The 57,413-nt window shown below is 62.4% G+C and carries 52 protein-coding genes (2 of these 52 cut by a window edge); 40 read left to right on the top strand and 12 right to left on the bottom strand.

All coding sequences use genetic code 11. From position 1 onward, the window contains the following. From NCS58_RS00490 to gspD, 6 genes are all read right to left on the bottom strand, one after another. On the bottom strand, positions 1-395 hold the 5' portion of the coding sequence (locus tag NCS58_RS00490) for a GspH/FimT family pseudopilin (protein WP_035499420.1). The gene continues 79 nt to the left of window position 1, outside the view; the window shows 395 of its 474 coding nt (coding positions 1-395); its start codon is at positions 393-395; its stop codon lies off the left edge, out of view. Between the two features lie 29 nt (positions 396-424). Beyond that, positions 425-895 (bottom strand): type II secretion system major pseudopilin GspG, encoded by a 471-nt coding sequence (gene gspG, locus NCS58_RS00485; RefSeq protein WP_061116624.1) that lies wholly within the window; start codon positions 893-895, stop codon positions 425-427. A 156-nt stretch (positions 896-1,051) separates the two neighbouring features. Further along, positions 1,052-1,465 carry a hypothetical protein gene (locus NCS58_RS00480; protein ID WP_061116623.1) on the bottom strand — a complete coding sequence of 138 codons (414 nt, stop codon included), beginning with the start codon at positions 1,463-1,465 and terminating at the stop codon, positions 1,052-1,054. After that, on the bottom strand, positions 1,465-2,682 hold the full coding sequence (gspF, locus tag NCS58_RS00475) for a type II secretion system inner membrane protein GspF (RefSeq protein ID WP_061116622.1): 1,218 nt from the start codon (positions 2,680-2,682) through the stop codon (positions 1,465-1,467). Before gspF ends, NCS58_RS00480 begins: the two co-directional genes overlap by 1 nt. A 4-nt stretch (positions 2,683-2,686) precedes the next feature. Continuing rightward, positions 2,687-4,171 (bottom strand): type II secretion system ATPase GspE, encoded by a 1,485-nt coding sequence (gene gspE, locus NCS58_RS00470; protein ID WP_061116621.1) that lies wholly within the window; start codon positions 4,169-4,171, stop codon positions 2,687-2,689. Positions 4,172-4,173: 2 nt separating this feature from the next. Further along, the gene (gspD, locus tag NCS58_RS00465; RefSeq protein WP_250537587.1) at positions 4,174-6,579 is read right to left on the bottom strand and encodes a type II secretion system secretin GspD; all 2,406 of its coding nucleotides are present in this window, start codon (positions 6,577-6,579) and stop codon (positions 4,174-4,176) included. Between the two features lie 603 nt (positions 6,580-7,182). Here gspD and NCS58_RS00460 point away from each other — a divergent pair. Continuing rightward, the gene (locus NCS58_RS00460) at positions 7,183-7,626 is read left to right on the top strand and encodes a lytic transglycosylase domain-containing protein (protein WP_061116619.1); all 444 of its coding nucleotides are present in this window, start codon (positions 7,183-7,185) and stop codon (positions 7,624-7,626) included. Positions 7,627-7,763: 137 nt separating this feature from the next. Next, complete coding sequence (locus NCS58_RS00455; protein ID WP_250537586.1) at positions 7,764-9,041, top strand: GTP-binding protein; 1,278 nt, start codon at positions 7,764-7,766, stop codon at positions 9,039-9,041. 121 nt (positions 9,042-9,162) lie between these two features. Here NCS58_RS00455 and NCS58_RS00450 read toward each other — a convergent pair whose 3' ends face one another. Continuing rightward, positions 9,163-9,441, bottom strand: a complete 279-nt coding sequence (locus NCS58_RS00450; RefSeq protein ID WP_008352404.1) for an HU family DNA-binding protein — start codon at positions 9,439-9,441, stop codon at positions 9,163-9,165. Between the two features lie 297 nt (positions 9,442-9,738). On the opposite strand from NCS58_RS00450, the gene NCS58_RS00445 reads away from it, so the two are divergent. From NCS58_RS00445 to NCS58_RS00410, 8 genes are all read left to right on the top strand, one after another. Beyond that, on the top strand, positions 9,739-10,761 hold the full coding sequence (locus tag NCS58_RS00445) for a VTT domain-containing protein (protein ID WP_250490410.1): 1,023 nt from the start codon (positions 9,739-9,741) through the stop codon (positions 10,759-10,761). 18 nt (positions 10,762-10,779) lie between these two features. Further along, complete coding sequence (gene mnmC, locus NCS58_RS00440) at positions 10,780-12,582, top strand: bifunctional tRNA (5-methylaminomethyl-2-thiouridine)(34)-methyltransferase MnmD/FAD-dependent 5-carboxymethylaminomethyl-2-thiouridine(34) oxidoreductase MnmC (RefSeq protein ID WP_250537585.1); 1,803 nt, start codon at positions 10,780-10,782, stop codon at positions 12,580-12,582. 820 nt (positions 12,583-13,402) lie between these two features. Continuing rightward, on the top strand, positions 13,403-14,605 hold the full coding sequence (locus NCS58_RS00435; RefSeq protein WP_061116615.1) for a cation:proton antiporter: 1,203 nt from the start codon (positions 13,403-13,405) through the stop codon (positions 14,603-14,605). A gap of 42 nt (positions 14,606-14,647) precedes the next feature. Next, on the top strand, positions 14,648-15,760 hold the full coding sequence (locus tag NCS58_RS00430) for a YbdK family carboxylate-amine ligase (protein ID WP_061116614.1): 1,113 nt from the start codon (positions 14,648-14,650) through the stop codon (positions 15,758-15,760). 730 nt (positions 15,761-16,490) lie between these two features. Next, entirely contained in the window at positions 16,491-17,135 is a 645-nt protein-coding gene (locus NCS58_RS00425) for a MarR family winged helix-turn-helix transcriptional regulator (RefSeq protein ID WP_061116613.1), read from the top strand. 133 nt (positions 17,136-17,268) lie between these two features. After that, entirely contained in the window at positions 17,269-17,994 is a 726-nt protein-coding gene (locus tag NCS58_RS00420; RefSeq protein ID WP_061116612.1) for a glutamine amidotransferase, read from the top strand. 109 nt (positions 17,995-18,103) lie between these two features. Continuing rightward, positions 18,104-19,216 (top strand): NADH:flavin oxidoreductase/NADH oxidase, encoded by a 1,113-nt coding sequence (locus NCS58_RS00415; RefSeq protein ID WP_061116611.1) that lies wholly within the window; start codon positions 18,104-18,106, stop codon positions 19,214-19,216. A 181-nt stretch (positions 19,217-19,397) separates the two neighbouring features. Further along, positions 19,398-19,862, top strand: a complete 465-nt coding sequence (locus NCS58_RS00410; RefSeq protein ID WP_061116610.1) for an SET domain-containing protein — start codon at positions 19,398-19,400, stop codon at positions 19,860-19,862. A 54-nt stretch (positions 19,863-19,916) separates the two neighbouring features. Here NCS58_RS00410 and NCS58_RS00405 read toward each other — a convergent pair whose 3' ends face one another. Beyond that, the gene (locus NCS58_RS00405; protein ID WP_061116915.1) at positions 19,917-21,371 is read right to left on the bottom strand and encodes a sensor histidine kinase; all 1,455 of its coding nucleotides are present in this window, start codon (positions 21,369-21,371) and stop codon (positions 19,917-19,919) included. An 80-nt stretch (positions 21,372-21,451) separates the two neighbouring features. Further along, entirely contained in the window at positions 21,452-22,138 is a 687-nt protein-coding gene (locus NCS58_RS00400) for a response regulator transcription factor (protein ID WP_014192702.1), read from the bottom strand. A 177-nt stretch (positions 22,139-22,315) separates the two neighbouring features. Between NCS58_RS00400 and NCS58_RS00395 the strand changes: the two genes are divergently transcribed. Then, entirely contained in the window at positions 22,316-22,546 is a 231-nt protein-coding gene (locus NCS58_RS00395) for a DUF3717 domain-containing protein (RefSeq protein WP_061116914.1), read from the top strand. 247 nt (positions 22,547-22,793) lie between these two features. Beyond that, positions 22,794-23,297, top strand: a complete 504-nt coding sequence (locus NCS58_RS00390; RefSeq protein ID WP_061116609.1) for an Lrp/AsnC family transcriptional regulator — start codon at positions 22,794-22,796, stop codon at positions 23,295-23,297. On the opposite strand, the gene NCS58_RS00385 is transcribed toward NCS58_RS00390, so the two are convergent. Together NCS58_RS00385 and NCS58_RS00380 are read right to left on the bottom strand one after the other, a co-directional pair. Further along, positions 23,255-23,785 (bottom strand): class IV adenylate cyclase, encoded by a 531-nt coding sequence (locus NCS58_RS00385; RefSeq protein ID WP_061116608.1) that lies wholly within the window; start codon positions 23,783-23,785, stop codon positions 23,255-23,257. The two genes, NCS58_RS00390 and NCS58_RS00385, sit on opposite strands and share 43 nt — an antisense overlap. 104 nt (positions 23,786-23,889) lie before the next feature. Next, positions 23,890-24,792, bottom strand: a complete 903-nt coding sequence (locus NCS58_RS00380; protein WP_061116607.1) for a LysR family transcriptional regulator — start codon at positions 24,790-24,792, stop codon at positions 23,890-23,892. A gap of 105 nt (positions 24,793-24,897) precedes the next feature. Between NCS58_RS00380 and NCS58_RS00375 the strand changes: the two genes are divergently transcribed. The 28 genes from NCS58_RS00375 (at position 24,898) to NCS58_RS00240 (ending at position 57,257) form a co-directional block, all read left to right on the top strand. After that, positions 24,898-26,421 (top strand): CoA-acylating methylmalonate-semialdehyde dehydrogenase, encoded by a 1,524-nt coding sequence (locus NCS58_RS00375; RefSeq protein ID WP_250537584.1) that lies wholly within the window; start codon positions 24,898-24,900, stop codon positions 26,419-26,421. A 54-nt stretch (positions 26,422-26,475) separates the two neighbouring features. Continuing rightward, positions 26,476-28,152, top strand: coding sequence for a GMC family oxidoreductase (locus NCS58_RS00370; RefSeq protein ID WP_061116605.1), 1,677 nt, complete (start codon positions 26,476-26,478; stop codon positions 28,150-28,152). 382 nt (positions 28,153-28,534) lie between these two features. After that, a complete protein-coding gene (locus NCS58_RS00365; protein WP_061116913.1) occupies positions 28,535-29,314 on the top strand; it encodes an ABC transporter ATP-binding protein in 780 nt (259 codons plus the stop codon). Beyond that, positions 29,311-30,072, top strand: a complete 762-nt coding sequence (locus NCS58_RS00360; RefSeq protein WP_061116604.1) for an ABC transporter ATP-binding protein — start codon at positions 29,311-29,313, stop codon at positions 30,070-30,072. The genes NCS58_RS00365 and NCS58_RS00360 overlap by 4 nt, the downstream gene beginning before the upstream one ends. A 74-nt stretch (positions 30,073-30,146) precedes the next feature. After that, entirely contained in the window at positions 30,147-31,367 is a 1,221-nt protein-coding gene (locus NCS58_RS00355) for an ABC transporter substrate-binding protein (protein WP_250537583.1), read from the top strand. Positions 31,368-31,460: 93 nt separating this feature from the next. Further along, complete coding sequence (locus tag NCS58_RS00350) at positions 31,461-32,345, top strand: branched-chain amino acid ABC transporter permease (RefSeq protein WP_061116602.1); 885 nt, start codon at positions 31,461-31,463, stop codon at positions 32,343-32,345. Next, positions 32,345-33,316, top strand: a complete 972-nt coding sequence (locus NCS58_RS00345) for a branched-chain amino acid ABC transporter permease (RefSeq protein WP_250537753.1) — start codon at positions 32,345-32,347, stop codon at positions 33,314-33,316. The genes NCS58_RS00350 and NCS58_RS00345 overlap by 1 nt, the downstream gene beginning before the upstream one ends. Before the next feature lie 474 nt (positions 33,317-33,790). Further along, on the top strand, positions 33,791-34,957 hold the full coding sequence (locus NCS58_RS00340; protein ID WP_250537582.1) for an ABC transporter substrate-binding protein: 1,167 nt from the start codon (positions 33,791-33,793) through the stop codon (positions 34,955-34,957). A 279-nt stretch (positions 34,958-35,236) separates the two neighbouring features. Continuing rightward, complete coding sequence (locus NCS58_RS00335) at positions 35,237-36,409, top strand: ABC transporter substrate-binding protein (RefSeq protein WP_250537581.1); 1,173 nt, start codon at positions 35,237-35,239, stop codon at positions 36,407-36,409. 145 nt (positions 36,410-36,554) lie between these two features. After that, on the top strand, positions 36,555-37,610 hold the full coding sequence (locus tag NCS58_RS00330; protein ID WP_250537580.1) for a branched-chain amino acid ABC transporter permease: 1,056 nt from the start codon (positions 36,555-36,557) through the stop codon (positions 37,608-37,610). 4 nt (positions 37,611-37,614) lie between these two features. After that, entirely contained in the window at positions 37,615-39,399 is a 1,785-nt protein-coding gene (locus NCS58_RS00325) for an ABC transporter permease subunit (RefSeq protein WP_061116598.1), read from the top strand. Continuing rightward, on the top strand, positions 39,399-40,166 hold the full coding sequence (locus NCS58_RS00320) for an ABC transporter ATP-binding protein (RefSeq protein ID WP_250537579.1): 768 nt from the start codon (positions 39,399-39,401) through the stop codon (positions 40,164-40,166). Before NCS58_RS00325 ends, NCS58_RS00320 begins: the two co-directional genes overlap by 1 nt. 154 nt (positions 40,167-40,320) lie before the next feature. Further along, complete coding sequence (gene mnmG, locus NCS58_RS00315; protein WP_250537578.1) at positions 40,321-42,285, top strand: tRNA uridine-5-carboxymethylaminomethyl(34) synthesis enzyme MnmG; 1,965 nt, start codon at positions 40,321-40,323, stop codon at positions 42,283-42,285. Next, positions 42,282-42,947 (top strand): 16S rRNA (guanine(527)-N(7))-methyltransferase RsmG, encoded by a 666-nt coding sequence (gene rsmG, locus NCS58_RS00310; RefSeq protein WP_250537577.1) that lies wholly within the window; start codon positions 42,282-42,284, stop codon positions 42,945-42,947. The genes mnmG and rsmG overlap by 4 nt, the downstream gene beginning before the upstream one ends. A 77-nt stretch (positions 42,948-43,024) precedes the next feature. Continuing rightward, on the top strand, positions 43,025-43,804 hold the full coding sequence (locus NCS58_RS00305; protein WP_250537576.1) for a ParA family protein: 780 nt from the start codon (positions 43,025-43,027) through the stop codon (positions 43,802-43,804). Between the two features lie 46 nt (positions 43,805-43,850). After that, positions 43,851-44,753: a ParB/RepB/Spo0J family partition protein gene (locus NCS58_RS00300; RefSeq protein WP_061116593.1), complete on the top strand. Its 903-nt coding sequence runs from the start codon at positions 43,851-43,853 to the stop codon at positions 44,751-44,753. 12 nt (positions 44,754-44,765) lie between these two features. Beyond that, positions 44,766-45,902, top strand: coding sequence for an SLC13 family permease (locus NCS58_RS00295; RefSeq protein WP_250537575.1), 1,137 nt, complete (start codon positions 44,766-44,768; stop codon positions 45,900-45,902). 223 nt (positions 45,903-46,125) lie between these two features. Then, positions 46,126-46,659 carry an ATP synthase subunit I gene (locus NCS58_RS00290; RefSeq protein WP_061116591.1) on the top strand — a complete coding sequence of 178 codons (534 nt, stop codon included), beginning with the start codon at positions 46,126-46,128 and terminating at the stop codon, positions 46,657-46,659. Positions 46,660-46,836: 177 nt separating this feature from the next. Continuing rightward, entirely contained in the window at positions 46,837-47,688 is an 852-nt protein-coding gene (atpB, locus tag NCS58_RS00285; protein ID WP_061116590.1) for a F0F1 ATP synthase subunit A, read from the top strand. 89 nt (positions 47,689-47,777) lie between these two features. Beyond that, positions 47,778-48,047 carry a F0F1 ATP synthase subunit C gene (atpE, locus tag NCS58_RS00280; RefSeq protein WP_007180033.1) on the top strand — a complete coding sequence of 90 codons (270 nt, stop codon included), beginning with the start codon at positions 47,778-47,780 and terminating at the stop codon, positions 48,045-48,047. Positions 48,048-48,180: 133 nt separating this feature from the next. Next, positions 48,181-48,651, top strand: a complete 471-nt coding sequence (locus tag NCS58_RS00275) for a F0F1 ATP synthase subunit B (protein ID WP_061116589.1) — start codon at positions 48,181-48,183, stop codon at positions 48,649-48,651. Between the two features lie 2 nt (positions 48,652-48,653). After that, positions 48,654-49,196 carry a F0F1 ATP synthase subunit delta gene (locus NCS58_RS00270; RefSeq protein WP_250537574.1) on the top strand — a complete coding sequence of 181 codons (543 nt, stop codon included), beginning with the start codon at positions 48,654-48,656 and terminating at the stop codon, positions 49,194-49,196. Positions 49,197-49,254: 58 nt separating this feature from the next. Continuing rightward, positions 49,255-50,796: a F0F1 ATP synthase subunit alpha gene (gene atpA / locus NCS58_RS00265; protein ID WP_250537573.1), complete on the top strand. Its 1,542-nt coding sequence runs from the start codon at positions 49,255-49,257 to the stop codon at positions 50,794-50,796. A gap of 64 nt (positions 50,797-50,860) precedes the next feature. Beyond that, positions 50,861-51,745: a F0F1 ATP synthase subunit gamma gene (gene atpG / locus NCS58_RS00260; RefSeq protein ID WP_250537572.1), complete on the top strand. Its 885-nt coding sequence runs from the start codon at positions 50,861-50,863 to the stop codon at positions 51,743-51,745. A gap of 44 nt (positions 51,746-51,789) precedes the next feature. Further along, positions 51,790-53,184: a F0F1 ATP synthase subunit beta gene (gene atpD / locus NCS58_RS00255; RefSeq protein ID WP_250537571.1), complete on the top strand. Its 1,395-nt coding sequence runs from the start codon at positions 51,790-51,792 to the stop codon at positions 53,182-53,184. A 75-nt stretch (positions 53,185-53,259) separates the two neighbouring features. Further along, entirely contained in the window at positions 53,260-53,685 is a 426-nt protein-coding gene (locus tag NCS58_RS00250; RefSeq protein ID WP_061116584.1) for a F0F1 ATP synthase subunit epsilon, read from the top strand. A gap of 276 nt (positions 53,686-53,961) precedes the next feature. Further along, the gene (locus NCS58_RS00245; protein ID WP_250537570.1) at positions 53,962-55,692 is read left to right on the top strand and encodes an AMP-binding protein; all 1,731 of its coding nucleotides are present in this window, start codon (positions 53,962-53,964) and stop codon (positions 55,690-55,692) included. Positions 55,693-56,309: 617 nt separating this feature from the next. Next, entirely contained in the window at positions 56,310-57,257 is a 948-nt protein-coding gene (locus NCS58_RS00240) for an alpha/beta hydrolase (protein WP_250537569.1), read from the top strand. Between the two features lie 3 nt (positions 57,258-57,260). On the opposite strand, the gene NCS58_RS00235 is transcribed toward NCS58_RS00240, so the two are convergent. Next, positions 57,261-57,413, bottom strand: partial view of a transporter substrate-binding domain-containing protein gene (locus NCS58_RS00235; RefSeq protein WP_061116582.1) — the end only. 687 nt of this gene lie beyond the right edge of the window; 153 of the gene's 840 nt are visible here — the last part of the coding sequence; the start codon falls outside the window, past its right edge; its stop codon occupies positions 57,261-57,263.

The following is a 57,413-nucleotide window of genomic DNA, read 5'->3' as shown; positions in this document are numbered from 1 at the left end:
GGCGCGTCGATGGCTTCGGTGCCGAACACGAGCCGGCTCACCGTTTTGTCCGAGTCGAGGAACTGTATCGACACGCCGGTCACGCCGCCTTCCCAGCGCCGCTGGCGCAAGAGGTCGTCGCGCAACGGGCGCCAGCCGTCTTCCGTGCGGATGTCGAAGCGAAAGCCGCCGTCGAGCGGCTGCCACGCGATCGGCCGCGCGCGCACCTGCGCCTCGTCGCCCGCGGATTCGAACAGCAGGGCGAGACGCTGCGCTTCCTCGTTGAGATCGGTGCGCGGGTTGCGCGTCAGTTGCAGCGACGCGAGCGACACCAGCAAGCCCGCGATCACCAGCACGACGAGCATTTCGAGCAGCGTGAAGCCCGCGTTGCGTCGCGTATGTCGGTGCCTGTTCACGCCGCTTTCCTTCGTCTGCCGTCAGACGGTCATTGCCACGAGCCGACATCGGCATCGTTGCCTTCGCCGCCGGCCTTGTTATCCGCGCCGTAGCTGAACACGTCGATTTCGCCGTGCACGCCCGGATTCAGATATTGATACTGACCGCCCCACGGATCGGCCGGCAGGCGCTCGAGATAGCCACCGTCCTTCCAGTTATTCGGCACCGGCTCGGTCGACGGCTTTTCGACCAGCGCGCGCAGGCCTTGCTCCTGCGTCGGATAGCGGCCGTTATCGAGGCGATACAGCTTCATCGCCTGCATGATCGTGCCGATGTCCTGCTTCGCGGCGACGCGCCGCGCCTCGTCCGGGCGGCTCATGATCTTCGGCACGATCAGCGCGGCGAGAATGCCGAGAATCGCGATCACGACCATGATTTCGATCAGCGTGAAGCCGCGCTGACGGCGTCCTTGCGCCTGAGCCTGTTGGATTCGCATGCGGCGTTGGGTCCACAATTGCATGACTGCTACCTCTTGAATTGAAAATATCGTTTCCGGGCTCATGCCCGGTGATGATTGGAAAAATCGCGCGGCTTCCTGTCTTTCGGAAGCCGCCGGTCATTCTATCGATCCGCTTTCGTCGCGTGATTTCTGCCCGAGCGAGGCATCGCGTCGCGCTCAACGCACCCAGATCGTCGGTCCGGGCGGATTCGGCGGCAGGAAGATCTCCGACTTCACGCCGTTGCGATCGATGATGATCGAACGCGCGCGCACTTCCGAGAGCTTCACGCCTTGCGTGAGCGGCCCGCCCAGCGACACGGCCTTCGCCGCTTCGCCGCCGTAGCTCACGATGGCCGCCGCGCCGCCCTGCAACGCGAGAATCCCGAACAGATGCACATCCGAATTGGCCTGACGTTCCAGCCGTCCACCGAAAATGGTCGCAGCCTGCTCGACCGACGGAGCACGCGTCGCGGCCGCGGCGGGCAGCGGCGCGGTCTGCCGCGAGGTCAGCGTGACGACCCAGTACGTTACCGTCACGCAGAAGAGCGCGAGCGCGGCGAGCGTCAGTAAGCGAGTTTGAAGGGCGTTCATCACTGCACCAGATTATTCAGTTCGATGATCGGCAACATCACGGCGAGCACGATCACCAGCACGACGCCGCCCATCGCCAGAATCAGCAGCGGCTCGAGCAGGCTCGTGAGGAACATCGTGCGCCGTTCGAGCTCGCGCGCTTCGCCTTCGGAAGCGCGGTCGAGCATCGTGGTGACGTCGCCCGTCGCCTCGCCCGAGCGGATCAGGTGAACCAGCACGGGCGGAAACGTCTTCGTGTTGCCGAGCGCGCGCGACAGCGACGAGCCCTCGCGCACCCGCACGATCGCGTCGTCGACGTTCTCGCGCATCGCCGTGTTGCTGAGCGTTTCGCCCGCAGCCTGCAGCGCGCGCAGGATCGGCACGCCCGCGGCGGTCAGGATCGCGAGCGTGCTGGCGAAGCGCACCGTGTTGTAGCCGCGCACCAGCTTCCCGATGAGCGGCGCGCCGAGCAGCCAGCGGTCGAACGACATGCGCGGGCCGGGCCGCGCGAGGATGCTCTTCACCAGCCACGCGAATATCACGACGCCGATCAGCACCGCCCACCAGTAACTTCGGACGAAGGACGAGAGCGCCATCATCATGACGGTCAGGAAAGGCAGCGCCTGCTTCGTGCTCGCGAACACGTTCACGACCTGCGGCACGACATAGCTCAGCAGGAACGTGACGATGCCGAACGCGATGATCGTCACGATGCCCGGATACGTGAACGCCAGAATGATCTTCTGCTTGAGCGCGTTACGCTGTTCGATGTAGTCCGCAAGACGCGACAGCACGAGGCCGAGCTTGCCGGTGTGCTCGCCCGCCGCGACGAGCGCGCGATAGATCTCCGGAAAGTCCTTCGGATGCTGCGCGAGCGCGTTGGCGAAGGAATGGCCGCCGAGCACTTCGGCGCGGATCGCGGCCATCAGTTCGCGGATGTAATCGCGCTCGGACTGCTCCGTCAGCACCGCGAGCGTCTCGCCGAGCGGCAGACCGGCGATCAGGAGACTCGCGAGCTGGCGCGTGAGAATCGCCTGTTCGCGCTGCGACAGACGCCGCCCGAGCGACAGCCGCTGCTGGCGCTCGCCGCGCGTGCGCGTGCCCGCCGCCTCGACGACGAGCGGCGTCAGCCCCTGCGTGCGTAACTGGCTGCGCGCGGCGCGGGCGCTGTCGGCATCGAGCACGCCTTTCTGCGTCTTGCCCGCGTGGTCGATCGCTTCGAAACGAAAAGCCGGCATACCGTTACTCTCCGCCCGTCACGCGCAGCACTTCTTCCAGCGACGTCACGCCGGCGGCGAGCCAGCGGTCGCCGTCCTCGCGCAGCGTGCGCATGCCTTGCTTGCGGCCTGCCTCGAGAATCTCCGCATCCGCCGCGTTGCGATGGATGAGCGGGCGGATCGCGTCGTCGATCAGAAGCAGTTCGTAGACACCGCGACGGCCGACATAACCCGACTGGCCGCATCGCTCGCAGCCGACCGGATGGTAGCGCTTCGTGCCGTCTTCCTCGACGCGCTCTTCCTTGCAGACCGGACAGAGCTGGCGCACGAGCCGCTGCGCGAGCACGCCGAGCAGCGACGACGCCAGCAGATACGGCTCCACGCCCATGTCGGTGAGACGCGTGACGGCAGAGGCAGCGTCGTTCGTGTGCAGCGTCGCGAGCACGAGGTGGCCGGTTAGCGAAGCCTGCACCGCGATCTGCGCGGTTTCGAGATCGCGGATTTCACCGATCATGATGATGTCCGGATCCTGGCGAAGGATCGAGCGCAGCGCGCGCGCGAAGGTCATGCCGATGCGCTCGTTCACCTGCGTCTGCCCGATGCCCGACAGGTCGTATTCGATCGGGTCTTCCACCGTCATGATGTTGGTGGTCGTGGTCTCCAGCCGCGACATCGACGCATAGAGCGTGGTTGTCTTGCCGGAACCGGTCGGGCCGGTGACGAGCACGATGCCGTGCGGCTTGCCGATCAGCTTGTCGAAGTGGACGAGCGTGTCGCGCGCCATGCCGAGCGTTTCGAGATTCAGGCGCTGCGCGTCCTTTTCCAGCAGACGCAGCACCGCGCGCTCGCCATGGCCGGTCGGCAGCGTGGAAACCCGCACGTCGACGGGACGTCCGCCCACGCGCAACGTGATGCGGCCGTCCTGCGGCAATCGTTTTTCAGCGATATCGAGCTGCGCCATGATCTTGATGCGCGAGATCAGCGCGCCGTGCAGCGCTTTCTTCGGACGCACGACGTCGCGCAGCGTGCCGTCGACGCGAAAGCGCACCACCGACGCGTTCTCGAACGGCTCGATGTGAATATCCGATGCCTGCTCGCGCGCCGCCTGCGTGAGCAGCGCGTTGATCATACGGATAATCGGCGCGTCGTCCTCGGATTCGAGCAGATCCTCGACTTCGGGAATGTCCTGCATCAAACGCGACAGATCGACTTCGCCTTCCACTTCGCCGACCACCTGCGCCGCGCTGCCGTCGTTGCGCGCGTATGCCGAATTGATCGCCGCGGCGAGCTCGTCGGCGGGCTTGCGCACGATCGACAGCGCGCCGAAATTGCGCGCGACTTCAGCGAGCGCCGCGTCGGTCGTCCGCTCGCTGATCCATACCTCGATGCTGTCCGCGTGCCGATGCGCGAGCAAGATCTGCCCGCTGCGCGCGAAGCCGTAGGGCACGAGGCGGGCCGCCGCCAGCGGCGACGCCGCGCTGCTCGCGCTCTCGACTGCATCGTTGACCATGCTCACGGCCCGACTCCCTGTTGGCCGTTCGTCGCGGCGTTACCCGGCAGGGTGTTGGTCGCTGCGTTGCCCGGCATGGCGTTGGTCGCGCCGTTCGCGGGAAGCGGATAGCTGCCCTGCGGCGGCGGCGTCGATTGCGGCGCGGATTGCATCGGCTGCGGCGCCGGACCTGCTTCCGGGTTCTGCGGCAGCGTCGTGCTCGGGCCGGGGCCGCGTGTCGTGTTGCTCCAGTCCAGCAGATTTTGCGCCGGCACGCCGCCGCCTTCGCTCGGACCAATCGGTTTCGGCGGCATCACCGGCACATTCTGATCCTTGATGAGACGGTTGTCCGTCGTCGAGCCGTACTGCTGCTGACGCAGATACTCGTAGCGCGTGTTGGTGATCTGCGTCGAGGTTGCCTGATCGCGCACGATCACCGGGCGCAGGAACACCATGAGGTTGGTTTTCGTGCGCGTCTTGCTTTCGCTTCTGAACAGGCTGCCGATGAACGGAATGTCGCCGAGCAGCGGAATCTTGCTGTTGTTATTGTTGTACTGGTCCTGCATCAGGCCGCCGAGCACGACGATTTCACCGTCATCCGCGAGGATGGTCGACTGCACCGAGCGCGTATTGATCGTCACGCCGCCCGGATCGTTCTTCGTGGTCGCATCGACGCTCGAATCTTCCTGATAGATCTGCATCTTCAGCACGCCGCCATCGGTGATCTGCGGCTTCACATGCAGCGTCACGCCGACGTCGCGCCGGTCGAACGTGTTGAACGCGGTGACCGAGGTGGCCGCGTTCGCGGTCGGCGTCGCGTAGGAACCCGTCACGACCGGCACGTTCTGGCCGACGACGATCTTCGCTTCCTCGTTGTCGAGCGTAATCAGGTTCGGCGTCGAAAGGATGTTCGCATCCGCCGATGTCGACAGCGCCTGCAACAGCCCGCCGAGGCCGAAGAGGTTGCCGAAGCGGTGCAGCAAGCCGATGTTGAGGCCCTGCGCGAGCAGGCCGGTGGTCGACGTGATGGCCGACGGATTCTGTGCGATCGCGTTGCCCTGCAAGGTCAGATCGACGATGTTCGTGTTGCCCTGACCGAAGCTCGAACTGCCGTAGAGCGCGTTGTTGCCGCCGTTCGACAGCAGGAGGCCCTGCCACTGAATGCCGAGGTTCGCGCCGGTGGTCGCGGACAATTCGACGATCAACGCCTCGATGTAGACCTGCGCGCGGCGCGCGTCGAGCTGATCGATCACGGCGCGCAGGTTTCGATAGACCGGGTCCGCAGCGGTGATGATCAGCGAGTTCGTCGCGGCATCGGCCTGGATCATGCCGCCGCCCTGGTCGTTGCCGGACTCGTTGTCCTTGTTCGACGAGAAGTTCGAGTCGCGGTTGCCGGCGCCGCCCGTCATCGGATTGTTGCTGCTGCCCGAGGTGCCGCCGAGACCGCCGGGCAAAGGCGGCGTGCCGGCCGTGCCGGTGGACATCGACGAACTGCCGAGACCGCCGCCGCTCTGACCGAACGAATTCGAGCTGGAGTTCGAGCCCGACGTGTTGTCCGAAGTATTGTTGCCCTTGCCCATCATGCCGCGCAGCGTCTTGGCGAGACGCGTCGCGTCGGCATTGCGCAGCGCCACGACGTGCATGTTACCCGGTTGCGAAGTCGGAGAATCGAGCTTCTGCGCCAGTTGCTTCGCCGCGGCGAGACGCGAGCTGCTGGACGCGCGGAACATCAGCGAATTGGTGCGCGCATCGGGCGTGACGGTGACTTTGAGCGTGGCGTCGGTGCTGCCGATCGCGCCGGGATCGAGCAGCTTGTTCATCTGCTCGGCGACGTCGATGGCGTTCGCGTTCTTCAGCGTGACCACATCGACCGAGCGGCCGGCCGCCGTATCGACACCCGCGATGATGCCCGCGATGCGGCGCACGTTGTCGGCGTAGTCCGTGACGACGAGCGTGTTGTTCGCCGGATAGGCCGCGATGGTGTTGTTCGGCGAAATGAGCGGACGCAGCACCGGCAAAAGATTGTTCGCCGACTCGTTACGCAGTTGAAAGACCTGCGTGATCACCTGATCGCCGCGCGCGGCCGGCGCGTTGCCGACATACGTGGGCACGCCCTGCAGCTTCGCGTCGGCTTCGGGCACGACCTTCAGGACGCCGTGATCCTGCACGAGCGCGAAACCCTGCATGCGCAGCGACGACTGGAGCGTCTTGAGCGCCTGATCCTCGGGAACCGCATTCTCCGAGACCAGGTTGAGTTGCCCCTTCACCCGGGGATCGACGATGATCGTTTTGCCGGTAGCGGCGCCGATCGCCTTCGCGACCTGGTCGATGTCCGCATTGACGAAATTCAGCGTCACTTGCGCGTGCGCGGCTTGCGCGACGATAAGTCCCGCCGCCAGCAGTGCCGTCGCGATACGACGCAGTGCCATAGGTTGTCTTCTCATGAATGTGATGTCAGAGCCGGGTCTCGGGGGAGCCAGCCAAGGCAGCACCGCCCGTCAGCCGAGAGCGCTGCCAACCGCGATGTGGGACGCACAGGCCCGGAACATCGCGATCATTTTAAAAAATATGACGATAACAGCTTAATGTAACGAAAATGTGCCAATTCGTTCCGGATTAGATGACGCCTGGCTGTCGACTTCGCTACGTTTTCCAGCGCCCTCAAGCTTTCAAAAAACTTGCCGATAGACCGTACCTGGACGCTTCCAGAGGTCGGCCGATGCACGCGGGAGCCGAATTGTACCCCGTCCAGAAGTCTTATTATTCATACATTTAGATCACACCTGATTGACGGTCCGATGTGTTCCCGCGCAAGCGGGCTTCCGGCGCTGCACCGGGCGTATGTCTGATAGCCAACTTATGGTCTGATTCGTCAGCCGGTATGATACGGTCGGTTCCGCATTCCGGGCGGTTGCGAAATGGGCGGGTTTTCCCCATGCAGTCCGGCCGCGGGCGTTGATTTGTTGGCGTTGGCGCCAAGGCGCCGCAACGGCGGCATGACGTTCCGCATATGCGGATGGAGTAGAAGGAAGATGAAGAGAATATTGCGACTACTTGCGATATGCGGGCCGCTCACGGCGGCCGCCTCCGCACATGCGGACTGCTTCGACGAAGCCGCGAAGTATCAGAAGGTCAATCCGCTCATCCTGCGCGCGATCGCCTGGCAGGAATCGCACAACAAGCCTGACGCCATCAACAAGAACGCCAACGGCTCGACCGACTACGGGCTGATGCAGATCAATTCGATCCATCTCAACACGCTGGCGCAGTACGGCATTTCCAGCGGCACGCTGATGGAGCCGTGCAAGAGCGTGTATGTCGCCGCCTGGCATCTGCGCCAGAAAATGAACAAGTACGGCAATTCGTGGCAGGCGGTCGGTGCTTACCATTCCGAAACACCCGCGCTACGCGACAAGTACTCGGCGCAGATCATCGAGATCCTGCGTCGCTGGAAGCTGCTTCAGGCCACGCGCTGACCCAAGGCGCGCTACTCGCACACGCGCCGCGTCCGGCGCGCATTTGATGCAAAATCCCCTATTCGATCGCCCGCGCCGCCCGAACGGCAGCGCGGGCTCGCGCTCGCGCGCTCCCTTCCTCCGTCACGCTCACTGCGATGAACCAGACGCCATTGCCCATTACCGTGCTATCGGGATTCATCGGCGCGGGTAAGACCACGCTCGTCGATGCCTTGCTCGCCAACGCCGAAGGAATCCGCATCGGCGCCGTGACATGCGGCAAGGCCGCGTCCGGCGCGGAACGCGAAACCACCGACTTGCCCAACGGCTGCCTCGTGCTGACGCTCGGCGACCCATCGATGGAGACGCTCGAAAGCGCGATCACCTGGATCGCGGAACAGCAGCGCTTCGATGCGATCATCGTCGAATCGTCGGGCATCGCGAATCCGATCACGATCGCCGAGCATCTCGCATTCGGCGATGACGACGACGCGACGCTCGCGGGCCGCGCGCATCTCGATACGTTCGTGACCGTGATCGATGCCGCGACCTTCCTGCGCGACTATGCGTCTTCGGACTCGCTCGCCGAGCGCGGTCTCTCGCAAGAAAGCCACGGCGACGAAGACGACCAGACAGTCGTCGAGACCCTCATCGAGCAGATCGAGTTCTGCGATGTCATCGTCATCAACAAGATCGATCTCGCCGGCGCGGACGAAGTGGAAAGGATCGCGCGCATCCTGCACGGGCTCAATCCGCGCGCGCTTCAAGTGCGGGCGCAATCCGGCAACGTGTCTTCCGGCGACGCGCTGAACACCGGCCGCTTCGATTTCGATGCGACCGCGAGCGCGCCCGGGTGGCTCGCGATTCTCAACGGCGAGCACGCGGCGAGCGACGAGCCCGATGCCTCCGGCATCGGCCATTATGTGTATCGCGCACGCCGGCCGTTTCATCCCGAGCGCCTGTGGAACCTGCTGCATCAGGAATGGCCCGGTGTCCTGCGCGCGAAAGGCTTCTTCTGGCTCGCGACGCGAAGCGATGTCGGCGGCTCGCTGTCGCAAGCGGGCGGGACCGTGCGGCACGGTCCGGCGGGGTTGTGGTGGGCCGCGCAAGATCGCGGCGAATGGCCGATCGACGACCCCGAGCTCGAAGCGGAGATCGTTGCGGAATGGTATGGCGACCCGGACGACAACAGCATCGGCGATCGCCGGCAGGAACTGGTGCTGATCGGCGAGAACCTCGACCGCACCGCATGGCAGGCCAGGTTCGATGCATGCCTTCTGACCGACGACGAATGGGCGCTCGGCCTCGATGGCTGGCATTGCTTCGCCGATCCGTTTCCCGCTTGGGACGTCGAAGAGCACGACCACGATCACGATCATGATAACGACCACCACGATCATGGTCCCGATTGCGATTGCGAGGATCATCGGCATTGAAGCGTGAACGGCTCGATGCAATGTCGAGCCCGCCAACGAGATGCGCAGCCGAAAAAAAACCCGCCGAAGGCGGGTTATGTATAACTGGCTACTTCGAGTAGCCGCACAATCGGCAAGAAGCTTACCGCTTGTTCACTGCGTCCTTGAATGCCTTGCCAGCCGTAAACTTGACCGTCTTCGCGGCCGGAATCTTGATGGACTCGCCAGTCTTCGGGTTGCGGCCGGTGCGCGCTGCGCGCTTTCCCGAGCCGAAGCTGCCGAAGCCGATCAACTGAACTGCGTCACCTTTCGATACAGCCTTCTTGATCACTTCGAGCAACGTGTCCAGCGTTTCGCCGGTTTGAGCCTTGCTGGCGCCGGTCTGAGCGGCTACGGCGTCGATCAATTCCTGTTTGTTCATTAAGGTTCCTTTATCAGTTTAGGTTGACACGAACAGCGCGAACGCGCCGATTATACGTGCGCAAGCCGTGCAGTCGAGTAGCGACGGCCTTCTGGCGCGGCCGACCGGGAAATCCGCGGTGTTACGCGCCATCTCAACGGCATTGCTTCACTTCGTCGCCTTCACGCCGCCTCTATACGCGGCGCTTGGTATGATAGCGCAGCGCAAACCCAATCAGGATAAGGGTTTCAAAGATTTACCCTTATATTTTTGAGGCTCGCGGCGGTTTTTTTGGCGCAGAACAACTGGGTCCGATCCATGCTACGCGAGCTGATCATCGAATACGGCCTGCCGTTGGTTTTTGCCAACGTTCTGCTCGAATGCCTCGGCTTGCCGCTCCCAGCCTTGCCCACATTGATTCTGACGGGTGCGATCACGGTCTCCGCGAGCTTCGCAACGGGCGTGCCGTCGGGCTTTCCGTCGGCTGCATGGGGACCGCTCTTGGCGATCGTCGTCACGGCCAGCATGGCCGCGCTCATCGGCGACACGCTCTGGTTCTGGCTCGGGCGTCGCTACGGCAGCCGCGTGCTTGCCTTCATGTGCAAGATCTCGATCTCGCGCGATACCTGCGTGAACCGCAGCCTCGACTTCTTCGGGCGCTTCGGCGTGCGCATTCTCGCCCTGTCCAAATTCATCCCCGGCCTGTCGACGCTCGCGATACCCGTCGCGGGCGCGACCGGCATCGGCTTCGGCAGCTTTCTCTTGTATGACGCGCTCGGCGCATTGTTGTGGTCCGGCATCGGCGTCGCGTTCGGCGCGATGTTCGCCGATCTCGTCGATCGCATGCTCGCCTGGCTCGACCTGTTCGGGCGCGGCGTGGTCGTGCTTGCGATCATCGCGCTCGCGCTCTATCTCGCCATGCGCTGGTGGCAGCGCGTATCGCTGTTGCGGAGGCTGCGCATGGCGCGCATCGATATCGCGATGCTGCGCGCGCTGCTCGATGGGGAACCGCCGCCGCTCGTCATCGACGTGCGCCGCCGCGAGCGCCGCGCGATGGATCCGTTCGCCATTCCCGGCGCGCTGCTCCTGCACGACGACGCCGCATCGCAGCTCGCCGGTATCGCCCGCGACCGCAAGCTCGTGACGTACTGCGACTGCCCGAGCGAAGTGTCCGCCGCGCTCGCCGCCAAGGAACTCGCCGCGCACGGCTTCACCGATGTCGCGCCGCTGCTCGGCGGCCTCGCGGCATGGCGCGCGGCGGGCTACGCGCTCGAGCCGCTGACGATCGAAGACGCCCCGAACGGCGCCGCGCGGACCTTGGCCAAGTCGTCTTCCGCTTGACGTGTCTTCCCCTGTCGCATGACCGAATCTCTGTTTTTCGCGCCGCACGATCTTCCCGCGCGCTGGCGGCGCACGCGCGTCTTCACCTTCGTCGATATGACATTCAGCGCCTTCCTCCCGCTCTGGCAGCGCTGGCGCGACGACGAAGAGCGTTGCGACCGGCTGCACGTCGTGGCGATTGCGACGCTAAAGGCGCTGGACGATCCACCATCGACCGATGACGCATCGCCGCTCGCGGCCGAGCTTGCACGCGCGTGGCCGATGCGCGTGGCAGGCATGCATCGGCTGGAGTTCGACGAAGGACGCGTGGTGCTCACGCTCGCCATTGGCGACGACGCGCAGGCGATGCTGTCGAAACTCTGGCTACGCGCCGATGCCTTCCATCTCGAAGCGACCGACGATCCACGCGCCCTATGCAAATCGCTCGCGCGCTTTGCCGGCGACGGTGCGACAGTCTGCGCGAACGCATCCGGGCCGCTTCATTTGCCGATGCGCCGCGCGCTGGAATCGTCGGGCTTCGAGTGCTCGTCGGCGGCGGCGGACGCACGGCTCGTCGCACGCTTCGCGCCGCGCTGGCGCGTGCGCCGCCACGAACCGCCGCTTCCTTGCGCTGCGAGCGCGCGCGAGGCCGTCGTCATCGGCGCGGGACTCGCGGGCTGTGCCGTGAGCGCGCGGCTCGCCGGGCGCGGCTGGCACGTCACGCTGATCGATCGTCACGCGTTGCCCGCGCGCGATGCATCGGGCAATCCGGCGGGCGTGTTTCATCCTATCGTCTGGCGCGACGACAGTGTCGCCGCCCGCCTCACGCGCGCGGGCTTTCTCTACGCATTGCGCCGATGGCAGGCGCTCGAAGACGCACATCACGACTTGCTGCGCAGCCCCGCGGGTTTGCTACAGATCGCCGACACGCCCGAAGACGCCGCTACGCTCGCCGCCGCCATCGCGCGCTTCGCGTATCCATCTGAATACGTGCAGCCGATGACGCGCGCCGATGCATCGCGCATCGCGGGCGTCGATGTCGCGCGCGGCGGCTGGTTCTTTCCGCGCGGCGGTGCGATCTCGCCTGCGGCCGTTTGCACAGCGCAACTCGCCGACGCCGCTGCCCGGATCACGCTGCGCATGGAAACCGACGTAACGCGCATCGCGCACGATGGCCGCATCTGGAGCGCGTTCGATACGAGCGGCGGCGAGATCGCGAGCGCGCCGGTGATGGTGCTCGCCAACGCTCACGATGCCGCGCGGCTCGCCGGTCTGTATGGCGCGCCGACACGCAGCGTGCGCGGCCAGCTCACCGTGCTCGATTCATCCGCGCTCGATGCCCTGCGTGCGCCGGTTATCGGCGAAGGCTACGCGGTGCCGCTCGGCGCGGACGGCGCGCTCATCGGCGCGACCTATGACATCGACGATCCCGACCGCGATATTCGCGAAGCCGGGCATCTGGAGAACATCGAGCGCGTCGCGGGGATGTTGCCGGATCTAGCGCTCGCGCCGAAGCAAATCCGCGCGGGGCGCGTCGCGTTCCGCTGCGTGACGAGCGACCGCCTGCCGATGATCGGCCAGCTTGCCGACGAAAGCGCCGCGCGCCGCGATGCGCCTCAACTCTCGGGCGCGTGGCCGCTCGATCTGCCGCGCATGCCCGGTCTTTACGGCGCATTCGCATTCGGCTCGCGCGGGCTCGTCTGGGCGACGCTCGCGGCCGAGCTGATCGCGTCGCAGATTGAAGGAGAACCGTGGCTCATCGAGCGCGAACTCGCCGACGCCATCGACCCAGCCCGCTTTTTGCTCAGAGTGCTCCGTCATGGAGAAATCGGCTCGACATAGTTGTCCCCGGCACGTTGTGGATAACCCGTCTAATTGCAGGTGGAAGTCGTGTGAACGCGATGTGCACGTAAACGGGACAACCTGGACTTCCGGTTTACGCGCGCCAAAGTTGTTCCGGGTTGGCCGCGCCGCGCCAACATGTTTACGACCCGCTTCTGCTTTATCCAAATGATTGAATGTAAAGACGAAAGATGGGTTATCCACAGAAGACGCAGCCTCTTGTTAACTACTACTACGTTTATATACAGTAAACCTGTAAACACCTGAAGACAAAGCCATCGGTCAGGCGTAAACCAGAAATCCGAACGTCCCGATAACGGCGAGCGGTCAGCCTTTCCATCCTGCTTCGAGCCCGGCAGTCGCTTTTACTTCATAAGAATCAGGAGCTTGGACTTTCTGTCAGGGCAACGGAGGTATGGCACAATCGCGCTTCTTCCTGCGTCGCGCCGTTCGGACGGCGACCGCTTCAATGGAACGATGGTTGCGAGCCAAGAATCTGATCAACGAAGCCGCGCCGTCGTTTGCTGTGTTCGGCCCGGCATTCGAGCGGGCGCCGCATGCGTTACCCATGTCACACGGATCCGAGTTCTCCGGTGCGACATCGAGGGCATGCAGGGCGCATCGCAGCTAGCCGAACGCGTCGTCTAATCCGTGCACGTCCTGACGTGACGCCGTGTTCGTTCGCATTTCGTTTCGCCTGAATGAACCAACGCTCGCATAGCGGGCCCGATGCGCCTCGCCCGCGAGCGCGCGCCGTCGATGCGAGTCACGCAACGGAACGTGCACGCTCTGCTGCAGCAACGAAGGAGAAGCCAATACGATGAATTCGGCATTTTCATTTTTGCCCGTCTGGCCGCTCGAACCCGACGCCATTTTCTGGGCCGGTCTCGCGCTCATTACGGCCGGGCTCGCCGGCGAGCTGTTATGGCGCGCGTGGCGCTTGCCGCGCATCACCGGGTTCGCGGTGATCGGGCTGATCGCCGGTAACGCGGGTCTCGGTGTGATCGACGCAAGCGCGGCCGGCCTGTCGCGGCCGCTGCTCGATGTCGCGCTCGGGCTGCTGCTCTTCGAATTGGGTGGGCGGCTCGATCTGCGCTGGATCCGTCGCAATCCGTATCTGATCTTGTCGAGCATCGCCGAATCGACGCTCACGTTCGGCCTCGTGCTGATCGCGCTGACATTGCTCAACGTGCCGACGATGCCCTCGGTCGTGATCGCGGCCATCGCGATGGCGACGTCGCCCGCGATGGTCATCCAGTTGAAGACCGAACTGCGCGCGGAAGGCCAGGTCACGCAACGTCTGCTGACGCTGACCGCGCTCAACAGCATGTATGCGGTGATCGTCGAGAAGCTCGCGGCGGGCGTGCTGCATCAGGAAATCTACGGCAACGCGCTCGCGACGATCCTGCAGCCGCTCTATCTGCTGATCGGCTCGCTCGTGCTCGCGTTCCTGCTCGCGCGCGCCTGCAATCTCCTGGTGCGGCGCCTGCCCGCGAACGACGAGCATTCGTTCGTCGCGCTCTTCGGGCTCGTGCTGCTGGCGATCGCGGTCGCGCATATCTTCAAGCTGTCGACGATTCTCGCGCTGCTCGCCGCGGGCATCATCGTGAAAAACGCCGACGAACGTCCGCAACTCTGGCCGTCGCACTTCGGCTCCGCCGGATGGCTCCTGACCGTGATTCTTTTTGCGCTGACGCTCACGCCGTTTCACTGGCGCGATATCGCGCTCGGCGGCGTCGCGGCGCTCGGGCTGATCGTTGCGCGTTTCGTCGGCAAGCTCGTCGGCGTGCTGATTTTCGCGAAGCCGAGCGGGCTCGACTGGAAGCAGGGCGCGGCGCTCGGCGTCGCGCTGACGCCGATGTCGGCGCTGGCGTACGTGCTCGTCGACGACATGTACGTCCTCTATCCGGACTACGACCCGACGCTGCGCGCGATCATCATGTGCTCGATCGTCGTGCTGCAGATAGTCTCGCCCTTCGTGGTCTACCGCAGCCTGTCGGCAGTCGGCGAGCGGCGCGAGTGATCGCGCCCGCTTGACTCATGCATTGATTATTCAAGAGGCGCCATGGCACTCGAACCTTTCATCAACTCCGAACCGTTCACGTTCGGCGTCGAGCTGGAGATCCAGGTCGTCAACACGCACGACTACGATCTGACCCGCGCCGCGTCGGACCTCATGCGTCTCATCAAGGACGAAAAAATTCCGGGCAACATCACGCCTGAAATCACCGAAAGCATGATCGAGCTCTCGACCGGTATCTGCACGACGCACGAGCAGGCCGTCACGGACCTTCGCAAGATCCGCGATACGCTCGTCGCCGCGGCGGATCAACTCAACGTCGGGCTCGCGGGCGGCGGCACGCACGCGTTCCAGCAATGGAGCGATCGTCAGATCTACGACGCGCCGCGCTTCCAGTACATCTCCGAACTGTACGGATACCTCGCCAAGCAGTTCACGGTGTTCGGCCAGCACGTCCACATCGGTTGTCCCGATCCGAACAGCGCGCTCTTCCTGCTGCACTCGATGTCTCGCTACATCCCGCATTTCATCGCGCTTTCAGCGTCGTCGCCATACATCCAGGGTGTCGACACGGGGTTCCACTCGGCGCGTCTGAACTCGGTGTTCGCGTTTCCGCTGTCGGGGCGCGCGCCCTTCGTGCTGACCTGGGACGGCTTCGAGGAGTACTTCTCGAAGATGGTCAATACGGGCGTCGTCAACAGCATGAAGGACTTCTACTGGGACATCCGGCCGAAGCCCGGCTTCGGAACGATCGAAGTGCGCGTGATGGACACGCCGCTTTCCGTCGACAGGGCGGCCGCGATCGCCTGCTACATCCAGACGCTGTCGCGCTATCTGCTGCTCGACAAACCGCTGACGCCGCGCGAGGACGACTATCTGGTCTACACGTTCAACCGCTTCGAGGCGTGCCGCTTCGGACTGGAAGGCACGTGCATCCATCCGCAGACGGGCGAGCGGCGCACCATCGGCGAGGACATTCTCGCGACGCTCGACGTGCTCGCTCCGCATGCCGAAGCGCTCGGCTCACAGGCCGCGCTCGCGGAGGTGGCCGATATCGCGCGCGGCGTCAACGACGCGACCTGGCTACGCGGCGTGGTGGACAAGGAAAAATCGCTGCACGAGGCGGTCAGGCAGCAATGCCTGCAGTGGCGCCGATAACGCTGCGCTTACGCCGACGCGAATCGGCGAATCATGACGAAAGGCCGCTTCGAGTAGCTTACGAAGCGGCCTTTATCTTTGGGCCGTATGAAACATGTGCATGACGAGCAATGTGCATAAAGCGCTCGCGGCAACGTTGGAAGAAAAACCGATTCAGCGACGCTAAGGTTTACTTCAAGAAATCCGTATACATCCGTAATAGTAGTTAACAAGTCTTCCCCGACGCTGTGGAAAACGTCAAAAAGAGGTGCAGAGTCAACGAGCTAGCGCGATGATAACCATGCGGCCCCCGCGTGGCGTCGCGACGAGGAATTCTGGACAACGGAAAGGTGTCCAACGCGAGGGGAAGTGTTGTCAAGAATACGCCCACATCAAAGAAGACTCTTTTCCACGGGTTATCCACAGTTCTGCGTGGATAATTAAGGTGTACGTTTGTTCTATGTCGCTTAGAATGGCGACTTTGCTGGCATGGCGTTATAGTCGGCAAGAAAACAGCGCCACGAGCAGGACCATAAGACGGCGCATAACGAAGAGGGTTGCAACGTCCCCATTCAGGCACCGCTAATTGGCTTGGCACGCCTGAATTTTGAGACGGCGGGGACCTGGAACGAAGGGCAGTTCGCAAGGGGTTCGGAGTACTTTCTGCGGGCGGCGTTTCGAACGAGGTGTTCGCGGTGGTTGCCGCGAACGTGCCGTCAGAACACATAAGCGGAACAACAAGCGAAAGACTATGAGTGAAGGCGTTTACGGAGAGCAGGCGACGGGGCGGGTGACCCACGGCCTGCTGAGGCTGAGCACCGCGATGCGCAGCCAGGCATGGGAATGGGCGGAAGGCGCGGGGCTGACGCCGACCCAGGGTGAAATTCTCGTTCTGCTGATGCAGCGCAAGGGGCCGATGCGCCTCGGCGAGATCGCACGTGAAACGGCGCTGACCGCCGCCACGACGAGCGATGCGGTGAGCACGCTCGAAGGCAAGGGTCTCGTCGAAAAGCGCCGCGCGCTCGACGACGGCCGCGCGCTCGCGGTGCGTCTGACCGCGCGTGGCCGCACGGCTGCGAAGAAGGCACTGCAATGGCCGGACTTCCTCGCGAAGGCGGTCGGCACGCTGCGCGAGGACGAGCAGGTGGCGTTCTATCGCACGCTGCTCAAGACAATCCGTCAGCTCGAATCGCAGCAGCAGATTCCGGCGCACCGCATGTGTCTCTCCTGCTCGCACTTCGAGGCGAGCAAGAATCCGAAGAAGACGCCGCATCACTGCGCGCTTCTGCAGATCGACATGGCGGACACGGATCTGCGTCTCGACTGTTCGGTATACGAAGAAGCCGACGTCGCCACGCAGAAGAAGAGCTGGAAGGTCTTCGCCCAAGTCGCCTGAATCAGGCTGCGCGGGTAAAAAGCCATCTGGCGGCATCCGGCGCTGTGAGGCCGCGGCGAGTCGGTTAGACTGTGCCCGTCGCGCCTCGCCGCGAGGCCCGGCTCGTCACTACTCCGTCCCGAGAAAGCCGCCGATGAAACATGAAGTCCTGGCGATTCGCCACGTCTATTTCGAAGATCTGGGCAGCCTCGAACACGTGCTCGGCGATCGCGGCCATCTCGTGCGCTATCTGGACGTCGGACGCGGCCGTATCGACGCGCCCAATCCGCTCGATCCTTCGTTGCTCGTCGTGCTCGGCGGACCGATCGGCGCTTGCGACGACGCGCATTATCCGCATCTCGCGCCGCTGCTTTCGATGCTCGAAAAGCGCATCGCGGCGGGCTTGCCGACGATCGGCATCTGCCTCGGCTCGCAACTGATCGCGCGGGCGCTCGGTGCGCGTGTGTATCCGTCGGGCAAGCTGGAGCTCGGCTGGTCGCCGCTCGAGCTGACCGGCGCGGGACGCGCGTCCGCGCTGCGGCATCTCGAAGCCGACGGCGCGCCCGTTCCGGTCTTTCACTGGCACGGCGATACCTTCGATCTCCCCAAGGACGCGACGCTCCTCGCATCCACCGATCTCTGCGCGCATCAGGCATTTTCCTGGGGCGAGCACGTTCTCGCGCTGCAGTGTCATCCCGAAGTGCTCGTGGAGCGCTTCGAGAGCTGGCTCGTCACGTACCCGGGCGATATCGCGCGCAGCGGCGCGACGGTCGCCTCACTGCGCGAGGACACCGCGCGTCATGGCGCGAAACTCGAACGCGCCGCTCGCGCGATGTTCGGCGAATGGCTCGACCGCTTCGCCGTGGTGGACGCGCGCTGAACGTGTGATGGTATGAATCATCGCGCCGCGTCTCGCGCGGTGCGCGTCCCTGCACGAAAGAAATCGCGGTGCTATTCTCGATCGCTCCTTTCTAGCGACGAGCCACGCCATGAGCGCGCTGTTCACTCCCACGACCCTCCGCAGCCTCCAGCTCCCGAACCGCATTTTCGTCTCGCCGATGTGTCAATACTCCGCCGAGCGCGGCGAGGCTACGGCATGGCACATGATCCATCTGGGCCACCTCGCGTTGTCCGGCGCGGGCATGCTGTTCATCGAGGCGACCGCCGTCGAGCCGGACGGCCGCATCACGCCGGGTGATCTCGGTCTTTGGGACGACGTCACCGAGGCCGCGCTGCGTCCGGTGCTTGCCGCGATCCGCCAGTATTCGAAGATCGCGGTGACGATGCAGCTATCGCACGCGGGCCGCAAGGCATCGAGCCGCAAGCCGTGGGAAGGCGGGCAGCTGATCTCCGTCGCCGATGGCGGCTGGATGACCTTTGCGCCATCCGCCATTGCGCACAAGCCTGAAGAGACCCCGCCGCTCGCGCTCGACGCCGCTGGCCTCATCCGCGTGAAGGAGGCGTTCGTCGCATCGGCGAAGCGTGCGGCGCGGCTCGGCATCGACGGCATCGAAGTGCACTGCGCGCATGGCTACCTGCTGCATCAGTTCCTGTCGCCGCTCGCCAATCAGCGCACCGACGAATACGGCGGCTCGCTCGAGAACCGCATGCGGTATCCGCTCGAGATCTTCGACGCCGTGCGCGCTGCGTTTCCCGCCGACAAGCCGGTCGGCGTGCGCGTCTCCGCGACCGATTGGGTCGAAGGCGGATGGAGCATCGAGGATACGATCGCGTTCGCGTCGGAGCTGAAAAAGCGCGGCGTGGACTGGGTCGATGTGTCGTCGGGCGGGGTCTCGCCGTTGCAGAAGATTCCGTTGTCGTCGGGCTATCAGGTGCCGTTCGCGCAGGCCGTGAAGGAAGCGACGGGCGTGAACACCGTGGCCGTCGGGCTGATCACCGAGGCAAAGGAAGCGGAAGAAATCGTCAGGAGCGGCAAGGCCGATTACGTCGCAATGGCGCGCGCGATGCTCTACGATCCGCGCTGGCCGTGGCACGCCGCCGCCGAGCTCGGCGCAACCGTCACCGCGCCGCCGCAGTACTGGCGCTCCCAGCCGCGCGAACAGAAGAATCTCTTCGGCGAGATCACCATCGGGCAACGCTGAAAAGTTTCGAACATCGTCCAGACGGTTGAGCATTCGCGCGCCGGGAGTGTAGGATACCGGTCTGTTGAGCGCGAGCGTTCAACCGAGCGAACGCGGCGCCTTTTGAGGCCACCGCGTTTTTTTTCATCCCGATGTTCATCCCGATCGCGCGGGAGCGAAGCGTTATTTAAGGATTCGTTCGATGAGTTCACGCAGGGTCACCGTTCGCCGCTCCGGCGTGCATGGCAAGGGCGTGTTTGCCGTGAAGCGGATTGCCGCGGGCGAGCAGGTGATGGAATACAAGGGCGAGCGCATTTCATGGAAGGAAGCGCTGCGCCGCCATCCGCACAACCCCGAAGAGCCGAACCACACGTTCTACTTCGCACTCGACGACGGCCGCGTGATCGACGGCAAGATCGAGGGGAACAGCGCGAAGTACATCAACCATTCGTGCGCGCCGAATTGCGAGGCCGAGGAAGTCGAAGGGCGCGTGTTCATTCACGCGTTGCGCGACATCGAGCCGGATGAAGAGCTGAACTACGACTACGGGCTCGTCATCGACGGCCGCATCACGAAGAAGCTCAAGCAGGAATACGAGTGCCGATGCGGCGCAAGGAAATGCCGCGGCACGATGCTCGCGGTGAAGAAGGAGAAGAAGAAAAAGTAGGTCGCGCGCGCGTCGAGTCGATGCGAAAGAGCCACGCAAGCGCGTGGCTCTTTTTTATTCCGCCGCCGGCTTCTCTTCCTTGAGCGGCATGCGCACGATGAAGCGCGCGCCGCCTTCGGGCGCGTCCTCGTAGTGCACGGTGCCGCCGTGCAGCACCATGATGTCGTGAACGATCGCGAGCCCGAGTCCCGCGCCGCCTTCCACGCTTTGTCCGTCGCCGCGGAAGAAGCGCTTGAAGAGATCCGGCTGCTGATCCGGCGGCACGCCCGGGCCGTTGTCCTCCACGATGACTTCGCCGAAGCGGCGGCCATTCGCGTCGCGCCATTCCGTGACCGTCATGGTGATACGCGCGCCTTCGATGCGAAACGGCGGAATGTACTTGAGCGCGTTGTCGATCAGATTTGCCAGGACTTCGCGGGCGAGCACGACGTTGCCGCGCACGATCAGCGGATGCTCGTTCTCGGGGTCGTCGAGACGCTGAAAGCCGAGATCGACGTGCGCGGCGAGCGCACGCGGCACCCACTCCGCGCCGGTTTCGAAGGCGAGCGCGGCGATGTCGAAATCGGCGAAACGCGCCGCCTGTTCGCCCGGCTCGGCGCGCGCGAGAGAGAGCAGTTGATTCGAAAGCCGCACCGCGCGATCCGCCGATGCACGCAACTCCTTCACCGCCTCGATCGCTTTGTCGGGATCGCGCGAACTGAGCGCCTGCTCCGCGTGCAGCTTGACCGCGGTCAGCGGCGTGCGCAGTTGATGCGCGGCATCGGCGATGAACTTGCGCTGCGCATCGAGCGCGCTCTGCAGGCGCACGAGCAAGGCGTTCATCGCGCTCGTGAGCGGGCGGATTTCGCTGGGAACATAAGTCTCGTCGACGGGCTCGAGCGAGATGTGCGTCTGCTGGTTGAGCGCGTCGGCGAGATCGGTGAGCGGGTTCAATTGCTGATTCACGACGCGCCACACGATCACCCAGCCCGCGAGCAGCAGCAGCGCGAGCGGCATCATGATCGCGATGAGAAACTCCACGGCGATCCGATACCGCGAGCCGACCCGCTGCGCCACTTCGACGACGATCGGATTGCCGGTCGGCTGCGGCACGCGCACTTGCGCCGCGCGCACGGAGACGCCCTGGAAGTGCGTCTCGAAGACATACGCGTAGTGGATGCGCCGCACGTTGGTACCGGTGAGCGGCAGATCGGGCTCGCCGGCGATTTCCTCATCGCCCGTGCTGATGCGGTAGATGAGCTGCTCGACAGGATCGGAGAACATCGCCTGCGCGAGCGGCGGGACGGTGACGGGCGCATCGACGCCCGCGAGCTGGATCTGCTTGGAAATGGCGGTGGCGAGATCCGCGAGCGAGCGGTCGACGACGTGCTGCGTGTACTGCCAGGCGAGCCAGTACGCCATGAGGCCGCTCATCAGCGCGAGCAGGGACAGCGGCGCCGCGAGGCGGCGCAGCAGCGTGCGCCGCAGGCTCGGGGGCGCTGGCGTCCTGGTGGCTGTCGATCGAGCCAGATCGAGCCAGTCTTCGCGGGCGAAACGCTGATCGCTCGCGCGGCGGGTGGGAAATCGCAAGGCGGTCTACGGCAGAAGCATTAAGCCGCTTGCCGGATCTCCTGAAGCAGATAGCCGAAGCCCCGCACCGTCACGATCTCGACGCGCGTGTTTTCGAGTTTCTTGCGCACGCGGTGCACATACACTTCGATCGCCGTATCGCCGAGATCGCCGCCGAAGTGGGTCAGGTGATCCTGCAACTGCGCCTTGCTCACGACGCGCCCGTGGCGCAGCAGCAGCATTTCGAGCACGGCGAATTCACGCGGCGAGAGTTCGAGCGGACGTTCGTCGTTGAAGATGCGACGATCGACCCCCGACAGCCGCAGGCCGCCCAGCGACACTTCGGGGCGCGGCACGTCGCCGTGCGGGCCGCTGCGGCGCATCACCGCGCGAATGCGCGCTTCGAGTTCCTGCGGCTCGAAGGGTTTCAGCATGTAGTCGTCGGCGCCGCTGTTCAGGCCTTGCACGCGGTCGTGCAGCTCGTCGCGCGCGGTGAGAATGATCACCGGCGTATGGCGGTTGCTCTGGCGAAAACGCGAGAGCAGCGTCATGCCGTCGATGCCGGGCAAGCCCAGATCGAGAATGACGAGTTCATGGCGGTTCTGCGCGAGCGCCTGCTCGGCGAAGATGCCGTCGTGGACCATGTCGACCGTGAAGCCGGATTGTTCGAGGCTGCTTTGAATACCGCGCGCGATGGGGCGGTCGTCTTCGATCAGAAGGATTCGCATGGAGTCGCTCAAGTACAATGGTTGAGTTCAAGCGGGCGGGGCGGTCGGTGACATGCTCACATGCACGACGGGGCGGCGCGGGCTCGAGCGGTTTACATCTCATATCTCATGCGGCGTCGCGCGACCGTATCCCGGAAGGCGCGAGCCGCCGTACACCGAAAGTGTTTCTGCCCGGACATGGCTGTCATCTCGATCAACGAACTCGAAGCCGCGATCAACTACTGGCGCGGCCGCTCTCCGTCTAGCGGCGACGAACTCAGCCTTTGCAAGGAGGCGAGCGCGTTGTCCAGGCCCTATGCGCTGCTGATTGTACAGCGTCAGTCCGGCGTGCCACCCGAGCAACTGGACGACGACGCGCGCGCCGCGTGGGAAGCTTACGAGCAATTCAGAAATGGTATCCAAGACTGAAAGCTAGCTGACGTCATAGCTTTCTTTTTCCTGTTCTAACGCTTTCGTTTTTCCCGTTTTCGCGGAATTTCGCGCGATTTTCGCCTTTCGCGATGTCATGATTGGTAACACGCGCGTTACTTTGTTTGCCGCCGTAAGCAATTCGTCAAATACGCGCTGAACGGCCCTTTCGCGCAAAGGTTTGTGAGCTTCTGGTCATCAGTGCGATAAAGTCGCATTCATCCACGCCACAGCGCACATCCGCCTCATGCTCGAACTCGACCATTTCGACCTCGCCCTGCTCGACGTGCTTCAACGGTTCGGGCGCGCCACGCATCAGCAACTGGGCGAGCAAGTGCCGCTTTCGCCGTCGCAGATCGGGCGGCGGCTGCAGCGGCTGGAATCGACGGGGGTGATCGAAGGGTATCGCGTGGTCCTGCGGCCGGAGAAGCTCGGCCTGGGCGTAACGGCGTTCACGAGCCTGAAGCTTAAGCATCACGGCGATTCGATCATCGAGCAGTTTCAGCAGCAGATCGAGATGCTGCCCGAAGTGCTCGAATGCCACGCGACCGTGGGCGACGCCGACTATCTGCTGCGCATCGTCGCGCCGGATTTGAACGCGCTGTCAGGTTTCGTGATGAAAAAGCTGATGCGCGTGCCGGGCGTCGACAGCGTGCGCTCGAACATCGTGCTCACGACGTTCAAGCGCAACGGCCCGCTGCCGCTCTCTCATCTGGCGAGCGATGACTCGGGGCTCAGCAGATCCACGTAAGCGAGCGGCACGAGGTCCGTCTGCGCAACGCCCAGGCGCGCGAACATCGCGTGCGCTTCCTGTTCGCCGCCGGCTTCGTCGTCGTCCTGGCCGAGGAGCACTTCCAGCTCGATGAAATCGCCCAGGCCGTCCACGCGGTCCAGATGAATGCGCGTGCGTCCGACGAGATACACGTGCCGCTCCTTCGAGACGATGCCGCGCGTCGTCAGCGCCTGGGCGAGCAGCGCGTGCATCGCTTCGGGATTCGTGACCGGGCTGCGCGAGTAATACGAGACTTTCGGGCCGTCGCGGTCGTCGCGCTGATAAAAGATCAGCTCGGACGGCGTGCCGTCGTCGAACTGGCGCAGCTTGAGGCGTCCGGTCGGCACGTCGTAGAAGAAGTCTTGCTGGCGGAAAACCAGCGGCGCTTCGGTGGCGAGCGCGGCCGCCCGTTCGCGCAGCTGGTCGAACTGATGCGCGCGCGCCTTGATTTCGATGTTGCGTGCCATGAAGGCTCCTCGAACACGGTTGGATGGACGAGCCTAGCAAACAATCGATGAAGGTCGCTTGAATGCACTCGCGCGCGGACTCGTATTTCCACTGAGATGTCGGCTCAAACCGCCCACTGCGCGTCGATCAGCCGCAGCGCCGCGGCGATCGCCGGTTCCTCGCGGCGCTCCGCCAGCGCGACGAAAGACAACTGCGTGGGCACCGTGACGCCTTCGACGATCGTCAGCGCGTGCGCATGCGCTTGCGCCAGCGCGATCGAATCCCGCACGAGTGACAGGCCGACGCCCGATTTGACGAGATCGAGCATCGACGGCTCCTGGTCGACTTCCGCGACGATCACCGGCATCGCGCCCGCCTCGCGGAAGATGCGCGACAACAGCCGGTTGTGGGCGGACTCGGCGGGCGTCCAGATCCACGGCAGCTTGGCGAGCGCGGCCCAGTTGCGCTTGCCCTTGTTCACGCGGTTGTGCCAGCCCGCCGGCGCGAGCACGCGGTAAAGAAACGGCGTGAGCCTGACCACGTGGAAGCGCTCGCCGTCGCGCGTGCCGTCGATGGCCGGATCGCCGATGTAATAGCCGACGTCCAGATCGCGCGACCTCACGCGCTCCAGAACCCAGCCCGACATGCCGTGCCGCAACGAGGTTTCGATACGCGGATGCGTCTCCACCAGTTGCCGCAGGAAGCCGCCGAGACGCAGGAATTCGGGATCGAGAATCGTGCCGATGCGAAGCGTCCCGCTCACTTCGTGACGCAGCGCAGCAGCGGCGCGCTGCACGTCGGCGGCGGCGGTGAGTGCACGTTCGGCGTGCGGCAGAAGCGCTTCGCCGTCGCGCGTCAGCAGAAGACCGTGCGACGTCCGCGAGAACAGCACGACGCCCAGCATCTCCTGCAGATTCTTGATCTGCAGACTGACAGCCGGCTGCGTGAGATGCAATTGCGCCGCGGCGCGCGTGAGATTGCCTTCACGAGCGACGGCGAGAAAGGCGCGCAAAAGGGTGTAGTCCATCGCCTGATATTAAATCTTCTTATATCCCAGTTGAACATATCTCATTGGATTCGAGGAAGCATCCGGCAGTACGCTCGGGCTATTCACACATATAAGAGAGACATCATGGGCGAGACACATCGAAGCGAAGCGCGCGTCGCGGCGTTGACGCATTTCATCGGCGGCAAGCGGGTCGAAGGCGCGAGCGAGCGTTTCGGCGACGTGTTCAACCCGGCGACGGGCGCCGTCGCATCGCGCGTGCCGCTGGCGGGCGCATTCGAAGTGGATGCCGCCGTAGCCGCCGCGAAAGCCGCTTTCCCCGAATGGAGTGAAACCGCGCCGATCAAGCGTGCGCGCGTGCTCTTCAAGTTCAAGCAACTGCTCGACGAACATCACGACGAACTCGCCGAGATCATTACGCGCGAGCACGGCAAGGTGTTCAGCGACGCCAAGGGCGAAGTGATGCGCGGCATCGAGATCGTCGAGTTCGCGTGCGGCATTCCCAATCTGCTCAAGACCGACTTCACGGATCAGATCGGCGGCGGTATCGACAACTGGAACCTGCGTCAGCCGCTCGGCGTGGTCGCGGGCATCACGCCCTTCAACTTCCCGATGATGGTGCCGTGCTGGATGTTCCCCATCGCGATCGCGGCGGGCAATACCTTCGTGTTGAAGCCATCGGAGCGCGATCCGTCGGCATCGGTTCGTCTCGCGGAATTGCTGACGGATGCCGGCTTGCCAGATGGCGTGTTCAACGTCGTGCACGGCGATAAAACCGCTGTCGACGCATTGCTCGCGCATGGGGATATCGAAGCGCTGTCGTTCGTCGGCTCGACGCCGATCGCCGAATACATCCACACTGAAGGCACGAAGCACGGCAAGCGCGTGCAGGCGCTGGGCGGCGCAAAGAACCATCTCGTCGTGATGCCCGATGCGGATCTCGATCAGGCGGTCGATGCGCTGATCGGCGCGGCGTATGGTTCGGCGGGCGAGCGCTGCATGGCGATTTCGGTTGCGGTCGCGGTGGGTCACATCGCCGATGAGCTGATCGAACGCCTCACGCCGCGCGTGAAATCGCTCGTGATCAAGAACGGCATGGAAAGCGATGCCGAAATGGGTCCGCTCGTCACGGGCGCGCATCGCGCGAAAGTCGAAGGCTACATCGACGCGGGCGTGAAGTCGGGCGCGACGCTCGTCGTCGATGGGCGCGGCCACAAGGTCGAAGGGCACGAGAACGGCTTCTTTCTCGGCGGCACCCTGTTCGACAACGTGAAGACGGACAGCAGCATCTATAAGGAAGAGATCTTCGGACCGGTGCTCTGCGTCGTGCGCGTGCCGGATTTCGCGAGCGCGGTCGAGCTCATCAACAAGCATGAGTTCGCCAACGGCGTGTCTTGCTACACAACGGATGGCGGCGTCGCGCGCGCGTTCTCGCGTCAGATCAAGGTCGGCATGGTCGGCATCAACGTGCCCATTCCGGTGCCGATGGCGTGGCACTCGTTCGGCGGCTGGAAGCGCTCGCTCTTCGGCGATCACCACGCATACGGCGAAGAAGGCGTGCGCTTCTATACGCGCTACAAGAGCGTGATGCAGCGCTGGCCCGACAGCATTGCGAAGGGCGCCGAATTCACGATGCCGGTAGCGAAGTAATCGAATCATCGAATCATCGAAGCCGCGCAAGACGGCAAAGTCAGGAGACACGTCATGAAGCAGAACGCACGCAAGCTGGAAGGCGAGTTCGACTACATCATCGTCGGTGCGGGCACGGCAGGTTGCGTGCTCGCAAATCGCCTCACCGAAGATCCGAACGTGAAAGTGCTGCTGCTCGAAGCAGGGGGCAAGGACGACTATCACTGGATTCACATTCCGGTCGGCTATCTGTATTGCATCGGCAATCCGCGCACGGACTGGCTCTACAAGACGCAGGCAGAACCGGGTCTCGACGGCCGCAAGCTTTCGTATCCACGCGGGCGCGTGCTCGGCGGATGCTCCTCTATCAACGGCATGATCTACATGCGCGGCCAGCGCGAGGACTACGACGACTGGGCGCACATCAGCGGCGATCCGAACTGGTCGTGGGATTCGGTGTTGCCCATTTTCATGCGCAGCGAGGATCATCACGGCGGCGGCAATGCATGGCATGGCGCGGGCGGCGAATGGCGCGTCGAGAAGCAGCGCCTGAAGTGGAAGATTCTCGAAACCTTCGCGCAGGCCGCGCAGCAAAGCGGCATTCCCGCGACGGACGATTTCAACCGCGGCGACAACACCGGTGTCGGCTATTTCGAAGTGAACCAGCGCGGCGGCATTCGCTGGAATGCGGCGAAAGCATTCCTGCGTGAAGCGATGAAGCGCCCCAACCTCACGACGATCACCGGCGCGCATACGCAACGCCTCGTGTTCGAAGGCATGCGCTGTATCGGAGTGGAATATCGCGGCGGCGATGTCGATTACCTCGCGCGTGCGCGTATCGAGGTAATTCTCAGTGCGGGCGCGGTGAATTCGCCGCAGATTCTCGAACTCTCCGGTATCGGCAACGGCGCGCGTCTGCAACGCCTCGGCATCGATGTCGTGAAGAGCCTGCGCGGTGTCGGCGAAAATCTGCAGGACCACTTGCAACTGCGCATGGCGTACAGGGTCGATGGCGTGCGCACGCTCAATACGCTGTCGGCGCATTGGTGGGGCAAGCTCTTTATCGGCATGCAATACGCGGTGATGCGAAGCGGGCCGATGTCGATGGCGCCGTCGCAACTCGGCGCGTTCGCCAAATCGAATCCCGACGATGCGTCGATCACACGCGCCGATGTCCAATATCATGTCCAGCCTTTGTCGCTCGAACGTTTCGGCGAGCCGCTGCATTCGTTCAATGCGTTCACCGCGTCCGTGTGCAATTTGCGGCCCACATCGCGCGGCAGCGTGCATATCGAATCGCCGGATGCGCACGCAGCGCCGCTGATCGCGCCGAACTATCTGTCCACCGACCGCGATCGCGAGGTCGCCGCGAATTCGCTGCGTCTCACGCGACGCATCGCGAGCGCGCCCGCGCTGGCGCAATACGCGCCCAAGGAAATTCTTCCGGGCATCCAGTTCCAGACGCAGGAAGAACTCGTCGAAGCGGCGGGCAAGATCGGCACGACGATCTTCCATCCGGTCGGCACGTGCCGCATGGGCACGGACAACGATCCGGGCGCGGTCGTCGACAGCCGCCTGCGCGTGATCGGCGTGCGCGGGTTGCGCGTGGTCGACGCATCGGTGATGCCGACCATCACATCGGGCAACACGAACTCGCCGACCCTGATGATCGCCGAGCGTGCGAGCGAGATGATCCGCGAGGACAGGCGCGGCATCGAAGCGGAAGAAGTGATCGCCACCGCACTTGCATGACGGATCGGTGACACGGGCGCGTCAGATGCCGGGACGTCGGGATGACGCGTGACTGGCGCGCGCATGAGGCCGCACCGAGGAATGCTTATATGCAAAGCGCATAAGCAGTCTCCGTGCCCCTAATGCGTGCACGCGTAAAACTCCAAGCAATTCGTTAGTAAGTGCAAATCCCAATGATTGCGCTGCATCATTGGCGCGACAATGGCCCCGGAATTAGTGATGCTCGGCATACCTCGTGCACACTTTGTGCGGGCGCAACAGCGATGCAAGAAGCGAAGCGGCACCGGGATGGAGACAACGTTCGGGTGCGCGCGCGGAAAGAAAAAATAAGGCGCAGGCGAATACGGATATGCCCAGCGCTTCACTTCGCATGGAAGGGGACATGATTCTCGGCGACACCATTCTTGAAACGCGAGGGCTCACGAAGGAATTCAAAGGCTTTACGGCCGTGAATGGCGTGAACCTGCGCGTGCGCCGCGGTTCGATCCATGCGCTGATCGGACCGAACGGCGCAGGCAAGACGACCTGCTTCAACCTCCTCACCAAGTTTCTCGAACCCACCGCGGGGCAGATCGTTTTCAACGGCACGGATATCACGCGCGAGCGGCCGGCGCACATCGCGCGGCGCGGGATCATCCGCTCGTTTCAGATTTCCGCAGTGTTTCCGCACCTGACGGTGCTCCAGAACGTGCGCATCGGTTTGCAGCGGCAACTGGGCACGTCGTTTCATTTCTGGCGCAGCGAGCGTTCCCTCGATGCCCTCAACGACCGCGCGATGGATCTGCTCACGCAAGTCGGCCTCACCGACTTCGCCGATACGAGAACCGTCGAGCTCTCATACGGCCGCAAGCGCGCGCTCGAGATCGCGACCACACTGTCGATGGAACCCGAACTGATGCTTCTCGACGAGCCGACGCAAGGCATGGGTCACGAGGATGTCGATCGCGTGACGGCATTGATCAAGAAGGTGTCGGCGGGCCGCACCATCCTGATGGTCGAACACAACATGAACGTGATCGCGGGCATTTCCGACACCATCACCGTGCTTCAGCGCGGCGAAGTGCTCGCCGAAGGCAGCTACGCGGAAGTGTCGAGGAATCCGCTCGTGATGGAAGCCTACATGGGCAGCGCCGATGCGGCGCTCACCGGAGCGCATGCATGAGTACGATCGTGGAGGAGCGCCGCTCGCGCGAGGCGAACGGCGCGGCGGGCAATGTGCCCGCGCTGGAAATATCGGGTCTGCAGGCGTGGTACGGGGAATCGCACATCCTGCACGGCGTGGACCTGAAGGTAAATCGCGGCGAAGTGGTCACGCTGCTCGGCCGCAACGGCGCGGGCCGCACGACCACGTTGCGCGCCATCATGGGTTTGACCGGGCGAAGGACGGGTTCCATCCGCGTCGGCGGACATGAAACCATCGGCCTCGCCACACACAAGATCGCGCATTACGGGGTCGGCTATTGTCCGGAGGAGCGCGGCATTTTTTCGAGCTTGTCCTGCGAGGAAAACCTTCTTCTGCCGCCGATGATCGGCCATGCAAAAGACGCAATGCCGCTCGACGAGATCTACTCGATGTTCCCGAACCTGAAGGAACGCCGCGCAAGCCAGGGCACGCGTCTTTCGGGCGGTGAGCAACAGATGCTGGCCGTCGCGCGCATTCTGCGCACGGGCGCGAATCTGCTTTTGCTCGATGAAATTTCGGAAGGGCTCGCGCCGGTCATCGTACAGACCCTCGCGCGCATGATCCTCATGCTGAAGTCTCGTGGCTACACGATCGTCATGGTCGAACAGAATTTTCGTTTCGCGGCGCCGCTCGCGGATCGCTTTTACGTGATGGAGCACGGAAACATCGTCGAGCATTTCGGCGCGGGGGAACTCGAAGCGAAGATGCCGGTGCTGCACGAACTGCTCGGGGTGTAATCGATCCCGGGCGCGGCACATCGGAAGGGCAACACCAGTAATACCGCAACAAATCAAAACTCATGGAGACTGGAATGAAAAAGAAGACCCTCGCGCGCCTCTCTACTCTGTGCTTTGCGGCTGCGGCGGCGAGTGTGGCGGTGATGAGCACGAGCGCCAACGCCGCCGACAGCAACACGGTGAAGATCGGTTTCGTCACCGACATGTCGGGCCTCTACGCGGATATCGACGGGCAGGGCGGACTCGAAGCCATTCGCATGGCGGTCGCTGATTTCGGCGGAAAGGTGAACGGCAAGCCGATCGAAGTGGTGTATGCGGATCACCAGAACAAGGCGGATATCGCGGCATCGCGTGCGCGCGAATGGATCGACCGCGACGGCGTGAACGTGATCATCGGCGGGACGAACTCGGCGACGGCGCTTTCGAGCGCGCAAGTCGCGGCGGAGAAGAAGACGCCGTACATCAACATCGGCGCGGGCGCGGACAACCTGACCAACGAGCAGTGCTCGCCCTACACGGTCCACTACGCCTACGACACGATGGCGCTCGCGAAGGGCACCGGTTCCGCGGTGACCAAGCAGGGCGGCAAGACGTGGTACTTCCTGACGGCCGACTATGCGTTCGGCAAGGCGCTCGAAAAGAACACGGCTGACGTCGTAAAGGCCAATGGCGGCCAGGTGCTCGGCGAAGTGCGTCATCCGCTGTCGGCGTCGGACTTCTCGTCGTTCCTGCTGCAGGCGCAAGGTTCGAAGGCGCAGGTGCTCGGCCTCGCGAATGCCGGCGGCGACACGATCAACGCGATCAAGGCCTCGAAGGAGTTCGGCATCACCAAGTCGATGAAGATCGCCGCGCTGCTGATCTTCATCTCCGACATCCACAGCCTCGGCCTCGAAACCACGCAAGGGCTGGTCGCGACGGACAGCTGGTACTGGAACAAGGACGACAAGACGCGCGCCTGGGCGAAGCGCTACTTCGACAAGATGAAGAAGATGCCGGGCAGCCTGCAGGCGGCGGATTACTCGGCTGTCACGACGTACCTGAACGCGGTGAAGGCGGCGGGCACGACCGACAGCGACAAGGTCATGGCGCAGCTCAAGAAGGCGAAGATCGACGACTTCTACGCGAAGGGCTACATCCGCGAAGACGGATCGATGATCCACGACATGTACCTGATGGAAGTGAAGAAGCCGTCGGAATCGAAGGAGCCGTGGGACTACTACAAGATCACCGCGACGATTCCGGGCGATCAGGCGTTCGGCACCAAGGCCGAATCGCGCTGCAAGCTCTGGAAGTAAGCATTCGGTAGTGCGCAAGCGTCGCGAGGCGGGCGGCCGGAAGGGCCGCTTCGCCGTCGCAGCCGCGTCAACACGTTTCTGACGGCAGGTTCAATGGAAATATTCGGCATCCCGCTCGCCGCAATGATGAGCCAGCTGTTGCTCGGGCTGGTGAACGGCTCGTTCTACGCGATCCTGAGCCTCGGGCTCGCGGTGATCTTCGGCTTGCTCAACGTCATCAATTTCGCGCATGGCGCGCTCTTCATGCTGGGCGCGATGCTCGCGTGGATGGGCTATTCCTATTTCAACATCCCGTACTGGGCGATGCTGCTGCTCGCGCCCATCGTGGTCGGGCTGTTCGGCGTGGTCGTCGAGCGCTCGATGCTGCGCTGGCTCTACAAGCTCGATCATCTTTACGGGCTGCTGCTCACCTTCGGCCTGACGCTCGTGATCGAAGGCGTGTTCCGCTCCATCTACGGTTCTTCGGGGCAGCCTTACGACGTGCCGTCGCTGCTTTCGGGCGCGACCAATCTCGGCTTCATGTTCCTGCCGAACTATCGCGCGTGGGTGGTCGCCGCGTCGCTCGCCGTGTGCTTTGCGACGTGGTTCGTGATCGAAAAGACGCGCATCGGCGCTTATCTGCGCGCGGGCACGGAGAATCCGAAGCTCGTCGAGGCATTCGGCGTCAATGTGCCGATGATGATCACGCTCACCTACGGCTTCGGCGTCGCGCTCGCGGCGTTCGCGGGCGTGCTGGCGGCGCCCGTGATCCAGGTCTCGCCGCTCATGGGCCAGTCGATGATCATCACCGTGTTTGCGGTCGTCGTGATCGGCGGGATGGGCTCGATCATGGGCTCGATACTGACGGGCCTGCTGCTCGGCGTGATCGAGGGCTTTACGCGCGTGTTCTATCCGGAAGCGTCCGCGACGGTCGTCTTCGTCATCATGGCGATCGTGTTGATGATTCGCCCGGCAGGACTCTTCGGCAAGGAAAAATGATGCAGAGAAAAGCGCTCTACGGCCTGTTGCTGATCGGCCTGATCGTCGCGCCGTTCGTCGGCGTGTATCCGCTGTTTATGATGAAGGTGCTGTGTTTCGCCCTGTTTGCGGCGGCGTTCAATTTGCTGATCGGCTATACCGGGCTGCTGTCGTTCGGTCATGCGATGTTCCTCGCGACCGCCGGCTATGTCGCCGGCTATGCGATCCAGTCGCTGAACTTCACGCCGGAGCTCGGCGTAATCGCGGGCACGGCGGCGGCGACGCTGCTCGGGCTCGTCGCCGGTCTGCTCGCGATCCGGCGCCAGGGCATTTACTTCGCGATGGTCACGCTCGCGCTCGCGCAGATGATGTACTTCGTGTTCCTGCAGGCGCCGTTTACGCATGGCGAAGACGGTCTGCAAGGCGTGCCGCGCGGCAAGCTGTTCAATGTCATCGATCTGGGCAACGACATCACGCTCTACTACGTCGTGCTGGTCGTGATGCTGCTCGCGTTCGCGCTGATCGTGCGCATCGTGCATTCGCCGTTCGGGCAAGTGCTGATCGCAATCAAGGAGAACGAGCCGCGCGCGATTTCGCTCGGCTACGACACGTCGCGCTACAAGCTGCTGGCGTTCGTTTTGTCGGCGGGTCTCGCGGGCTTCGCGGGGGCGATGAAGACACTCGTGCTCGGCTTCGAAACGCTCGGCGACGCCTACTGGACGATGTCGGGCTTGGTCGTGCTGATGACGCTCGTCGGCGGCATGAGCACGATGTTCGGGCCGTTGCTCGGTGCGGCGATCATCGTCGCGCTCGAAGACCGGCTCGGCGACATCGGCAGCGGCATCGCGCGCATCACGGGTGTGTCGTGGTTCAACTCGTTGGGCGAATCGGTGACGATCGTGACAGGCGTGATCTTCATCGCGTGCGTGCTCGCCTTCCGCCGCGGGATCGTCGGAGAGATCATCGCGCGGGTTCGGCCGCTTCAAGGCTGAGCGATTTATTTGGAATTACGAAGGAATGGAGCATTTGAAAAAAGCGCGCTAAATTGCAAGAAATACGCCCCGTTGCGGTGCTTTTGTGCACCACTAGGGTAAATGCTAGGTTGTCGTGCAGTGTTGCGTTCTTTAACATGCGTCCTAGTTCTGTTGCACCCAGATTTTTGAGGTGGAGAACGAGGAGACATGAGGCACAAAGTGCCCGACCGAAAAGCGCTGTTGGATGAGTCCAACAGCGCTTTTTTTATTTGCCGTCGATAATACGAATAAATCCCCGCGGATTTTTTTTAAGGCGGGTTTTCCCGGGGTTCGCAAGGCACGGAAAACCTTCAAAACGCTTGCTGCACGGCGGTTTCCTCCGCTAAACTGCATTTCCCGACCCGTCGGTCGGCGATTCAGAGCGGGCGCGAAACACGGCATATTCGCAGACAATTCTTCACGCAGAAAACACGATTTACGGGGCGCAAATCAATGAAGTTGGCTTTACGCGGCAAGGCGGTCGCAATGGCCGTCGCGGGATTATCGGCGGTATTCAGCAATCAGGTTTTGGCGGACGTGAAAATCGGCGTGACGGTCTCGGCGACAGGACCGGCGGCTTCGCTCGGCATTCCGGAAAAGAACACCGTCGCGCTGTTGCCCAAGGAAGTCGCCGGGCAGAAAGTGGAATACATCGTTCTGGACGACGCGACCGATTCCACCCAGGCCGTGAAAAACGCACGCAAGCTGACGAGCGAAGATCACGTCGATGCGCTGGTCGGTTCGACCGTCGTTCCCAATTCGCTCGCGATGATCGACATCGCGGCCGAAACGCACACCCCGATGATTTCGATGGCCGCGGCCGCGAGCATCGTCGAGCCGATGGACAGCAAGCGCGCGTGGGTCTTCAAGACGCCGCAGAACGACATTCTGATGGCTACCGCGATCGCGCAGCACATGTCGAATCACGGCGTGAAGACTGTCGCGTTCATCGGCTTTTCCGACGCCTACGGCGAGAGCTGGTTCAAGGAATTCTCGAAGGCAGCCGATCTGGCGAAGCTGAAGATCGTCGCGAACGAGCGCTTTGCGCGCAACGATGCGTCGGTGACGGGCCAGGTGCTCAAGATGATGTCGCAGAACGCGGACGCGGTGCTGATCGCGGGCGCGGGCACGCCGGCCGCGCTGCCGCAGAAGACGCTCAAGGAGCGCGGCTACAAGGGCAAGATCTATCAGACGCATGGCGTCGCCAATAACGATTTCCTGCGCGTGTGCGGCAAGGACTGCGAAGGCACGTTCCTGCCCGCGGGCCCGTTGCTCGTCGCGGAGCAGTTGCCCGACAGCAACCCCGTGAAGCAAGCCGCGCTGATGTACAAGAAGGCGTACGAAGGTGCCAACGGCGCGGGTTCCGTGTCGACGTTCGGCGGTCACGCGTGGGACGCGGGCCTCATTCTGCAGCGTGCGATTCCTGTTGCGCTGAAGAAGGGCCAGCCGGGCACGCCGGCGTTCCGCGAAGCGTTGCGCGCGGCTATCGAAGAGACGAAGAATCTGCCTGCATCGCACGGCATCTTCAACATGAGCCCCAACGATCACTCCGGACTGGACCAGCGCGCACGCGTGATGGTGGAGATCGTCGGCGGCAAGTGGAAGCTCTCGGGCAACTGACGGATTCGCATGTGAACTGATTCGGAGAACAAAGGCGCGTAGCAACACAACGCGCCTTTTTTTCTGTGCCGTGCAGCAGGAACCGCGACGCGAAGGAGAGGGCGCAAAGCCTCGATCGCGGCGGCGCAACGGTCAGGGAAAACCAGCCTTGGCACGCAGTAACGCGGTAAATAGATTGGGGCGGCTCTTTGGTTGGCGCCAGAGAAGCAGCATCGATAACAACTCGCAGCAGCGCACCGCAGGGGTGCGTGAACCGCAAGTCGCGTTTGGAGACAAGCAATGAAAACGAAGAAGGCATGGATCAGGACGGGCATCGCGCTCGCCATCGCGGGCAGCGCGCTTGCCGGGGCGGGCGCGGCGCTCGCTCAGGTGAAGATCGGCGTGACGCTCTCGGCGACGGGACCGGCCGCATCGCTCGGGATTCCCGAGAAAAATACCGTCGCACTGTTGCCGAAGGAAATCGGCGGGAAGTCGGTCGAATGGATCGTGCTCGATGACGGGTCCGACACGAGCCGCGCCGTGCAGAACACGCGCAAGCTGATCGACGAAGATCACGTCGATGCGATCGTCGGCTCCACCGTGACGCCGAACTCGCTCGCGATGATCGATCCGGCCGCCGCCGGCAAGACGCCGATGATCTCGATGGCCGCGTCCGCCGCGATCATCGCGCCGATGGATGCAAAAAAGGCGTGGGTCTTCAAGACGCCGCAAAACGACGCGCTGATGGCCGATGCCATCGCGAGCTACATGGAAAAGCACGGCGTGAAGACGGTGGGCTTCATCGGCTTCGCGGATGCCTACGGCGACGGCTGGTACAACGTGTTCAATACGGCGGCGACGGCGCACAAGCTGAAGATCGTCACGAACGAGCGCTATAACCGCACGGACACGTCCGTGACCGGCCAGGTTTTGAAGACGATGGGCGCGAACCCGGACGCGGTGCTGATCGCGGGTGCGGGCACGCCGTCCGCGCTGCCGGCGAAGGCGCTGAAGGAGCGTGGCTACAAGGGCAAGGTCTATCAGACGCATGGCGTCGCCAACAACGACTTCCTGCGCGTGTGCGGCAAGGACTGCGAGGGAGAAATCCTGCCCGCCGGCCCGGTGCTCGTGACCGAGCAGTTGCCGGAGAGCAACCCGGTGAAGAAGTCGTCGGCCGCGTACAAGGACGCGTATGAGAAGGCGTATGGCGCAAGCACGCTGTCGACCTTCGGCGGGCATGCATGGGATGCGGGCCAGATGCTTCAGCGCGCGATTCCCGAGGCGCTCAAGAAAGGCCAGCCGGGCACGCCGGAATTCCGCGAAGCGCTGCGCGCCGCGCTGGAAAACCTGAAGGACCTGCCGGTGTCGCACGGGATCATGAACACGACGCCGACCGATCACAACGGCTTCGACAATCGCGCCCGCGTGATGGTGCAGATCGTCGACGGCAAGTGGAAATTGCTGAACGACTGAGCGATAGGACGCGCTTCATCGCGCGTTCTCGTTTCTTAATTTCGAGATGAATGGGCGGCGCACCGGCAACGGCGCGCCGCTTTGGCCATGTTCCGGCGGCTGTTTCTTGAGTCGCCTGTTTCACAAGAAGCTTCGAAGAGGAAGTATGGACTTATCGATTGCGGCGATCCTCGCGCAGGACGGGATCACCACGGGCGCGATCTACGCCTTGCTCGCGCTCGCTCTGGTGCTCGTGTTCTCCGTGACACGCGTCATTTTCATTCCGCAGGGCGAGTTCGTCGCGTATGGGGCGCTCACGCTGGCCGCACTGCAGACGCAGAAGCTGCCGGCGACCTGCTATCTGCTCATCGCGATGGGCGTCGGCTGCTTTGTCGCGGAACTCGCCGGCATCGTTCGGCATCCTGCGCGATATCACCAGATCGGGCGCTTACTGGCAGTGCTGGCGGGCAAGTATCTGCTGTTTCCCGTCGCGGTGTGGGGCATCACGCAAGCGGCGTTCGCACAGCCTCTGCCGATGATCGCGCAGATCGCGCTGACGCTTCTCATCGTCGTGCCGATGGGACCGTTCGTCTATCGCCTCGCGTATGAGCCGATCGCGGAGGCGAGCACGCTGTTGCTGCTGATCGTGGCGGTGGCGGTGCACTTCGCGATGGTCGGCCTCGGGCTCGTGATGTTCGGCGCGGAAGGCTCGCGCACGACGGCGTTTTCTGACGCCACGTTCAACCTGGGCAGCGTGTCGATCTCTGGGCAGAGCTTGTGGGTCGTCGGGACGGCCGTCGTGCTGATCGTCGCGCTGTACTTCTATTTCGATCGCTCGATCTCCGGCAAGGCCTTGCGCGCGACGTCGGTGAATCGCCTCGGCGCGCGGCTCGTCGGCATCGGCACGACGCAGGCAGGCCGCCTCGCATTCACGCTCGCGGCGGCCCTGGGCGCGCTGTGCGGCGTGCTCGTGGCGCCGATCACGACCATCTACTACGACTCGGGCTTCCTGATAGGCCTCAAGGGCTTCGTAGGCGCCATCGTGGGCGGTCTGGTGAGCTATCCGCTCGCGGCCGCAGGGTCGCTGCTCGTGGGTTTGCTCGAATCGTATTCGTCGTTCTGGGCAAGCGCGTACAAGGAGGTGATCGTCTTCACGTTGATTATTCCGGTCCTGCTGTGGCGAAGCCTGGCAAGCCCGCATTCGGATGAGGACGAGGAGTAAGCCGATGAACTTTCTGCATCGATATCGATTTTTCTGGTTGTTCCTGGTTGTCGTCTTCGCGCTGCCGGTCTTGCCGCGGCCGGTCGCCGTGCCCGAGTACTGGATCACGCTGCTGAACTACATCGGCCTGTATTCGATCGTCGCGATCGGGCTGGTGCTGCTGACCGGCATCGGCGGGATGACGAGCTTTGGGCAGGCCGCGTTCGTCGGCGTGGGCGCGTATGCGACGGCTTTCCTCACGACGCGCTACGGTGTCTCGCCGTGGCTCGCGCTGATCGCGGGCGTCGTGCTCACGGCCTTCATCGCGCTGCTGCTCGGTCTCATCACGATGCGCCTTTCGGGACATTTCCTGCCGCTCGGGACGATCGCGTGGGGACTCTCGCTGTTCTACCTCTTCGGCAACATGGAGTTGCTCGGCAAGTACGACGGCATCAACGGAATTCCCGTGCTCAACGTGTTCGGTTGGGAGCTGGAATCGGGCCGTAGCATCTATTACCTGATCTGGGTCGTGGTACTGCTTGCGGTGATTTCTGTTCAGAATCTGCTTAATAGTCGCCCGGGGCGAGCGATTCGCGCGTTGCGCGGCGGCGGCACGATGGCCGAAGCGATGGGCGTCAACACTGCCTGGATGCGCGTAGTCATCTTCGTCTATGCAGCCGTGCTCGCGGCCGTTTCCGGCTTCCTGTACGCCCATTTGCAGCGGGCGGTGAACCCGACGCCGTTCGGCCTGAATCACGGCATCGAGTTCCTGTTCATGGCGGTGGTCGGCGGCGTCTCCCATGTCTGGGGTGCGATTCTCGGCGCGACAATTCTCACCGTTCTGCAGGATTATCTGCAAACGCTTCTGCCCAAGCTGCTCGGCGCGAACGGCAACTTCGAGATCATCGTGTTCGGCGTGGTGATGGTCTTGCTGCTGCAATACGCGCGGCAAGGCGTCTGGCCGTTCGTGGCGCGTCTGTTTCCACGCGGGCCGCGTGCACACGTGCCGGATCATGGCGATGCTTTGCCGCAGCGCAGCAAACCCAACGTGGGGGAGCGCTTGCTGGTCGTCGACAAGGCGCGCAAGCAGTTCGGCGGACTCGTGGCAGTTAACGATGTGAGTTTCGAGGTGAGGGCAGGCGAAATCATCGGATTGATCGGTCCGAATGGCGCCGGGAAGTCCACGACCTTCAATCTTGTCACCGGCGTACTTCAGGCGACGAGCGGCGCAATCAGCTTCCACGGTGAGCGTATCGAGAAGCTGACTTCGCGTGAAATCGTCAAGCGCGGCATCGGCCGGACGTTTCAGCACGTGAAGATGCTTCCCGGGATGACGGTGCTGGAAAACGTGGCGATCGGCGCGCATTTGCGTGGAAGCACGGGCGTCTGGCGCAGTGTCGTGCGACTGAACGCGGCAGAAGAGGCGCGGCTGATGGCTGAGGCAGCGAAGCAGATCAAACGCGTCGGGCTGGAGAAGCATATCTATAGCGAAGCCGGTAGCCTCGCGCTGGGTCAACAACGGATTCTCGAGATTGCCCGGGCGCTGTGCTGCGATCCGACGCTGCTGCTGCTGGATGAACCCGCCGCCGGCCTTCGTTATCAAGAAAAGTTGCAATTGGCTGATTTGTTGCGAAAGCTGCGCGCGGAGGGAATGAGCATTCTTCTTGTCGAGCACGATATGGATTTCGTGATGAATCTGACGGATCGGCTCGTAGTAATGGAGTTCGGCACGAAGATCGCAGAAGGATTGCCTACGGATGTCCAAAAGGATCCGGCGGTGCTCGAAGCATATCTCGGCGGGGTGGAGTGATGGCGAAGGAATCGAACGCAGTTGTGAACCCGATCTTGCAGGTAGACGGCCTGTCCGTGCGCTACGGCAAGGTCGAAGCATTGCACGATGGCAAGCTCACCGTCGGAGCGGGGCAAATCGTTTCGGTGATCGGGCCGAATGGGGCGGCAAAGTCGACGCTGCTTAACGCGATCATGGGCGCGTTGCCCCAAACGGGACACGCGAAGGGCGTGGTGCGCTACCTTGGCGAAGACGTGTCCGCATTGGCGATCGAGCGCCGCGTTTCACGTGGAATGTGTCTTGTGCCCGAGAAGCGCGAATTGTTCGCGACGATGGCGGTGGAGGACAATCTCGTGCTGGGCGCATATCGGCGGAAGAAAGCCGGCGAGAGAAACTTTCTCGATCAGCTCGACCACGTGTTCCAGCTTTTTCCTCGTCTAAAGGAGCGAAGAAGGCAGGCGGCGGGAACTTTGTCTGGTGGAGAGCGGCAGATGCTCGCGGTTGGCCGTGCATTAATGGGGAAGCCGCAACTTCTGATGCTCGACGAACCGAGCCTCGGCTTGGCGCCGCTGATCGTGAAGGAGATTTTCCACATCATCAGCGCGCTTCGGCAGACGGGTGTTGCAACGCTGTTGATCGAGCAGAACGCGCGCGCTGCGCTTCAGATTTCCGACTATGGCTATGTTCTCGAGACCGGCGAGTTCGCGCTGGAAGGAAACGCCGACGCGCTTCAGCACAACCCTCAGGTCATCGAAACTTATCTCGGTCTGACGAAAAAAGTGGCATAAGACGCGGTGTTCTTTGGAAAAATGGCGGCGTGTTTCACGTGAAACACGCTTTTTTTTGCCTGTGATCGAACGGTCGATTCGAGGTCAGGAAGAAGTCGTTATAATTCAAAGCTATTCTCTCTTCAGGTTCGTGTCGTTCGTACACGAGATCCCAATGCTTTATCCCACAGAATTTGATGTGATCGTCGTCGGTGGCGGTCACGCGGGCACGGAGGCGGCGCTCGCTTCTGCGCGTATGGGCTGTAAAACGCTTCTTTTGACGCACAACATCGAGACGTTGGGCCAGATGAGTTGCAATCCGTCGATTGGCGGCATCGGCAAGGGTCATCTCGTCAAGGAAGTCGACGCTCTCGGCGGGGCAATGGCTGCGGCTACCGATGAATCGGGCATTCAGTTCCGTATTCTCAACTCGTCGAAGGGACCCGCCGTTCGGGCAACGCGCGCGCAGGCCGATCGTCTTTTGTACAAGCAGGCGATCCGCCATCGCCTCGAGAATCAGCCGAACTTGTGGCTCTTCCAGCAAGCCGTCGACGATTTGATGGTCGAAGGCGATCACGTTGTCGGCGCCGTAACGCAAGTCGGACTTCGTTTTCGGTCCCGCGCCGTTGTGTTGACCGCTGGCACTTTCCTGGACGGAAAAATACACGTCGGCCTGAATAATTATGTCGGCGGCCGGGCAGGTGACCCGGCGGCGGTGTCGCTTTCAGCGCGTTTAAAGGAATTAAAGCTGCCTCAAGGCCGCCTGAAGACGGGCACACCGCCTCGTATTGATGGCCGCACGATCGACTTTTCGAAGCTCGAAGAGCAGCCGGGCGATCTCGATCCCATTCCGGTGTTCTCGTTCCTTGGCCGCGTAGAGCAGCATCCGCGTCAGATGCCATGCTGGGTCACACATACGAATACACAGACGCACGACATTATCCGGGGCGGCCTAGACCGCTCGCCGATGTATACGGGAGTGATTGAAGGCGTCGGACCGCGTTATTGCCCGTCGATCGAGGATAAGATTCATCGTTTTGCTTCCAAAGACGCGCATCAGATCTTTCTGGAGCCGGAAGGACTGACGACGAATGAGTTCTATCCGAACGGGATCTCCACGAGTCTTCCTTTTGACGTCCAACTCGAACTCGTTCGCTCGATGCGCGGGCTTGAACACGCGCATATCTTGCGGCCCGGCTACGCGATCGAATATGACTACTTCGATCCGCGTGCGTTGAAGGCTTCGCTCGAAACGAAGGCGATCAACGGTCTCTTCTTTGCAGGTCAGATCAACGGGACGACCGGGTACGAAGAAGCCGCCGCGCAGGGACTGTTGGCTGGTATCAATGCTGGTCTCCAAGTTCAAGGGACGGAAGCGTGGTCGCCGCGCCGCGATCAGGCGTATCTGGGTGTTTTGGTGGACGATCTCGTGACGCGCGGGGTGTCGGAGCCATATCGGATGTTCACGAGCCGCGCGGAATACCGCCTGTCGCTGCGCGAAGACAACGCGGATATGCGTCTGACGGAGATCGGGCGCGAACTCGGCGTAGTCGACGATGCTCGTTGGGATGCTTTCAGCCGCAAACGCGACGCTGTTTCACGTGAAACACAGCGTCTGCGTTCAACGTGGGTAAATCCCAAGACTTTGCCAGCGGAGGAAGCGACGGCGTTTCTGGGTAAGCCGATCGATCATGAGTACAGCCTTGCCGATCTTCTGCGACGCCCCGGTGTTTCGTACGACGGAATCTGCGCACTTCGTGAGGGCGCCTGCGGTCCCGAAGCATCGCTCTCGGACGATCCGGTTCTGCTCGCACAAATCAAGGAGCAGATCGAGATCGGCGTTAAGTACCAAGGCTACATCGATCGTCAGGCCGACGAGATCGTGCGGAACGGCGCGCAGGAAAACACCCGGTTGCCGGACGGTCTCGACTACAACGAAGTCCGCGGATTGTCCTTCGAAGCCCGTCAGAAGTTGATTCAGCATCGCCCGGAGACGATCGGGCAGGCTTCGCGCATTTCCGGCATCACGCCGGCCGCAATCTCGCTTCTCATGGTGCATCTGAAGCGCGGCGCAGGCCGTCGCGGCCGAAATTCTGCTGGCGACGATGCGGCAACCGATAACCCGACGGCGGTTCAATGACGGAGCGCCATTTATCCTTGGCGGCGACGCTCGAGAAGGGCGTCACCGAACTCGACATTGCGCTTTCGTCCTCGCAAATCCAGAGACTTCTCGATTATGTTGCGCTGCTCGGCAAATGGAATTCCGTCTACAACCTGACGGCGATCCGCGATCCGCATCAAATGCTCATCCAGCATATTCTGGATTCGCTTGCGATCGTTCCGGCGGTGAACGTGCGCAGGCCGTCGACAGCGCTGGACGTCGGCTCCGGCGGCGGTTTACCCGGCATCGTGCTGGCGATCGCGTTGTCTGAATTGCACGTCACGCTCAACGACATCGTTCATAAGAAAACAGCATTTCAGTCGCAGGCGAAAGCGCAGTTGGGTCTGAACAATCTGTCGGTGGTGACTGGTCGCGTCGAAAGTTTACGTCCGGGAGTCGAAGTCCCGGGGAAATTCGATTTAATCGTGTCGCGCGCATTCGCAGAGCTCTCCGATTTCGTTACACTTGCGCGTCATCTGGTTGCGGACAACGGACGGATTCTGGCGATGAAGGGTGTCAGGCCTGAGGCTGAAGCCGCGCGTGTGCCGGCGGGTGCCAAGGTGCTCGGTATCGAGCGCCTCAATGTGCCGATGCTCGACGCGGAACGGCATCTCGTCGAGATTGCCGTCGAGCCAGCTTGACGGTCCGCTGCACGGTTTCCATCCGGCATTCCAGGCACGCTGATCTTCTGACAGCGAAGAAACGAGGACACTAAACGATGGCAAAAATCTTCTGCGTCGCAAATCAGAAGGGCGGCGTTGGAAAGACCACGACAGCGGTCAATCTCGCGGCGAGCCTTGCGGGCCTCGATCAGCGCGTTCTGCTGATCGACCTCGACCCTCAGGGCAACGCGACCATGGGCAGCGGCATCAACAAGGCCGCGTGCGAGACCACTGTCTATGAAGTGCTCGTCGATGGCGTGACACTGCGCGAGGCACGCACACGCCCGGAGGCGGTCGGATACGACGTGCTGCCGGCCAATCGCGAGCTGGCAGGCGCGGAAGTCGAACTTGTGGACATGGAAAATCGCGAAGGCATTCTTCGGGCGGCGATTGCCGAAGTAGCCGATGACTATGACTTCGTGCTGATCGATTGCCCCCCGGCGCTTTCGCTGCTGACGCTTAACGCCCTGTGCGCGGCGCACGGCGTCGTGATTCCGATGCAGTGCGAATATTTTGCGCTCGAAGGATTGTCGGATCTCGTGAACACCATCAAGCAGGTGCACGCGAACCTGAATCGTGACCTGAAGGTAATTGGCCTGCTGCGCGTGATGTTCGATCCCCGAATTACTTTGCAGCAACAAGTTTCGGACCAATTGAAGGAACACTTTGGCAGCAAGCTGTTCGACGTTGTGATCCCGCGCAACGTGCGCCTTGCGGAAGCGCCTAGCTATGGACTGCCCGGCGTCGTGTTCGACAAGTCGTCGCGCGGTGCGCAGGCGTATATCCAATTCGGCACCGAAATGATCGAGCGTGTGCGCGCGCTCAACGTCAACTAAGCAAACCCCATTCGATGCGGCCGAGAACGCCGACGGAGGAACCGAAATGAGCGCTGTGATGAAGAAAAAAGGTCTAGGCCGCGGCTTGGACGCATTGCTCGGCGGTAGCGTCGACATTACGGAAGCCGTGCGCGGCGAGGGCACGCCCTCGGTGCTGCCGCTCGATAAGCTGCAAGCCGGCAAGTATCAGCCGCGTACACGGATGGACGAGGGCGCGCTCCAGGAACTCGCCGCGAGCATCCGCGCGCAGGGTCTGATGCAGCCGATTCTCGTGCGCTCGGTGAGTGACGATCGTTATGAAATCATTGCGGGCGAGCGGCGCTTCCGTGCCGCGCGCCTTGCCGGCCTCGACGAAGTTCCGGTTCTCGTAAAAAACGTGCCAGATCAAGCAGCCGCTGCGATGGCGTTGATCGAGAACATTCAGCGGGAAGATTTGAACCCGCTGGAAGAGGCGCAGGGCATCCAGCGTCTGCTCGACGAATTTCGCTTTACCCACGAACAAGCGGCCGAGTCGGTCGGGCGCTCGCGCAGCGCGGTATCGAACCTGCTGCGCCTGCTGAATCTCGCAGCGCCCGTGCAGACCATGCTTCTCGCCGGCGACCTGGACATGGGCCACGCGCGCGCGTTGCTCGCCGTCGACGCGGCGACGCAGATCCAGCTCGCCAATCATGTCGTCAATCGCCGCTTGTCGGTACGCGAAACCGAACGCCTGGTAGCGGCGACGACCAAGGAAGCCCCTGCGACAAAAGCACGCGCCGCAAATGACGGCGGACGTGATACGCGCCGTCTGGAAGAAGAGCTGTCGGATCTGCTTTCCGCCAACGTAAAGATCAAGTTGGGCGGAAGAGGGCGCGGCAAGGTCACAATCGATTTCGGCAATCTCGACTCGCTCGAGGGCATCCTGAGCAAATTGCGTGGAAGTATCGAAGCGCCGACTCCGACGACCTGATTCGCACGCATCTTGTCCGAATTCAACGTCAAAAGCACACGTTTCGACCTGCTCGCCCGTATCTGGCGAGCCGTCTCGAAGGAGCCGGTTCTCGCGATCCTCGTCTTCGCGCTCGTCGTGTTGCAGATCGGGCATCCGCGGCCGTGGATGTCGCTGCCCGGTCTCGTCGACTGGCAGACGGTACTCACACTCGCCGGCCTCCTGATTCTCACCAAGGCGATCGAATTATCAGGATTCCTGATGTGGGCGGCGCACCGCCTCGTGCACCACATTCATGGCGAGCGGACGCTGGCGCTGCTGCTCGTCGCGCTTGCTGCGGTACTGTCCACCGTCCTGACCAACGACGTCGCGCTTTTCGCCGTCGTGCCGCTCGCCTTATCGCTGCACAGGCTCGCACCGCTGCCCATCAAGCGGCTCGTGATCGTGATCGCACTCTCGGTCAACGCGGGTTCGATTCTCACGCCGCTCGGCAATCCCCAGAACCTGTTTCTATGGCAGACGAGCGGCGTCGGCTTCCCCGCGTTCGTGTGGGCGATGCTGCCGCTGTGCGCCGCGTTGATGGCGCTGCTCGGCATCCTCACGTTTGCGATGTTCCGCGCCGAACCGCTCGATCTGTCCGGCGATATCGAAGAGCATCGCGTCGATCGCGTGCTGTGCGGCGTGAGCGTGCTTGCATTTGCCGCGTTCGTGGCGCTCGCGGACGCGCATCATGCCGGGCCCGCGCTTGCCGTGCTTGCGATCCTCTTCGTGCTGTGGCGTCGCGAGGTCGTGTTCAAGATCGACTGGCTGTTGTTGCTCATCTTCGTGTTGATGTTCATCGTGCTGCGCAGCGCGGCCGCAATGCCGTCGATCCACGCAGCCATCGCCCACGTCGGCATCGGCACGCCAAAACGCGCGTATGCGGCCGGCGCCGTTCTCTCGCAAGCGATCAGCAACGTGCCGGCGGCCATCGTGCTCGCGGAGTTCTCCAAGGACTGGCGCGCGCTCGCGTTCGGCGTCAGCGTCGGCGGATTCGGCATCGCGATCGGTTCGCTGGCCAATCTCATCGCCGTGCGATTATCGGGCGAAAAGGGAGTGTGGATGCCATTTCACATGGTGTCGATTCCATTCTGGATCGTGGCAACGGTCATCGGTTGGGCGCTCATTTAACCGCTCATCGGACAATGTGCCATCGACTGAGAATCTCCTTGCAATTGCAAGGAAAGTCTCGTTTTCGAGACCGATTTTTAAGGTTCGTCCGCTTGGCTTTTGACACACCTAAACTATTGAATCCCCGACAACAATCGCTTACAATCGCCCGGATTTATCAGCTAGGCCACCTCGAAAGCGCAGCGAAAGCGCAAGGTGATTTTCCGGACTTTTGGTTGAAGGTTTGAAGACGGTGCGAGAGGAAAATCGAGCGCCGAACGCTCACGCAACCGGCGACGCAAATGCCTCCGGAAATCAGCCGCGCAGATCGTCCGGCGACGCGTGGGATGCCGAAGCGCAAGATAACAATATCGTTCCGCTCACGCGGGATCAGGCACAGAAGCTGTTTGGGCCCGAGGTGAGTCGTCCATCGCGTGTCACGCCGTTTAAGGTCGTGGCAGCGCAAATGGTTTTGTCCCTGGGTGCGACGCTGTTGTGGTGGCTGTTTTACAAGCCGCCGGGCGACGCTGCGCTGTCAGCATTTCTCGGGGGAGCAATTTGCTGGGTGCCGAGCGCTTTGTTCGCCGCGCGCCTGAGAGCAAAAAGCGGCGCGGAGACGATCATGAGCTGGATGATCGGCGAGGCGCTCAAGATGGGCGCGACGATCGCCATGTTCGTGGCGGTCGCGTACTGGTACAAGAGTGCGTTGTGGTTGCCGCTGCTCGTGACGTACATCGTCGCCCTGAAGACTTACTGGGTTGCAATGGCGCTGCGGTGACGATTCTTGACGTCCCAGGTAAGTGCCTTCAGCACGAGTTGCAAGTAGCATCACAGATGAACAGGTGCGGACCATGCTCCGCACTCGGGCCTCTCGACCCGAAGCCGCAACGCGAAGCGGCGGCTCGGAAGCGACAGGTGACGAAAGATTTTTGACAATTTGGGTGGCTTTAACGATATGGCAGCTAGCGAAGGAACGCACGCTCTGGATCCGTCCGAGTACATTGCGCACCACTTGCAGAATCTTTCCACGCACGCACAGGCGTCGATCTTCGACATCCATGTCTGGAATCTCGACACGCTTTTCTGGTCGATCGTGTGCGGTCTCGTGACCATCATCATTCTCGGTCTTGCCGCGCGCAAGGCGACCTCCGGTGTTCCCGGCCGGTTCCAGTGCGCGATCGAAATGTTGGTCGAAATGGTCGAAGATCAGTCGAAGTCGATGATTCACGGCAGCCGCCGCTTCATCGCTCCGCTCGCACTGACCGTGTTCGTCTGGGTCGCCCTGATGAACTCGCTCGACTTCATCCCCGTTGATTTGCCGGGCCGCGTCATCGGCTGGCTCGGGCTGTCGGAAGCGCTGCCGCATCATCGCATCGTGCCGACGGCTGACCTGAACGGCACCATCGGCATCGCGCTCGGCGTGTTCGTGCTGATGATCTACTACAACTTCAAGATCAAGGGCGCCGGCGGTTTCGTGCATGAACTGCTGTCCGCTCCGTTCGGCGCGCATCCGCTCTTGTGGATTCCGAACCTCGCGCTGAACATCATCGAGTTCGTCGCCAAGACGGTTTCGCTCGGCATGCGGCTTTTCGGCAACATGTACGCCGGCGAACTGCTGTTCCTGCTGATCGCCCTTCTGGGCAGCATGTGGACGTTCGGTGCGGACGCTTCTGTGCTCGGCTTTATCGGCCACGTGGTCGCGGGCACGGTTTGGGCGATCTTCCACATTCTGATCGTGCTGTTGCAGGCGTTCATTTTCATGATGCTGACGCTGGTGTACATCGGCCAGGCACATGACTCACACTGACGCGTTGCGGCACGTTCCGGAATCGTTCAGGTTTTAGGTTTTCGTTTTTTATAAATCCAGTTCCAAAGTCTTTAATCAAAGGAGTGATCATGCAAGCTTTCATCGCCAACATCCAGGGTCTGACCGCCATCGGTATCGGCATCATCATCGGCCTGGGTGCAATCGGCGCCTGTATCGGTATCGGTCTGATGGGCGGCAAGTACATTGAAGCGTGCGCCCGCCAGCCGGAACTGATGAACCCGCTGCAGACCAAGATGTTCCTGCTGGCTGGTCTGATCGACGCGGCGTTCCTGATCGGCGTTGGTGTGGCAATGCTGTTTGCGTTCGCGAACCCGCTGCTCTCGAAGCTCGCAGGCTGAGGTTCCTCGGAACTGTGCGTCTGACTTTTAAAGACGCCTGAACGGAACGAGTGAGGCGCTGATCGAGCTCAACAAGCCGATGAGCGCCTTTTAACCGTTTCACCTCCGATCAAGCAACGTTTAAGGAAACACCGTGAATCTCAACGCAACCCTGTTTGCGCAAATGGTCGTGTTTCTGATCCTCGCGTGGTTCACGATGAAGTTCGTGTGGCCGCCGTTGATCAACGCCCTCGACGAGCGCTCGAAGAAGATTGCCGACGGCCTCGCCGCCGCCGACAAGGGCAAAGCGGAACTCGAAGCAGCGCACAAGCGCGTCGACCAGGAACTCGCGCAAGCGCGCACCGATGGCCAGCAACGCATTGCCGACGCCGAAAAGCGCGCAGCCGCAGTCGCAGAAGAAATCAAGGCCAACGCTCAAGCCGAAGCCGCGCGCATCGTCGCGCAAGCCAAGGCGGACGCGGACCAGCAAGTCGTGAAGGCGCGTGAAACGCTGCGTGCCGAAGTCGCGGCGCTGGCCGTCAAGGGCGCCGAGCAAATTCTGAAACGCGAAGTCGATCAGAAAGCTCACGCCGATCTGCTGAATCAACTCAAAACCGAGCTCTGATCATGGCCGAACTTGCAACCATCGCTCGTCCTTACGCAGAAGCGCTGTTCCGCGTGGCCGAAACCGGCGATCTCGCGGGCTGGTCCACCTTCGTCGAGGAGCTGGCACAGGTTGCGCGTCTGCCCGAAGTGGAATCGGTCGCTTCGAGCCCGAAGGTGAGCCGACAGCAGATCGTCGATCTCCTGCTCGCCGCAGTGAACTCGCCGCTGGCTCTCGGCAACGCTCAGGCGAAGAATTTCGTCGGCATGCTGGTCGAGAACCATCGTTTGTCGCTGCTGCCGGAAATCGCCGTCCAGTTCGACGAACTGAAGAACGCCCGTGAAGGTGCTGCCGATGCTCACATCGTGAGCGCGTTCCCCCTCGAAGGCGAACAGTTGAACGACCTCGTTACAAGCCTCGAACGCAAGTTCCAGCGCAAGCTGAAGCCGATCGTCGAAATCGATCAGTCGCTGATCGGCGGCGTTCGCGTGACGGTTGGCGACGAAGTGCTCGATACCTCGGTCCGCGCGCGCCTCGCCAGCATGCAGACGGCTCTGACCGCTTAGGCGATCAACCCGTGTCTCATAGCTGGCACGCAACAGAATTGACTATCAGGAGCGAATAATGCAACTCAATCCCTCTGAGATCAGCGAGCTGATCAAGAGCCGGATCCAGGGCCTTGAAGCGAGCGCGGATGTTCGCAACCAGGGCACCGTGATCTCCGTGACCGACGGTATCGTGCGCATCCACGGCCTGTCGGACGTGATGCAGGGCGAAATGCTCGAATTTCCGGGCAACACCTTCGGCCTCGCGCTGAACCTCGAACGTGACTCGGTCGGCGCCGTTATTCTCGGTGAATACGAGCACATCTCGGAAGGCGACATCGTCAAGACGACGGGCCGTATTCTCGAGGTGCCGGTGGGTCCGGAACTCATCGGCCGCGTGGTCGATACGCTCGGCAACCCGATCGACGGCAAGGGCCCGGTCAACGCGAAGGCAACGGACGCAATCGAAAAGATCGCTCCGGGCGTGATCTGGCGTAAGTCGGTGTCGCAGCCGGTGCAAACGGGTCTGAAGTCGATCGACTCGATGGTGCCGATCGGCCGTGGCCAGCGCGAGCTGATCATCGGCGACCGTCAGTGCGGCAAGACCGCGGTGGCTGTCGACGCGATCATCAACCAGAAAGGCAAGGACCTCATCTGTATCTACGTCGCGATCGGCCAGAAGGCTTCGTCGATCATGAACGTGGTGCGCAAGCTCGAAGAAACCGGCGCGATGGCGTACACCATCGTCGTTGCTGCTTCGGCTTCGGAATCGGCCGCGATGCAATACCTCGCGCCATACGCCGGCTGCACGATGGGCGAATACTTCCGCGATCGCGGCCAGGACGCGCTAATCGTTTATGACGACTTGACCAAGCAAGCGTGGGCATATCGCCAGATCTCGCTGCTGCTGCGTCGTCCGCCGGGCCGCGAAGCCTATCCGGGTGATGTGTTCTATCTGCACTCGCGTCTGCTCGAGCGCGCTGCGCGCGTCTCGGAAGAGTACGTCGAGAAGTTCACCAACGGCGAAGTCAAGGGCAAGAGCGGCTCGCTGACGGCATTGCCCGTCATCGAAACGCAAGCCGGCGACGTGACCGCGTTTGTTCCGACGAACGTGATCTCGATTACCGACGGTCAGATCTTCCTCGAAACCGACCTGTTCAACGCCGGTATCCGCCCCGCAATCAACGCGGGCGTGTCGGTGTCGCGCGTCGGTGGTGCGGCTCAGACCAAGGTCATCAAGAAGCTGTCGGGCGGTATCCGTACCGACCTCGCGCAGTACCGTGAACTGGCTGCGTTCGCGCAGTTCGCATCGGACCTCGACGAAGCCACCCGCAAGCAGCTCGAGCGCGGCCGCCGCGTGACGGAACTGTTGAAGCAGCCGCAGTATCAGCCGCTGCAGGTGTGGGAACTGGCTGTCGCGCTGTTCGCAGCCAACAACGGCTATCTGGACGATCTCGAAGTCTCGCAAGTTCTGCCGTTCGAAAAGGGCATGCGCGAATTCCTGAAGACCAGCCACGGCGATCTGATTAAGCGCATCGAAGACAATAAAGACTTGTCGAAGGACGACGAAGGCGCACTGCATGCCGCGCTGAAGGACTTCAAGAAGTCGGGCGCTTATTGATCGGGACTGAGGAGCAACGCGCGATGTCTTCGAACATCGCGCGGCTTCGATCAAGGAGTAAGCAATGGCTGGAATGAAGGAAATTCGCGGCAAGATCAAGAGCGTGCAAAACACGCGCAAGATCACCAAAGCGATGGAAATGGTCGCCGCATCCAAGATGCGCCGCGCCCAGGAGCGTATGCGTTCCGCCCGTCCGTATGCCGACAAGGTCCGCGCGATCGCATCGCACATGAGCAAGGCGAACCCGGAGTATCGCCACCCGTTCATGGTCGAGAACAAGGGCGCGAAGACGGCTGGCCTGATCCTCGTCTCGACCGACAAGGGTCTTTGCGGCGGCATGAACACGAACATCCTGCGTGCGTCGCTGAACAAGATCAAAGAACTCGATCAGGGCGGTGTCAAGATCGAAGCTTCGGCGATCGGCGGCAAGGGTCTCGGGTTCCTGAATCGCCTGAAGGCCAATGTCGTGTCGCAAGTCACGCAACTGGGCGATACGCCGCATCTGGAAAAGCTCATCGGCGCGGTCAAGGTGCAGCTCGACCTGTATTCGGAAGGCAAGATCAACGCGGTGTACCTGGCGTACACGCGCTTCATCAACACGATGAAGCAGGAAGCGGTGATCGAGCAACTGCTGCCGTTGTGCGTGGATGATCTCGACGCGAAGGGCGAAGACGGCGACACGCCGAAGACCTCGTGGGACTACATCTACGAGCCGGACGCGCAAACCGTGGTGGACGAGTTGCTCGTGCGCTACGTCGAAGCGCTCGTGTATCAGGCGGTCGCGGAAAACATGGCGTCGGAGCAGTCGGCACGCATGGTCGCGATGAAAGCCGCGTCGGACAACGCGAAGACCGTGATCAACGAACTGCAGCTCGTCTACAACAAGAGCCGCCAGGCCGCGATTACGAAAGAATTGTCGGAAATCGTCGGCGGCGCCGCAGCGGTCTGATTTTGCTGACCGCTTGAAAGAACACAGTATCTAAAGGAAATGCGATGAGTACTACTGCTTTGGTAGAAGGCAAGATCGTACAGTGCATCGGCGCCGTTATCGACGTGGAATTCCCGCGTGCGCAAATGCCGAAGATCTACGACGCGCTCATTCTGGAAGGCACCGAACTGACGCTCGAAGTCCAGCAGCAGCTGGGCGACGGCGTGGTGCGCACCATCTGTCTGGGTGCATCCGACGGTCTGCGCCGCGGCACGATGGTCAAGAACACGGGCAAGCCCATCAGCGTGCCGGTCGGCAAGCCGACGCTGGGCCGCATCATGGACGTGCTCGGCCGTCCGATCGACGAAGCGGGTCCGATCGACTCGACCACGCTGCGCTCGATTCACCAGCAAGCACCGGCGTTCGACGAGCTGTCGCCGTCGACCGAACTGCTCGAAACCGGCATCAAGGTTATCGACCTGATCTGCCCGTTCGCAAAGGGCGGCAAGGTCGGTCTGTTCGGCGGTGCAGGCGTGGGCAAAACCGTGAACATGATGGAACTCATCAACAACATCGCTAAGGAACACGGCGGTTACTCCGTGTTCGCGGGTGTGGGTGAGCGTACCCGTGAAGGGAACGACTTCTATCACGAAATGAAGGACTCGAACGTTCTCGACAAGGTCGCGCTGGTGTACGGCCAGATGAACGAGCCGCCGGGCAACCGTCTGCGCGTTGCGCTGACCGGTCTGACGATGGCCGAGCACTTCCGTGACGAAGGCCTCGACGTTCTCTTCTTCGTCGACAACATCTATCGTTTCACGCTGGCGGGTACGGAAGTATCCGCTCTGCTCGGCCGCATGCCTTCGGCCGTGGGCTATCAGCCGACGCTCGCTGAAGAAATGGGCAAGCTGCAAGAGCGCATCACGTCGACCAAGACCGGCTCGATCACGTCGGTTCAGGCCGTGTACGTTCCTGCGGATGACTTGACCGACCCGTCGCCGGCTACGACCTTCGGCCACCTGGACGCAACGGTCGTGTTGTCGCGTGACATCGCATCGCTCGGTATTTATCCGGCAGTTGACCCGCTCGATTCGACCTCGCGTCAGATCGACCCGAACGTGATCGGCGAAGAGCATTACTCGATCACGCGCGGTGTGCAGCAAACGCTGCAGCGCTACAAGGAACTGCGCGACATTATCGCGATTCTGGGCATGGACGAACTGTCGCCGGAAGACAAGCTGTCGGTCGCGCGCGCGCGTAAGATTCAGCGTTTCCTGTCGCAGCCGTTCCACGTTGCAGAAGTGTTCACGGGCTCGCCGGGCAAGTACGTGCCGCTGAAGGAAACCATCCGCGGCTTCAAGATGATCGTCGAAGGTGAATGCGATCATCTGCCGGAGCAGGCGTTCTACATGGTCGGCACCATCGACGAAGCCTTCGAAAAGGCCAAGAAGATCCAGTAAAGGTCGGGTGTATCGATGCGGACGTCGGCCGGCAAGCCGACGTTCACCCATACACTGCCTCAGGAGTCGACATAAATGGCAACCATCAAGGTAGACGTCGTCAGCGCGGAAGAGCAGATCTTCTCGGGCCAGGCGAAGTTCGTCGCGCTGCCGGGCGAAGCGGGTGAGTTGGGCATTCTGCCCGGCCACACGCCGCTCATCACGCGCATTCGTCCGGGCGCGGTGCGCATCGAGGCGGAAGACGGCTCGGAAGAGTTCGTGTTCGTTGCAGGCGGGATTCTCGAAATCCAGCCGGGCCTCGTGACCGTACTCGCCGATACGGCGATCCGCGGCGCCGATCTCGACGAAGCGAAGGCCGAGCAGGCGAGGAAGCGTGCCGAGGAAGCGATTCAGAACAACACCTCGGAACTTGAATATGCGACCGCGCAAGCGGAACTCGCATATGCGACGGCTCAGCTCGCGGCGATCCAGCGTCTGCGCAAGGCGCACGCCAAGCATTAAGCGTGACGCGCCAAGCGGCGTTCAGCAGTTCAAGGAAAGCAGCCTTCGGGCTGCTTTTTTTATGCTCCAAATCGGCAAATCGCGCGGGCATAAGTGCATATCGGTTATGTGTCCCGCCGCAGGTTCTTCATAACTCGTTGATTCGGCTGAGCTTTGATTGACTGTCTCAGGGCAGCGTTGCGGGGAAACACTCAATGCCCGCGCGCGTCTTTGCGATGCACAATAGCCTCCAATTAGCCTTCATCGGGCGGCGACTCAAATTGGCGGAGACCATCGATGGCAACTGAACCGACGCAGGCCGGCGCGCAGATCGAACCGCGCGACGGCATTTCTTATGTTCGCGGCGCGACGGACATTCCCCTGAGCGACGCGACCGTCGCGCGCTTTCTCCTCGAAACCGCGGGCCGCTTTCCTGATCGGCTTGCGGTGGTCTTTCGCGAGCAAAACATCCGCTGGACGTGGCGCGAGTTCGCAAACGAGGTCGATGTCCTTGCGAGCGGGCTGCTCGCGCTGGGCATTCAGGCGGGCGATCGCGTTGGCATCTGGTCGCCGAATCGCGTCGAATGGCTGCTCACGCAATTCGCCACCGCGCGCATGGGCGCGGTGCTGGTCAACATCAATCCGGCGTACCGACTGGCCGAGCTCGAATACGCGCTGCACAAGGTCGGCTGCAAGGCGATCATCGCGGCGGAACAGTTCAAGTCATCGAAATATCTGGAGATGCTGCAGGCGCTCGCGCCCGAACTCGCGGACGCTGCGCCGAATGCGCTCGACGCCGCAAAGCTGCCGGCACTGCGTGCTGTTATCCGCATGGGCGACAACAAAACGCCCGGCATGCTCAACTTCGACGATGTGATGCGTACGGGCCGCGACCAACTCGACACGTCGAAGCTCGACGCGCTCGAAGCGAAGCTGGGTCCGGACGACGCGATCAACATCCAGTTCACGAGCGGCACGACCGGCAACCCGAAGGGCGCGACGCTCACGCATCGGAACATCGTCAACAACGCGCGCTATATCGCGATGGCGATGCGGCTTACCGAGCAGGATTCGCTGTGTATCCCGGTGCCGCTCTATCACTGCTTCGGCATGGTGCTGGCGGTGCTCGCATGCGTGTCGACCGGCTGCACGATGGTCTTCCCAGGCGAGGCGTTCGATCCCGGCGCCACCCTCACCGCCGTCCACGAGGAAAAATGCACCGCGCTGCACGGTGTACCGACGATGTTCATCGCCGAACTCGATCACCCTGACTTCACGAAGTACGACCTGAGCCGCCTGCGCACCGGCATCATGGCAGGCTCGCCGTGCCCGATCGAAACGATGAAGCGGGTCGTTTCGAAGATGCATTTGAGCGAGATCACGATCGCCTATGGCATGACCGAGACGAGCCCGGTGTCGTTCCAGAGCTCCACGACTGATCCGCTCGACAAACGCACGACGACCGTCGGACGCATCCAGCCGCATCTCGAGGTGAAGATCGTCGATGCGCTGGGCAACATCGTGCCCGTGGGCGAGACTGGCGAGCTCTGCACGCGCGGTTACTCGGTGATGAAAGGCTACTGGGACGACGATGCCAAGACGCGCGAGGCGATCGTCGACGGCTGGATGCATACTGGCGACCTCGCGACGCTCGACGAAGAAGGCTACTGCAACATCGTCGGCCGTCTCAAGGACATGCTGATTCGCGGCGGCGAGAACATCTATCCGCGCGAGATCGAGGAATTCCTGTTCCGCCATCCGAAGGTCCAATCGGTGCAGGTGTTCGGCGTGCCGGATCAGAAGTACGGCGAGGAAGTGTGCGCGTGGATCGTGGTGCGCCCCGGCGAGCAGGCAAGCGAGGAGGAGATCCGCGACTTCTGCAAGGGGCAGATCGCCCATTACAAGATACCGCGCTATATCCGCTTCGTCGACGAATTGCCGATGACTGTCACGGGCAAAGCGCAGAAGTTCGTGATGCGCGCACGGATGATCGACGAACTGAAGCTCGCTGAGGCCAAAACGGCCTGAAGCGCGCCGCAATCGAAATCACCACAACGACGAAGGGAGCGCCGCAGCGCTCCCTTCTGTCATTGGATCAAACGTTCGAGCTCTGAGGTTCTCGAAGAACGCAAACGTTTGTCCGGGCGAAAAAAAAGCGGGCCTGGAGCCCGCTAAAAACCACACGCTACGGGGTTAGCGCGAGGAGACCACACTAGGGATATTTCGAATGGATTACATTCGAATAACGATCCCAACACCGATGCCCCAATTTGAGAGCTGGCCCACAGCCACCTATCAGACCGCCCGGCTTTCGCACAGCGCAGCCCAATACATCCGTGTTGAAACCGTTTGAACAGATTGTGGGCGAATTGATTAGGCGTCGCCGTAACAAAGTGTTTCAGGTTGTAACCCCCGTCGGATAAGGCGCGCAGGAAATTTTCGCGCGCGATTCTCCTGATTTTCAAGGATATATTGTCTGTTATTCGGATCGTTTATCCGATCGGCCCGATCTTGCCGATAAATGCCGATTTTAGGACCAGCGCAATATTTTGCGTTTTCCGCGAAAATCGAACGTGCGGCCGCATGAAATCGATGCGCATGCGCCCGTAAACCATCATCGAACAAGAAATCCCATGGAGACGCGCATGACGATCGACGCAGCCTTGCTCCGCTACTACCGCGCTGTGGACGAGGCATTTCCGCCTTTGACGCCCGGTGCGGACGCGCAGGCGGTACGAGACCGCTTCAGCAATATTGCCAAAGCTTACGCCCGAGAACGCGACAACGACGTGACTGCGGAAGATATCGAAATCGCTCTCGAAGGGCGCCTGCTCGTCGCGCGGGTCTGCAAGCCGAAGGCCGTGCGCGGTCCGCTGCCGCTCATCGTGTACTTTCACGGCGGCGGCTGGGTGGTCGGCGGCCTCGACACCCACGATGGGCTCGTCGCACGGCTCGCGCTGGATTCGCAATGCGCAGTGGCGAGCGTCGACTACCGGCTCGCGCCGGAGCACCCGTTTCCCGCGCCGTGCGAGGACGCGCTCGACGCGCTGATCTGGCTGGCGGAGCATCGCTCTCGGCTCGGTTTCGCGACCGACCGGCTGGCCGTCGGCGGTGACAGTGCGGGCGCGCATCTGGCGGTCGTCGCGGCGCGCGGCGCGAACGAACGCGTGGCCGGCCTCGTCGGCCTTCAGTTGCTGCTCTATCCAGTGATGCGGCGTCAGTTCGAAAGTCCCAGTTGCATTGCCAATGCGAACGGTCCCGGCCTCACGAACGATGAAATGAAGTGGTACTGGACTCAATTTCTCTCGGGCGAGGCGCCAGAAGAGCACGACGTGCGCGCGTTCCCGCTCTCCGAGCCGTTCGAGCGCACGCCAGCGCCCGCGCTGATTGTCGCGGCGGCCTACGATCCGCTCTACGACGACGCCTTTGAACTCAAGCGCTTCCTGGAAGCCAACGGAGGCCGCGTCGAGATGATCGACGCGCGCGACATGACGCACGGATTCGCGCGCATGCATGCCCAGTCGGAAGCGGCGCTCGGCTGGCTGGGCAAGATCGGCGCGCGCACGGGCGAACTCGTGCGCGCCGAGCGTTGAGCGTTACTTCAACCATTTGTCATACACGGCCTGAAACTCGCCCGACGAACGGGCGAGATGCAGCCACTGATCGACATATTGCTGAAATGGCACGTCGCCGCGCGGCAGCAGATACGCCTTTTCGCCGAACTGGAACGGCTTGTCCGGATGCACCGA

This window comes from Caballeronia sp. INML3B (assembly GCF_023631305.1).
Lineage (GTDB): Bacteria > Pseudomonadota > Gammaproteobacteria > Burkholderiales > Burkholderiaceae > Caballeronia > Caballeronia turbans.
The sequence above is the reverse complement of the archived record's forward strand: the minus strand, read 5'-3'. Positions and strand labels throughout refer to the sequence as shown.

What these genes read in the sequence shown, in the direction of transcription:
- gspG (WP_061116624.1), bottom strand. Translation starts at nt 895, where the DNA reads ATGCAATTGTGGACCCAACGCCGCATGCGAATCCAACAGGCTCAGGCG.
- NCS58_RS00480 (WP_061116623.1), bottom strand. Translation starts at nt 1,465, where the DNA reads ATGAACGCCCTTCAAACTCGCTTACTGACGCTCGCCGCGCTCGCGCTC.
- gspF (WP_061116622.1), bottom strand. Translation starts at nt 2,682, where the DNA reads ATGCCGGCTTTTCGTTTCGAAGCGATCGACCACGCGGGCAAGACGCAG.
- gspE (WP_061116621.1), bottom strand. Translation starts at nt 4,171, where the DNA reads ATGGTCAACGATGCAGTCGAGAGCGCGAGCAGCGCGGCGTCGCCGCTG.
- gspD (WP_250537587.1), bottom strand. Translation starts at nt 6,579, where the DNA reads ATGGCACTGCGTCGTATCGCGACGGCACTGCTGGCGGCGGGACTTATC.
- NCS58_RS00460 (WP_061116619.1), top strand. Translation starts at nt 7,183, where the DNA reads ATGAAGAGAATATTGCGACTACTTGCGATATGCGGGCCGCTCACGGCG.
- NCS58_RS00455 (WP_250537586.1), top strand. Translation starts at nt 7,764, where the DNA reads ATGAACCAGACGCCATTGCCCATTACCGTGCTATCGGGATTCATCGGC.
- NCS58_RS00450 (WP_008352404.1), bottom strand. Translation starts at nt 9,441, where the DNA reads ATGAACAAACAGGAATTGATCGACGCCGTAGCCGCTCAGACCGGCGCC.
- NCS58_RS00445 (WP_250490410.1), top strand. Translation starts at nt 9,739, where the DNA reads ATGCTACGCGAGCTGATCATCGAATACGGCCTGCCGTTGGTTTTTGCC.
- mnmC (WP_250537585.1), top strand. Translation starts at nt 10,780, where the DNA reads ATGACCGAATCTCTGTTTTTCGCGCCGCACGATCTTCCCGCGCGCTGG.
- NCS58_RS00435 (WP_061116615.1), top strand. Translation starts at nt 13,403, where the DNA reads ATGAATTCGGCATTTTCATTTTTGCCCGTCTGGCCGCTCGAACCCGAC.
- NCS58_RS00430 (WP_061116614.1), top strand. Translation starts at nt 14,648, where the DNA reads ATGGCACTCGAACCTTTCATCAACTCCGAACCGTTCACGTTCGGCGTC.
- NCS58_RS00425 (WP_061116613.1), top strand. Translation starts at nt 16,491, where the DNA reads ATGAGTGAAGGCGTTTACGGAGAGCAGGCGACGGGGCGGGTGACCCAC.
- NCS58_RS00420 (WP_061116612.1), top strand. Translation starts at nt 17,269, where the DNA reads ATGAAACATGAAGTCCTGGCGATTCGCCACGTCTATTTCGAAGATCTG.
- NCS58_RS00415 (WP_061116611.1), top strand. Translation starts at nt 18,104, where the DNA reads ATGAGCGCGCTGTTCACTCCCACGACCCTCCGCAGCCTCCAGCTCCCG.
- NCS58_RS00410 (WP_061116610.1), top strand. Translation starts at nt 19,398, where the DNA reads ATGAGTTCACGCAGGGTCACCGTTCGCCGCTCCGGCGTGCATGGCAAG.
- NCS58_RS00400 (WP_014192702.1), bottom strand. Translation starts at nt 22,138, where the DNA reads ATGCGAATCCTTCTGATCGAAGACGACCGCCCCATCGCGCGCGGTATT.
- NCS58_RS00395 (WP_061116914.1), top strand. Translation starts at nt 22,316, where the DNA reads ATGGCTGTCATCTCGATCAACGAACTCGAAGCCGCGATCAACTACTGG.
- NCS58_RS00390 (WP_061116609.1), top strand. Translation starts at nt 22,794, where the DNA reads ATGCTCGAACTCGACCATTTCGACCTCGCCCTGCTCGACGTGCTTCAA.
- NCS58_RS00385 (WP_061116608.1), bottom strand. Translation starts at nt 23,785, where the DNA reads ATGGCACGCAACATCGAAATCAAGGCGCGCGCGCATCAGTTCGACCAG.
- NCS58_RS00380 (WP_061116607.1), bottom strand. Translation starts at nt 24,792, where the DNA reads ATGGACTACACCCTTTTGCGCGCCTTTCTCGCCGTCGCTCGTGAAGGC.
- NCS58_RS00375 (WP_250537584.1), top strand. Translation starts at nt 24,898, where the DNA reads ATGGGCGAGACACATCGAAGCGAAGCGCGCGTCGCGGCGTTGACGCAT.
- NCS58_RS00370 (WP_061116605.1), top strand. Translation starts at nt 26,476, where the DNA reads ATGAAGCAGAACGCACGCAAGCTGGAAGGCGAGTTCGACTACATCATC.
- NCS58_RS00365 (WP_061116913.1), top strand. Translation starts at nt 28,535, where the DNA reads ATGATTCTCGGCGACACCATTCTTGAAACGCGAGGGCTCACGAAGGAA.
- NCS58_RS00360 (WP_061116604.1), top strand. Translation starts at nt 29,311, where the DNA reads ATGAGTACGATCGTGGAGGAGCGCCGCTCGCGCGAGGCGAACGGCGCG.
- NCS58_RS00355 (WP_250537583.1), top strand. Translation starts at nt 30,147, where the DNA reads ATGAAAAAGAAGACCCTCGCGCGCCTCTCTACTCTGTGCTTTGCGGCT.
- NCS58_RS00350 (WP_061116602.1), top strand. Translation starts at nt 31,461, where the DNA reads ATGGAAATATTCGGCATCCCGCTCGCCGCAATGATGAGCCAGCTGTTG.
- NCS58_RS00345 (WP_250537753.1), top strand. Translation starts at nt 32,345, where the DNA reads ATGCAGAGAAAAGCGCTCTACGGCCTGTTGCTGATCGGCCTGATCGTC.
- NCS58_RS00340 (WP_250537582.1), top strand. Translation starts at nt 33,791, where the DNA reads ATGAAGTTGGCTTTACGCGGCAAGGCGGTCGCAATGGCCGTCGCGGGA.
- NCS58_RS00335 (WP_250537581.1), top strand. Translation starts at nt 35,237, where the DNA reads ATGAAAACGAAGAAGGCATGGATCAGGACGGGCATCGCGCTCGCCATC.
- NCS58_RS00330 (WP_250537580.1), top strand. Translation starts at nt 36,555, where the DNA reads ATGGACTTATCGATTGCGGCGATCCTCGCGCAGGACGGGATCACCACG.
- NCS58_RS00325 (WP_061116598.1), top strand. Translation starts at nt 37,615, where the DNA reads ATGAACTTTCTGCATCGATATCGATTTTTCTGGTTGTTCCTGGTTGTC.
- NCS58_RS00320 (WP_250537579.1), top strand. Translation starts at nt 39,399, where the DNA reads ATGGCGAAGGAATCGAACGCAGTTGTGAACCCGATCTTGCAGGTAGAC.
- mnmG (WP_250537578.1), top strand. Translation starts at nt 40,321, where the DNA reads ATGCTTTATCCCACAGAATTTGATGTGATCGTCGTCGGTGGCGGTCAC.
- rsmG (WP_250537577.1), top strand. Translation starts at nt 42,282, where the DNA reads ATGACGGAGCGCCATTTATCCTTGGCGGCGACGCTCGAGAAGGGCGTC.
- NCS58_RS00305 (WP_250537576.1), top strand. Translation starts at nt 43,025, where the DNA reads ATGGCAAAAATCTTCTGCGTCGCAAATCAGAAGGGCGGCGTTGGAAAG.
- NCS58_RS00300 (WP_061116593.1), top strand. Translation starts at nt 43,851, where the DNA reads ATGAGCGCTGTGATGAAGAAAAAAGGTCTAGGCCGCGGCTTGGACGCA.
- atpB (WP_061116590.1), top strand. Translation starts at nt 46,837, where the DNA reads ATGGCAGCTAGCGAAGGAACGCACGCTCTGGATCCGTCCGAGTACATT.
- atpE (WP_007180033.1), top strand. Translation starts at nt 47,778, where the DNA reads ATGCAAGCTTTCATCGCCAACATCCAGGGTCTGACCGCCATCGGTATC.
- NCS58_RS00270 (WP_250537574.1), top strand. Translation starts at nt 48,654, where the DNA reads ATGGCCGAACTTGCAACCATCGCTCGTCCTTACGCAGAAGCGCTGTTC.
- atpA (WP_250537573.1), top strand. Translation starts at nt 49,255, where the DNA reads ATGCAACTCAATCCCTCTGAGATCAGCGAGCTGATCAAGAGCCGGATC.
- atpG (WP_250537572.1), top strand. Translation starts at nt 50,861, where the DNA reads ATGGCTGGAATGAAGGAAATTCGCGGCAAGATCAAGAGCGTGCAAAAC.
- atpD (WP_250537571.1), top strand. Translation starts at nt 51,790, where the DNA reads ATGAGTACTACTGCTTTGGTAGAAGGCAAGATCGTACAGTGCATCGGC.
- NCS58_RS00250 (WP_061116584.1), top strand. Translation starts at nt 53,260, where the DNA reads ATGGCAACCATCAAGGTAGACGTCGTCAGCGCGGAAGAGCAGATCTTC.
- NCS58_RS00245 (WP_250537570.1), top strand. Translation starts at nt 53,962, where the DNA reads ATGGCAACTGAACCGACGCAGGCCGGCGCGCAGATCGAACCGCGCGAC.
- NCS58_RS00240 (WP_250537569.1), top strand. Translation starts at nt 56,310, where the DNA reads ATGACGATCGACGCAGCCTTGCTCCGCTACTACCGCGCTGTGGACGAG.